Annotated in this window: 53 protein-coding genes, 2 tRNA genes and 1 other RNA gene (2 of these 56 cut by a window edge); 36 read left to right on the top strand and 20 right to left on the bottom strand. The window is 65.6% G+C overall.

Annotated features, from left to right (window positions below; translation table 11 throughout):
* From FQ775_RS09975 to FQ775_RS09955, 5 genes are all read right to left on the bottom strand, one after another.
* On the bottom strand, nt 1-1,746 hold the 5' portion of the coding sequence (locus tag FQ775_RS09975) for a vitamin K epoxide reductase family protein (RefSeq protein WP_146297924.1). It extends 768 nt beyond the left edge of the window; the window shows 1,746 of its 2,514 coding nt (coding positions 1-1,746); it begins with the start codon at nt 1,744-1,746; its stop codon lies beyond the left edge, outside the window.
* Nucleotides 1,747-1,995: 249 nt separating this feature from the next.
* Nucleotides 1,996-3,024 (bottom strand): MBL fold metallo-hydrolase, encoded by a 1,029-nt coding sequence (locus FQ775_RS09970; RefSeq protein ID WP_146297923.1) that lies wholly within the window; start codon nt 3,022-3,024, stop codon nt 1,996-1,998.
* Between the two features lie 508 nt (nt 3,025-3,532).
* Entirely contained in the window at nt 3,533-3,952 is a 420-nt protein-coding gene (locus FQ775_RS09965; protein ID WP_146297922.1) for a GFA family protein, read from the bottom strand.
* Between the two features lie 37 nt (nt 3,953-3,989).
* Nucleotides 3,990-4,436: an SRPBCC family protein gene (locus tag FQ775_RS09960; protein ID WP_146297921.1), complete on the bottom strand. Its 447-nt coding sequence runs from the start codon at nt 4,434-4,436 to the stop codon at nt 3,990-3,992.
* Entirely contained in the window at nt 4,433-4,753 is a 321-nt protein-coding gene (locus FQ775_RS09955; RefSeq protein WP_146297920.1) for an ArsR/SmtB family transcription factor, read from the bottom strand. Before FQ775_RS09955 ends, FQ775_RS09960 begins: the two co-directional genes overlap by 4 nt.
* 240 nt (nt 4,754-4,993) lie before the next feature.
* Here FQ775_RS09955 and FQ775_RS09950 point away from each other — a divergent pair, with 240 nt between their 5' ends.
* Together FQ775_RS09950 and FQ775_RS09945 are read left to right on the top strand one after the other, a co-directional pair.
* A complete protein-coding gene (locus tag FQ775_RS09950; protein ID WP_146297919.1) occupies nt 4,994-5,878 on the top strand; it encodes a dienelactone hydrolase family protein in 885 nt (294 codons plus the stop codon).
* A 152-nt stretch (nt 5,879-6,030) separates the two neighbouring features.
* Nucleotides 6,031-7,413: a diguanylate cyclase gene (locus FQ775_RS09945; RefSeq protein ID WP_146297918.1), complete on the top strand. Its 1,383-nt coding sequence runs from the start codon at nt 6,031-6,033 to the stop codon at nt 7,411-7,413.
* 35 nt (nt 7,414-7,448) lie between these two features.
* Here the strand turns inward: FQ775_RS09945 and FQ775_RS09940 are convergent, their stop codons facing one another.
* Together FQ775_RS09940 and FQ775_RS09935 are read right to left on the bottom strand one after the other, a co-directional pair.
* The gene (locus FQ775_RS09940; RefSeq protein ID WP_146297917.1) at nt 7,449-9,080 is read right to left on the bottom strand and encodes a chloride channel protein; all 1,632 of its coding nucleotides are present in this window, start codon (nt 9,078-9,080) and stop codon (nt 7,449-7,451) included.
* A gap of 44 nt (nt 9,081-9,124) precedes the next feature.
* Nucleotides 9,125-9,610: a thioesterase family protein gene (locus FQ775_RS09935; protein WP_146297916.1), complete on the bottom strand. Its 486-nt coding sequence runs from the start codon at nt 9,608-9,610 to the stop codon at nt 9,125-9,127.
* A 152-nt stretch (nt 9,611-9,762) separates the two neighbouring features.
* Here FQ775_RS09935 and FQ775_RS09930 point away from each other — a divergent pair, with 152 nt between their 5' ends.
* Nucleotides 9,763-11,175, top strand: coding sequence for an FAD-binding oxidoreductase (locus FQ775_RS09930; RefSeq protein WP_146297915.1), 1,413 nt, complete (start codon nt 9,763-9,765; stop codon nt 11,173-11,175).
* A 109-nt stretch (nt 11,176-11,284) separates the two neighbouring features.
* Nucleotides 11,285-15,544 carry an AsmA family protein gene (locus FQ775_RS09925; RefSeq protein ID WP_146297914.1) on the top strand — a complete coding sequence of 1,420 codons (4,260 nt, stop codon included), beginning with the start codon at nt 11,285-11,287 and terminating at the stop codon, nt 15,542-15,544.
* Between the two features lie 117 nt (nt 15,545-15,661).
* On the opposite strand, the gene FQ775_RS09920 is transcribed toward FQ775_RS09925, so the two are convergent.
* The 6 genes from FQ775_RS09920 to FQ775_RS09895 all read right to left on the bottom strand — a co-directional run bounded on the left by FQ775_RS09920 (nt 15,662) and on the right by FQ775_RS09895 (nt 18,658).
* A complete protein-coding gene (locus FQ775_RS09920; RefSeq protein ID WP_146297913.1) occupies nt 15,662-15,889 on the bottom strand; it encodes a ribbon-helix-helix domain-containing protein in 228 nt (75 codons plus the stop codon).
* Nucleotides 15,886-16,080 (bottom strand): DUF4169 family protein, encoded by a 195-nt coding sequence (locus FQ775_RS09915; RefSeq protein WP_146297912.1) that lies wholly within the window; start codon nt 16,078-16,080, stop codon nt 15,886-15,888. The genes FQ775_RS09920 and FQ775_RS09915 overlap by 4 nt, the downstream gene beginning before the upstream one ends.
* Nucleotides 16,081-16,107: 27 nt before the next feature.
* Nucleotides 16,108-16,665 carry an SspB family protein gene (locus FQ775_RS09910; protein WP_146297911.1) on the bottom strand — a complete coding sequence of 186 codons (558 nt, stop codon included), beginning with the start codon at nt 16,663-16,665 and terminating at the stop codon, nt 16,108-16,110.
* Nucleotides 16,666-16,801: 136 nt separating this feature from the next.
* Nucleotides 16,802-17,374 (bottom strand): AAA family ATPase, encoded by a 573-nt coding sequence (locus FQ775_RS09905; RefSeq protein WP_146297910.1) that lies wholly within the window; start codon nt 17,372-17,374, stop codon nt 16,802-16,804.
* A gap of 129 nt (nt 17,375-17,503) precedes the next feature.
* Nucleotides 17,504-17,859: a transfer-messenger RNA gene (gene ssrA, locus FQ775_RS09900) on the bottom strand.
* Between the two features lie 10 nt (nt 17,860-17,869).
* On the bottom strand, nt 17,870-18,658 hold the full coding sequence (locus FQ775_RS09895; RefSeq protein ID WP_146297909.1) for a crotonase/enoyl-CoA hydratase family protein: 789 nt from the start codon (nt 18,656-18,658) through the stop codon (nt 17,870-17,872).
* 90 nt (nt 18,659-18,748) lie between these two features.
* Here FQ775_RS09895 and FQ775_RS09890 point away from each other — a divergent pair, with 90 nt between their 5' ends.
* The 9 genes from FQ775_RS09890 to FQ775_RS09850 all read left to right on the top strand — a co-directional run bounded on the left by FQ775_RS09890 (nt 18,749) and on the right by FQ775_RS09850 (nt 26,536).
* Nucleotides 18,749-19,345: a TetR/AcrR family transcriptional regulator gene (locus FQ775_RS09890; protein ID WP_146297908.1), complete on the top strand. Its 597-nt coding sequence runs from the start codon at nt 18,749-18,751 to the stop codon at nt 19,343-19,345.
* Between the two features lie 114 nt (nt 19,346-19,459).
* Nucleotides 19,460-19,912 carry a YHS domain-containing (seleno)protein gene (locus FQ775_RS09885; RefSeq protein ID WP_146297907.1) on the top strand — a complete coding sequence of 151 codons (453 nt, stop codon included), beginning with the start codon at nt 19,460-19,462 and terminating at the stop codon, nt 19,910-19,912.
* Nucleotides 19,913-20,030: 118 nt separating this feature from the next.
* Complete coding sequence (locus tag FQ775_RS09880) at nt 20,031-20,825, top strand: thymidylate synthase (RefSeq protein ID WP_146297906.1); 795 nt, start codon at nt 20,031-20,033, stop codon at nt 20,823-20,825.
* An 89-nt stretch (nt 20,826-20,914) separates the two neighbouring features.
* On the top strand, nt 20,915-21,985 hold the full coding sequence (locus FQ775_RS09875) for a DUF4424 domain-containing protein (protein ID WP_146297905.1): 1,071 nt from the start codon (nt 20,915-20,917) through the stop codon (nt 21,983-21,985).
* On the top strand, nt 21,982-22,485 hold the full coding sequence (locus FQ775_RS09870; RefSeq protein WP_146297904.1) for a dihydrofolate reductase: 504 nt from the start codon (nt 21,982-21,984) through the stop codon (nt 22,483-22,485). The genes FQ775_RS09875 and FQ775_RS09870 overlap by 4 nt, the downstream gene beginning before the upstream one ends.
* 196 nt (nt 22,486-22,681) lie before the next feature.
* Nucleotides 22,682-23,764, top strand: coding sequence for an FtsH protease activity modulator HflK (hflK, locus tag FQ775_RS09865; RefSeq protein WP_146297903.1), 1,083 nt, complete (start codon nt 22,682-22,684; stop codon nt 23,762-23,764).
* On the top strand, nt 23,764-24,717 hold the full coding sequence (hflC, locus tag FQ775_RS09860; RefSeq protein ID WP_146297902.1) for a protease modulator HflC: 954 nt from the start codon (nt 23,764-23,766) through the stop codon (nt 24,715-24,717). Before hflK ends, hflC begins: the two co-directional genes overlap by 1 nt.
* Complete coding sequence (locus FQ775_RS09855) at nt 24,718-24,903, top strand: DUF2065 domain-containing protein (RefSeq protein ID WP_146297901.1); 186 nt, start codon at nt 24,718-24,720, stop codon at nt 24,901-24,903.
* Between the two features lie 145 nt (nt 24,904-25,048).
* Nucleotides 25,049-26,536: a Do family serine endopeptidase gene (locus tag FQ775_RS09850; RefSeq protein WP_146297900.1), complete on the top strand. Its 1,488-nt coding sequence runs from the start codon at nt 25,049-25,051 to the stop codon at nt 26,534-26,536.
* 42 nt (nt 26,537-26,578) lie between these two features.
* On the opposite strand, the gene FQ775_RS09845 is transcribed toward FQ775_RS09850, so the two are convergent.
* Both FQ775_RS09845 and serB read right to left on the bottom strand, forming a co-directional pair.
* Nucleotides 26,579-27,148 (bottom strand): GNAT family N-acetyltransferase, encoded by a 570-nt coding sequence (locus tag FQ775_RS09845; protein WP_146297899.1) that lies wholly within the window; start codon nt 27,146-27,148, stop codon nt 26,579-26,581.
* Nucleotides 27,145-28,035, bottom strand: a complete 891-nt coding sequence (serB, locus tag FQ775_RS09840; protein WP_146297898.1) for a phosphoserine phosphatase SerB — start codon at nt 28,033-28,035, stop codon at nt 27,145-27,147. Before serB ends, FQ775_RS09845 begins: the two co-directional genes overlap by 4 nt.
* On the opposite strand from serB, the gene miaA reads away from it, so the two are divergent.
* Together miaA and FQ775_RS09830 are read left to right on the top strand one after the other, a co-directional pair.
* Nucleotides 28,013-28,981, top strand: coding sequence for a tRNA (adenosine(37)-N6)-dimethylallyltransferase MiaA (gene miaA / locus FQ775_RS09835; RefSeq protein WP_146297897.1), 969 nt, complete (start codon nt 28,013-28,015; stop codon nt 28,979-28,981). The two genes, serB and miaA, sit on opposite strands and share 23 nt — an antisense overlap.
* A gap of 111 nt (nt 28,982-29,092) precedes the next feature.
* Nucleotides 29,093-29,875, top strand: a complete 783-nt coding sequence (locus FQ775_RS09830; protein ID WP_146297896.1) for a GGDEF domain-containing protein — start codon at nt 29,093-29,095, stop codon at nt 29,873-29,875.
* 183 nt (nt 29,876-30,058) lie between these two features.
* On the opposite strand, the gene FQ775_RS09825 is transcribed toward FQ775_RS09830, so the two are convergent.
* Complete coding sequence (locus FQ775_RS09825) at nt 30,059-31,903, bottom strand: ATP-binding protein (protein WP_146297895.1); 1,845 nt, start codon at nt 31,901-31,903, stop codon at nt 30,059-30,061.
* A 321-nt stretch (nt 31,904-32,224) separates the two neighbouring features.
* On the opposite strand from FQ775_RS09825, the gene FQ775_RS09820 reads away from it, so the two are divergent.
* The 10 genes from FQ775_RS09820 (at nt 32,225) to FQ775_RS09775 (ending at nt 39,477) form a co-directional block, all read left to right on the top strand.
* On the top strand, nt 32,225-34,021 hold the full coding sequence (locus tag FQ775_RS09820; RefSeq protein WP_432420056.1) for an acetolactate synthase 3 large subunit: 1,797 nt from the start codon (nt 32,225-32,227) through the stop codon (nt 34,019-34,021).
* A gap of 20 nt (nt 34,022-34,041) precedes the next feature.
* Entirely contained in the window at nt 34,042-35,043 is a 1,002-nt protein-coding gene (locus tag FQ775_RS09815; RefSeq protein WP_146297893.1) for a threonine dehydratase, read from the top strand.
* A 76-nt stretch (nt 35,044-35,119) separates the two neighbouring features.
* Nucleotides 35,120-35,695, top strand: coding sequence for an acetolactate synthase small subunit (gene ilvN, locus FQ775_RS09810; protein ID WP_146297892.1), 576 nt, complete (start codon nt 35,120-35,122; stop codon nt 35,693-35,695).
* A gap of 125 nt (nt 35,696-35,820) precedes the next feature.
* On the top strand, nt 35,821-36,417 hold the full coding sequence (locus FQ775_RS09805; protein WP_146297891.1) for a LysE family translocator: 597 nt from the start codon (nt 35,821-35,823) through the stop codon (nt 36,415-36,417).
* A 47-nt stretch (nt 36,418-36,464) separates the two neighbouring features.
* The gene (nthA, locus tag FQ775_RS09800; RefSeq protein ID WP_146297890.1) at nt 36,465-37,100 is read left to right on the top strand and encodes a nitrile hydratase subunit alpha; all 636 of its coding nucleotides are present in this window, start codon (nt 36,465-36,467) and stop codon (nt 37,098-37,100) included.
* Nucleotides 37,097-37,756, top strand: coding sequence for a nitrile hydratase subunit beta (nthB, locus tag FQ775_RS09795; RefSeq protein ID WP_146297889.1), 660 nt, complete (start codon nt 37,097-37,099; stop codon nt 37,754-37,756). The genes nthA and nthB overlap by 4 nt, the downstream gene beginning before the upstream one ends.
* Complete coding sequence (locus tag FQ775_RS09790) at nt 37,743-38,087, top strand: nitrile hydratase accessory protein (protein WP_246730319.1); 345 nt, start codon at nt 37,743-37,745, stop codon at nt 38,085-38,087. Before nthB ends, FQ775_RS09790 begins: the two co-directional genes overlap by 14 nt.
* Nucleotides 38,088-38,193: 106 nt before the next feature.
* A complete protein-coding gene (locus tag FQ775_RS09785) occupies nt 38,194-38,682 on the top strand; it encodes a hypothetical protein (protein ID WP_146297887.1) in 489 nt (162 codons plus the stop codon).
* A 142-nt stretch (nt 38,683-38,824) separates the two neighbouring features.
* A complete protein-coding gene (locus tag FQ775_RS09780; protein ID WP_146297886.1) occupies nt 38,825-39,085 on the top strand; it encodes a type II toxin-antitoxin system VapB family antitoxin in 261 nt (86 codons plus the stop codon).
* 2 nt (nt 39,086-39,087) lie between these two features.
* Nucleotides 39,088-39,477, top strand: coding sequence for a type II toxin-antitoxin system VapC family toxin (locus tag FQ775_RS09775; RefSeq protein ID WP_146297885.1), 390 nt, complete (start codon nt 39,088-39,090; stop codon nt 39,475-39,477).
* A 482-nt stretch (nt 39,478-39,959) separates the two neighbouring features.
* Here FQ775_RS09775 and FQ775_RS09770 read toward each other — a convergent pair.
* Nucleotides 39,960-40,034 (bottom strand) — tRNA-Asn (locus tag FQ775_RS09770).
* Nucleotides 40,035-40,233: 199 nt separating this feature from the next.
* On the opposite strand from FQ775_RS09770, the gene FQ775_RS09765 reads away from it, so the two are divergent.
* The 8 genes from FQ775_RS09765 to FQ775_RS09730 all read left to right on the top strand — a co-directional run bounded on the left by FQ775_RS09765 (nt 40,234) and on the right by FQ775_RS09730 (nt 49,080).
* On the top strand, nt 40,234-40,551 hold the full coding sequence (locus FQ775_RS09765) for a hypothetical protein (protein WP_146301801.1): 318 nt from the start codon (nt 40,234-40,236) through the stop codon (nt 40,549-40,551).
* 65 nt (nt 40,552-40,616) lie between these two features.
* Nucleotides 40,617-40,690, top strand: a tRNA-Cys gene (locus FQ775_RS09760).
* Between the two features lie 80 nt (nt 40,691-40,770).
* Complete coding sequence (locus tag FQ775_RS09755) at nt 40,771-41,442, top strand: protein-L-isoaspartate O-methyltransferase family protein (RefSeq protein ID WP_146297884.1); 672 nt, start codon at nt 40,771-40,773, stop codon at nt 41,440-41,442.
* Between the two features lie 181 nt (nt 41,443-41,623).
* Nucleotides 41,624-42,988: a TolC family outer membrane protein gene (locus FQ775_RS09750; protein WP_432420055.1), complete on the top strand. Its 1,365-nt coding sequence runs from the start codon at nt 41,624-41,626 to the stop codon at nt 42,986-42,988.
* 152 nt (nt 42,989-43,140) lie between these two features.
* Complete coding sequence (locus tag FQ775_RS09745; protein WP_246730317.1) at nt 43,141-43,806, top strand: PopZ family protein; 666 nt, start codon at nt 43,141-43,143, stop codon at nt 43,804-43,806.
* Nucleotides 43,807-43,979: 173 nt separating this feature from the next.
* Complete coding sequence (locus FQ775_RS09740; protein WP_146297882.1) at nt 43,980-46,763, top strand: valine--tRNA ligase; 2,784 nt, start codon at nt 43,980-43,982, stop codon at nt 46,761-46,763.
* Nucleotides 46,764-46,976: 213 nt separating this feature from the next.
* Nucleotides 46,977-47,909, top strand: coding sequence for a TerC family protein (locus FQ775_RS09735; protein WP_146297881.1), 933 nt, complete (start codon nt 46,977-46,979; stop codon nt 47,907-47,909).
* Between the two features lie 379 nt (nt 47,910-48,288).
* Nucleotides 48,289-49,080 carry a tetratricopeptide repeat protein gene (locus tag FQ775_RS09730; RefSeq protein ID WP_146297880.1) on the top strand — a complete coding sequence of 264 codons (792 nt, stop codon included), beginning with the start codon at nt 48,289-48,291 and terminating at the stop codon, nt 49,078-49,080.
* A gap of 62 nt (nt 49,081-49,142) precedes the next feature.
* On the opposite strand, the gene FQ775_RS09725 is transcribed toward FQ775_RS09730, so the two are convergent.
* The 3 genes from FQ775_RS09725 to erpA form a co-directional block, all read right to left on the bottom strand.
* A complete protein-coding gene (locus tag FQ775_RS09725; protein WP_146297879.1) occupies nt 49,143-49,430 on the bottom strand; it encodes a hypothetical protein in 288 nt (95 codons plus the stop codon).
* Between the two features lie 69 nt (nt 49,431-49,499).
* Nucleotides 49,500-50,276, bottom strand: coding sequence for an exodeoxyribonuclease III (gene xth / locus FQ775_RS09720; RefSeq protein WP_146297878.1), 777 nt, complete (start codon nt 50,274-50,276; stop codon nt 49,500-49,502).
* 202 nt (nt 50,277-50,478) lie between these two features.
* Nucleotides 50,479-50,829, bottom strand: a complete 351-nt coding sequence (gene erpA, locus FQ775_RS09715) for an iron-sulfur cluster insertion protein ErpA (protein WP_146297877.1) — start codon at nt 50,827-50,829, stop codon at nt 50,479-50,481.
* A 68-nt stretch (nt 50,830-50,897) separates the two neighbouring features.
* On the opposite strand from erpA, the gene FQ775_RS09710 reads away from it, so the two are divergent.
* The 3 genes from FQ775_RS09710 to FQ775_RS09700 all read left to right on the top strand — a co-directional run.
* Nucleotides 50,898-52,121, top strand: a complete 1,224-nt coding sequence (locus FQ775_RS09710; protein WP_146297876.1) for a deoxyguanosinetriphosphate triphosphohydrolase — start codon at nt 50,898-50,900, stop codon at nt 52,119-52,121.
* A gap of 53 nt (nt 52,122-52,174) precedes the next feature.
* Nucleotides 52,175-53,932, top strand: a complete 1,758-nt coding sequence (argS, locus tag FQ775_RS09705) for an arginine--tRNA ligase (RefSeq protein WP_146297875.1) — start codon at nt 52,175-52,177, stop codon at nt 53,930-53,932.
* 104 nt (nt 53,933-54,036) lie between these two features.
* Nucleotides 54,037-56,706, top strand: partial view of an SPOR domain-containing protein gene (locus FQ775_RS09700; RefSeq protein WP_146297874.1) — the 5' portion only. Its footprint extends 693 nt past the window's final position; 2,670 of the gene's 3,363 nt are visible here — the first part of the coding sequence; it begins with the start codon at nt 54,037-54,039; its stop codon lies beyond the right edge, outside the window.

The following is a 56,706-nucleotide window of genomic DNA, read 5'->3' as shown; positions in this document are numbered from 1 at the left end:
GCTGGAGGTGATGATTTCCTCGGTGCCGTTTTTCGGGTCGCTCGCGGCCCCGGCGAAGAACGGCTCCCAGACACCGTCGATGTGGCCGAGCTGATAGGCCGCCATGTAGCGAGACACGTAGAGGCCCAGGAAGGCGAGGATGATGATCGGCAGCCGCTGGAACCAGCTCGACGGCGAATATTCCCAGCCGGGCGGGATGGTCGGCCCGGTCGTCGCCGCAAGTATTCCGACGCCGGGAGCGGGCCGTGCCAGCACGGCCATGCCGAAGACAAGCGCACCGACCAGAGTGCCGTTCAAATAGGCGGCCGCCGTCGGCGCCCAGGCGACAAGCGGTGCGGCCATGACCCACAGTCCGACAGCCGCCAGCGCCCAGCGGATCAGTCCGAACCGCCAGGACAGCGAGACGAAGGCAAGGGCGACGACGAGGATGCCGGCGACGATGTCGCTCCAGACCATCCAGCGCGATTCATAGGCGAGCATCGGAGGGCTGGTGATCAGCCAGGCGCCCAGGCCCATGTTCAGGAACGGCGCCCAGAGGAAGCGGTGGTGGGCATCGCGATAGGCGGCTTCGGCGCCGTCGCGCAATTTCTCCGGCTGTGTGCCGCGTTCGTCGGCCGCCTCCAGCCAGGCAGGGGGCGTGATGCCGTTTGCCCGGTACCAGGCAAACGGGTCGGCCTTGAGATGATCGATCATCGCCGGAAGCGTATCGAGGATGAAGTGCCTGGGCTCCCAGCCGAGGAGTTCACGGGCGCGCGTGATATCGAGCTCGTAGTGGTCGTCGGCCATCTCGACCATGAAGGGGCGGATGAACGGCTTTTCGCCCTGGTCGAAATCGTCGGGAACGATCGGCTCGCTCTTCTCCTCCAGCCAGGCGCCGGCGCCGGCCAGAGCCTTCGGCACCGTGTAGGTCGCCCATTCCTCCTCGTCGTGGATGAGGTTGGCGATGCGTTCCTGCAGTGTCTGGTAGGATGCCGCCTCGGCCTCGCCGACGAGAATGGTCACGTCCGCGGGCAGCTTCGCGCGGCGGTCGACGGCGCGCACGAAGGCGTCGATCATGTCGTCCTTGTGAAGGAATGACTGGCCGGTATCGAGCGAGCCTGAATAGGCGTGCGCCTTGGGGTCGCGCTCGTAGATGCGCCTGATCTGGGCGGAAAGGGTGGGTACGGCGGTACGCTCGTCGTAAAGCCCGGCAAGGTGAAGCAGCACATAGGGAATGTCGCCGTGCTCCTCCCTGATGATTTCCTCGGCGCGGGCCTTGGACTGCGGATAGGCCCATTTCGGCTCGATCGGCGCCCGTTCGTCGATCGGCTGACCGGGCTCGGCGGGACGATGGACGAGCATCGTGCCGGAGTAGAGGAACTGACCGACCTCGAAATCCTGCAGCGCGCGCAGAAGGTTGCGCGTGCCTTCCACATTGACATTGTCGTAGAGCGGGTGGTCCTCGCCGGTGAAGTCGAAATAGGCGGCGAGGTGGATGACGGAGGCGATCTTGCCGCCGTGCCTGTCGCGGAAGTTGCGCAGGGCGAGTTCGACCGAATCCCGTGACGACAGGTCGACGGCGAAGAGTTCGCAATCCGCCTGCTTGTCCTTCAGATCGAGGCCGACGACCGTGTAGTCCGGCGCAAGCGCGGCAACGAGCGCCGAACCGATATCGCCGGCCGCGCCCGTAATGAGAATGACGGGCTTGCCGCCCGTCGATCCGGCCCTGGTTTTCGACGATTTGTCCCGATCTGTCCTCGAGGCCATCAAGCTGCTTTCCCGGTGATGAAGGTCACGCCACCGAGGCCAGGCGCGGCGCAGACCGATTGGCATGGCGCGCAATAGCCCTGAGAACGGCAAAAAATGCCGGACCATCCTCAATGGCTTGCAATGGACCAACGTGTGCGGCGCGAAGGGGTTCCGAGCGAATCCGGCTACGGAATTCGCGATGGCAACATCTACGGTGGTTGCCAACGGTTCGCTCGGCAGGCCTGATGGCGCCCGCCATGGGCGCGGTCAGCGCGCGAGCACCCGCGTTTCGCCGATGCGGAAGACGGTTGTCCTGGTTTGCGCGGTCGATGCGGCGAGGAAGCGGCGCTTCTGCTCCGAAGGCTCTTCCTCCGACAGCGCGAAGGTGCCCCAATGCATGCCGATCGCCAGGCGGGCGCCCATGGTGCGGGCAATGGCGGCCGCCTCTTCGGGTTCGGCGTGGTAGGGCCGTTCGAAACCGCGTGGCGACCATGCGCCCGCCGGCACCAGCGCCACGTCGACCGGTCCGAGCCGGCGCCGGGTCTCTGCGAAATAGGGCCCGGCGGCGGTGTCGCCGGCGAAGTAAACGCGGCGATGCCCGTCGGAAACGACGTAGCCGGCCCAATGCATGCTGTCGACGGGGAAGGGCAGCCGGCGGACGGCATGGATGGCCGGCACCGCCGTAACCGTGAGGCCGGCCGGCGCGGCGCGCTCGTACCAGGCGAGTTCGGTAACGTTGGCGAAACCGGCCCGGCGGACGAGAAAGCCGGTGCCCTCGGGCACGTAGACCTGCGCGTCGGGGAAGCGCGCCGCCAGCATTGCCAGGCTCGGCAGATCGAGATGGTCGTAGTCGGCATGGGAGATGACGATGACGTCGAGGCGCCGGATCAGCGCCGGGTCGGGCAGGAGCGGCGGCAGCCGGTGCAGATGCAGCGCGCCGCGTCCGATGCGCTCGGTGATGACCGGGTCGGTCATGACGACGCGGCCGCCTATGCGGATCAGGAAGGTGGAGTGGCCGAACCAGGTAAGGGCCAGGCGGGCGCCGCGCGCGGCGGCGAACTGCCGCGCGGCCGCTGCCTCGGGCAGTGCGTGACCCGGGGGCAGGGCGTCTGCCTGCGGGAAGGCCTTGGTCGCCATCCTGGCCAGATGGTCGGTCCAGGCGAGCAGCTTCGGCGCGGGCAGGGGAATGCCGGGATTGGCATAAAAGCGCGGCGGCGCGTCATCGCCAGCCCGGCCCGAAAGGCCAACGCAGCCGGCCAAGGCGGCAAGCGGCAGCGCCAGCGTGACGATAGCCATGATCTTCGCGTTGCCGAACACCCCATCCCCCGTGGATGGCCAGTCTATGGCCTGCCGAGCGGCAAGGAAACAGGCGGGGCGCGCGGGCCGTCGGACGGGACCAGGTCAAGCGAGGAGGAAGAGGACCGGTGGCGCGGGCGGGGGGTGAGGGCTTGGGGTGCGCCACCGGTCCGGAAAGTGCCGTGTCTTGGGGGATCGAGATCGCGACACAAACCGGAAGATGGGATCGAAAGGCGGTGAGACAAGCGACGGCTCGATCACGAATTTTCCGCATGCGGAAAATTTTCGTGCGCGGCCGACGGCGATCGACAGTGGCGAACCCTCAGACGAGCGGCGACGCGAGCAAATCTCCCAAGACCTCTGGCACCGGCCCGCGTCGCCTCCCCCTCGCTGCTCGGGCCCGCCGCATCTTCCTAACGTTTTCCGCCGGCCCTCGGCAATGCGACTATGTTGCTAGGCGGGCGATGAAGGCGGGCCGCACCTCACAGCGGCCACGCGCCCGACGGCGTCAGCCGGGCGGCATTCGGTCGAATTTGGGTACAGCGGGATCCATCATGTCCCATGCGTGGCCGCGAACGCCGTATGTGAGCGCTTGCGGGATGAATTGGTCCGGCTCGTCGAGGCTGCCGGCGTGGATCGCTATCAAGTCCGGCAGGGCTGCAAACGTCAGGTAGACCGGCGTTCCGCATGTCGGGCAGAAGGCATGGGTCTTTTCATTGCCGCTGTCCGCGCTCACGCTCCATTGTGATGGCTCGCCGACGATCGTCATCTCAGCGCGGCTCGGGAACGTCAGGTAGGAGCCGTGCCCGGCGCCGCTTCGCTTCTGGCAATCGGTGCATTGACAGTGGTTCTGGAAGATCGGCTGCTGTGTCGTTTCATAGCGGATGGCACCGCAAGCGCAGCCACCGATGTAAGTCTTCGTACTCATTCGGGCACTCCAAATTTGCTCGCTGGACGGCGTACGGTCAGAGATCGAAGCCCTGGCCGGTCTCGAGGAAGGACTTCATGCTGGAGAGCACGAGCGGCCAGCCCTTGCTGATCCCCTTCAGCATGCCGCTGCCGGGCTGCAGCTCTTCATGTGCGACGGTCAATTTGACCATCTCGCCTTGCTTTTCGATGTCGAAGGTGACGCGGCTGTATTGCTCGGCGTCATCCTTCTGGCTCTCATTTGCCCAACTGATCACAAGGCGGCTTGGCGGGTCGCTTTCGAGCACCTTGCCCACGAGTTCGACCGTACGCGCTTCGTCGGCGCGGACGTGCCGCCAATCCGAGCCGGGCCGCCAGTCGTCCGAGACGTTTTCGTGGCCCCAGTAGCGGCGGGCGATGTCGGGCCGCGTGATCGCCTCGTACACCTTGTCGGGTGTGGTACGGATGAAGGTGACGTAGATGAAACTTGCAGATCTGTCGGTCATTTCCTGTTCCTTTCGAGTTCCTGCTTGAGGTCGTGGAGAAGGCTCAGCCGGCCTTCTTCGAATTTGCGGATCCAGCGCTCGTAGACTTCGTAGAGCGGGACCGGGTTGATGAAATGCAGCTTCTCGCGGCCGCGGCGCACCGTGCTAATGAGATTGGACTGTTCGAGAAGGCCGAGGTGCTGGGTCACGGACTGGCGCTTCATGTCCATGGTCTCGCAGAGCTGTGCGAGCGTCTGACCATTCCTTTCGCAAAGGCGGTCGAGCAGCATCCTGCGGCTCGGATCGGCCAGGGCCTTGAACACCCGGTCATCATCCATCGGCACCTCCCGGGGCGGTATGGCGATGGGTATATGCAGGTATTTGCCTGCATGTCAATACATGCAGGTAAATACCTGCATATTGGCGGCGCGAGCGGCGCGCGAACGCCGTAGCGGCCGCCCGATGGCGCCAGCACCGCAGTCAGGCGCGACGGGGCAGCGGAATAACGCAGGCTTGACTAGACAGGCGACCGCGCCGACCTAGCTTTCGATTGCGAGACGCGTTTTCGGGAGACCAGCATGGACAAGCCGGCCATCACCCAGGCAATGATCGACGCCTATGACGAATACACGCACCTGACGCTCGACCGCCGCGGCTTCATGGAGAGACTGACGCGGCTTGCCGGTTCCGGCGCGGCGGCCGCGGCAATTGCGCCGCTGCTGGCGGCGAGCCAGGCGAAGGCGGCGATGGTGGCCGAGGACGACGAGCGCATATCGGCCGAAGATGTCACTTATGAGGGCGTGCCGGGCGAGATGAAGGGCTACCTCGCGGGGCCTGCCGGCAACAGCGGCAAGCTGCCGTCGGTGATCGTCATTCACGAGAATCGCGGCCTCAATCCGCATATCAGGGACGTGGCGCGGCGCCTGGCGACAGACGGTTTCCTGGCGCTGGCGCCGGACTTCCTGTCGCCGGCGGGCGGAACGCCGGAGGACGAAGACAAGGCGCGCGAGATGATCCGCGAACTCGACGGCAGCGCCGTGATCGACAACGCGATTGCCTCGATTGCTTATCTGCAGGCGCATGAGCGTTCCAACGGCAAAGTCGGTGCGGTCGGCTTCTGCTGGGGCGGCGGTACGGTGAACAACCTCGCGGTGGCCGCGACTTCGCTCGACGCCGCCGTGGCCTATTACGGACGCCAGCCGGCCAGCGAAGGGGTCGAGCGGATCGAGGCGCCGCTGCTTCTGCACTATGCCGGGGAAGACAGCCGCATCAATGCCGGCATCGACGCATATCGCGACGCCTTGGAGGCGGCGGGCAAGACCTTCACGATCCACGTCTATGACGGCGTGCAGCATGCCTTCAACAACGACACCTCGGCCGCGCGCTACGACGAGCAGGCGGCGACGCTGGCCTGGAACCGCACGGTTGCGTTCTTCAAGGAGCATCTCGAACGGGGCGGGTGAACTTCCGACAACGCGCCTGAGCCGCATGGTGTGAGCGCGCGGGGACGGGGGTGGCATCGGCTTGCCGATGCGCGTGAAGCGGGAATCCCTGGATCGTTTGTTAACCACCGACCTTTAGATTGGCCATTCCGACCGCTGGGAGTTGAGGGGCAATGGCTTCGTTTCCGACCACGCCAGACGAAGATGCGCGCCTCGCGAAGCTTGCCGAGTACGGACTTGCCAGCGACGATTCGATGAAGTCGGCTTTCGACCGGGTGACGAGGCTGCTCGCCCAGTTGCTCGACGTACCGATCACCTACATCTCGCTGATCGACCAGGACACGATGTGGATCAAGTCCAGTGTCGGGCTCGACGCGCCGACTTTCGAGCGGGAAGGGGCGATCTGCTCGCACACCGTGGTTCGCGACAGGCCGCTTTATGTGGGTGACCTGACCGCCGACCCGCGCTTTTACGACCACGACATGGTGACGCCGCAGGATGGCCTGCGCGCTTATGCCGGCGCGCCGCTCACAACGAGCTGCGGGCTCAACATGGGCACGCTGTGTGCGGTCGACACCAAACCGCGGTCGCTGTCTGCGAAGGAACTGGAGGCGCTTAGCGATCTTGCCGCCCTGGTGATCGCGCAAATGGACAGCCAGCTCAACGCGCGCCGGGCGAAACTTGCCGAAGAGCGACTGGTCGATGCGGTCGAAGCCTTGCCGGACGGGTTCGTCATCTACGACAGGGATGACCGGCTCGTCTTCTGCAACAACCGCTATCGCGAGATCTACCGGCACAGCGCGCAGTGGATCGTGCCGGGCGCGACGTTCGAAAGCATCATCCGCAAGGGCGTCGAGAACGGCCAATATCCCGACGCAGTCGGCAACGAGGAGGCCTGGATCGCGGAACGCGTGCGCATCCATCAGAGCCCGGACGAGCCGATCGAACAGCAATTGCCCGGCGACCGCTGGCTGCGCATCCAGGAGAGGCGCACGCGCGACGGTGGCCTGGTCGGCTTTCGCTTTAACGTCACCGAGCTGATGCGCCAGAAGCGCGAACTGGCGCGGCTAGCCTGGACGGACCACCTGACCGGGGCGCTGAACCGCGGGCGCTTCCTCGAACTGGCCGAAAAGCAGCTTCACCCGAACGGGCCACGCCGGACGATGCCGATCCTTCTGTTCGACATCGACCACTTCAAGCAGATCAACGATCGCTACGGTCATCCCGCCGGCGATGCCGTGCTGGTGGAGCTGGTGTCGCGATGGATGCAGCGGCTGCAACCGGGCGATCTTCTGGCGCGCTTCGGGGGCGAGGAATTCTGCCTGGCTCTCGCCTCGGACAAAGGGGCGGCGGAAGCGGCGGAGAGCCTGCGTCGCGCCGCCTGCGAACTGCCTATCGCCGCCGAAGGGCAATTGATCAAGGTGACGGTGAGCATCGGCTACGCACATTACCGCGACGGCGAAGACGTGCTTTCGAAGACGCTGGGGCGGGCGGATGCCGCGCTCTACCGGGCCAAGGAAGCCGGGCGCAACCGCTGCGAGACGATAGCGGCGTAACCCGTACACCCGACTCGACGTCATTTTCGTCGCCTTCAGCGATGCTCCTCGACGGAGGCCTGGACGAGGGCGCGGTTGAAATGGCGCAAAGCGGCGACGTGGCTTGCCCAGGCGATGACCCTGGTTGTGTCCGAGGGGCTGATCACAGGCAGCCTGTCGTGGCCGCCCTGGTCGAGCAGGCGCAGCGCACTGTCGAGCGTGTCGGTCGGTTTCAGCGCCGGAACGCCGCGCTCGGGATCGTAGGTGACCGGCTCGGCATCGGCGGCGAGCGGTTCCATGAAATCCATCACCTGGACCGAAGCACCGAGCGGCTTGTGCGGGCCTTCGCGCACGTCGAGGCCGCGCATGCGCAATTGCCACTGGAACCACGAGTGGCCGTGCAGCGCCTGGATCGCGCCCTGGGCGACCGCGACCGTCAGCAACAGCGCGATGGCGAGCGCGTAGCCACCCGTGAGCTCGAAGACGATCATGGCGGTCGAGATCGGCGCGCCGAAAACGGCGCCGGCGACCGCACCCATGCCGAGCATGGCGTAGAGCCCGCCGGAAGAGGCCATGTCGGGGAACACACTCGAGGCCATCAGGCCGAAGGCGCTGCCGGTGAGCGCGCCCACCACCATGGCCGGCGCGAACACGCCGCCGCCGAAGCGCGCGGCCAGCGAGATCGCGGTGGCAACCGTCTTGAGCACGATCAGCGCCAGCGCCAGAAGCAGCGGAAGCTGGCCGGAAAGGGCAAGGTCGGTGACCTCGTAGCCGACGCCGAGCACATGCGGAAAGAAGACGCCGATCGCGCCCACCATGACGCCGCCGGCCGCCGGCCGCAGCCATAAAGGCATGTCGATGCGGCGGGCGGCGAAATCGGCGATGAAGAGCGCCAGTTGGAACAGGATCGCCACGGCCGCGCAGACCAGGCCGAGGAGCACGAAGGCCGGAAACTCCCAGTAGGAGGCAACGGCATAGGCCGGTACCGAGAAGGAGGCGTCGGGCCCGAACCAGAGCCGCGAAAGCACGCTGCCGGCCGTGGACGCGATCATGATCGGCACGAAGGAGCGCAAGGCATAATGACCGAGCACCACTTCGTGAGCAAAGAGAACGCCCGCGAAAGGGGCGTTGAAGGAGGCTGCGACAGCACTTGCAACGCCCGCCGAAAGAAGGGTGCGGCGGCACCATTCGGGCAGGGCGGCGCGGCGCGAGATCACGCCGCCGAGCATGGCGCCGAGGTGGACGATCGGGCCTTCTCGGCCGGCGCTGGCGCCGGTGCCGACGGAGATGCCGGAAACAAGCGCCGACCATAGCCCGTCTGACACGCTGAGCTTGCGGCCGGTATAGGCGCGCGCCTCGATGACATCGGCGACGCCGCCGGCGCGGCGCGCCGAGATGCGCCTCAGCATGAGGCCGACGACGAGGCCACCGCCTATCGGTCCGAGCAGGATGACCCACCAGGGCATCGCGGCGGCGGCCGTCAGCGTCTGTTCGGACCGGGTGCCGAGCCAGAAAAACTGGGCGAAACCGATGAGTTCGCGGAAGAGGATGGCGGCGACCCCGGCACCAAGGCCGATCGCCAGCGCCAGGATCAGCACGAAAGGCTGGCGCTCGCGGCGGAATTCGCGCCAGTTGGGTTCGACCCAGCCCTGGAGGGCGTTCATGGCGCGCCTTGTGGCGTCGTTCATCGGGCCTTTCGCCTCGCAGCGGCCGCCGGGCGGCCTGGTTCCCTTCAGCCGGCCTTGCGCCTGATCTCGATCGACCGGCCGGCACGCTCCGGCAACGGCAGCGCGCGGTGAGCGGCGCGCATGGCCTCGACCTTTTCCATGATGTCGTCCGGAAAGGCAGCGACGCGCGGGCCGGCCATGTCGATGTGGAGCGACAGGGTCTCGGAGGTGGCGGCGAGCCAGCCGTCGACATGGTGGATTTCCTGATAGGCGCGCAGGCGCTTTTCGTCATGGTCTACGAGCTGGAAGGAAATCCGCACCTGATCGTCGAGATGCAGTTCGCGCACATAGCAGACATGGACCTCAGCCGTGTAGATCGTCAGCCGGCGGTCGCGGGCGTAGTCGGGACCCATGCCCATGACCTCGAACGCCTCGTCGGAGCATCGGTCGAACAGGACGTTGTAGAAGGCCATGTTGAGATGGCCGTTATAGTCGATCCAGTCCTTCTCGACCTTCATGACGCTTGACCGGAACGGTGCTTCGATCGGCATTGCTATTCCCCGCTTGATCGTCAGGATGGATCGGTCCATCTCCAGTGGGTGGCGAATCTTCAAATTCGTCCCGCCGGTCGACGAATAGTGCACATTACGCATGCGATGCCGGTTCTCAAGGCCGCAGCAGGAACAATCAAGGGGAGGACAACATGGCGCTCGCCGACCTGGTCAGGATCGACCGCAACGAGGACGGCATCGCCGCCGTGCTGGGCATCCTCAAGCAGCGTTTCGGGGAGCGGCTGCAGACCGGGCAGTCGATCCGCGAACAGCATTCGCACACGACGACCTACATCCCGGCGCAACTCCCCGACGGTGTCGTGTTCGCGCAGTCGACGCCGGAGGTGCAGGAAATCGTTCGCTGTTGCGCCGAATACAAGGTGCCGGTCATTCCCTTCGGCACCGGCACCTCGCTGGAGGGACAGGTGAACGCTCCCGGCGGCGGCATATCGATCGATCTGGCCGGCATGGACAAGATCCTGGCGGTCAATGCCGAAGACCTCGACTGTACGATCGAGCCAGGCGTCACGCGCGAGGCGCTGAACACCTATCTCAGGGATACCGGGCTGTTCTTCCCCATCGATCCGGGCGCCAATGCCAGCCTCGGCGGCATGGCCTCGACGCGGGCCTCGGGCACGAACGCGGTGCGTTATGGCACCATGCGGGAGAATGTGCTGGCGCTGACCGCCGTTATGGCCGACGGCCGCGCGATAACGACGGCCAAGCGGGCCAAGAAGACTTCGGCCGGCTACGACCTGACGCGGCTCCTGATCGGCTCGGAAGGAACGCTCGGCATCATCACCTCGCTGACGCTGAAGCTGCAGGGCATCCCGCAGGCGATCTCGGGTGGAGTTTGCCCGTTCCCGTCGGTCGAAGCGGCGTGCCAAGCGGTGATCGCGACGATCCAGATGGGCATTCCGGTGGCACGGATCGAACTGGTCAACCAGTTGCAGATGAAGGCGATGATCGCCTATTCGAAGCTGGACTACCCGGAAAGCCCGTGCCTGTTTCTGGAGTTCCACGGCACCGATGCGGGCGTCGCCGAGCAATCGGAGTTCTTTTCCGAGATCGCCGCCGAGCATGGCGGCGGCCCGTTCCTGTGGACGAAAGAGGCCGAGGAGCGGACGAAGCTCTGGAAGGCGCGCCACGACGCCTACCACTCGGTCAAGGCACTGCGGCCGGGATCGCAGGCGGTGGCGACCGACGTCTGCGTGCCGATCTCGCGGCTGGCCGAATGCATCGTCGAGACAGAGCGCGACATCGCCGAGACCGGTCTCATTGCGCCGATCGTCGGCCATGTCGGCGACGGCAATTTTCACGTCTCGCCGCTGATCGACCGTAACGAGCCGAAAGAAATCGAGGTGCTGGAAGCCTTCATCGCCCGCCTCAACGAACGCGCCATCGCCATGGACGGCACCTGCACCGGCGAACACGGTATCGGCCAGGGCAAGATGAAGTTCCTCGAACTCGAACTCGGGACCGGCGTCGACGTGATGCGCGCGATAAAGCGGGCGCTCGACCCCGACAACATCCTCAATCCGGGCAAGATCTTCCCGCTTTCGTGACAACCGCGGTCGGCGAGGGCAACATCAGGCGTTGCCCTTGCGCAACAGCGCCACTTTATCGACACGCGGATAGGGCTAAAGTGGCGGGCAGGCACGACTCAGGAGCATTTTGCTGGCCCGGCTGTTCGTTCTCATCGGCGGACTTATCGTACTGGCGCTGACCGCGGCGCTGGTGGGGCCGTATTTTGTCGACTGGACAAGCTATCGCGCCGATTTCGAGCGCGAGGCGAGCCGCATCCTCGACCGCAAGGTGACCGTCGAGGGCGACGCCACGGCACGGCTGTTGCCGTTCCCGTCGGTCAATTTCACCGATATCAAGGTCGCCGGGACGGCCCCCGACGAACCGGCGATGACCATCGAAAGCTTCTCGATGGATGCCGAACTGGCGCCGTTCCTGCGTGGCGAGGTGCTGATCTTCGACATGCGGCTGGTACGGCCGGTGGCGAGCATCGCCATTGCAGGCGACGGGTCGATCGACTGGGCGGTGCGTCCGCAGGGCCGGTTCGACCCGACGCAGATCACATTGGAAAAGATCACCGTCACCGAGGGCAAGGTGAACCTGCGCCACGGAGCGAGCGGCCGCGATCATCTCCTGAGCGAGATCAACACCGAGATTTCGGCGCGCACACTGGCAGGGCCGTGGCGGATCGACGGTTCGATGCGCCTCGACGGAATGCTGACGGCGCTGCACGTCTCTACCGGCCCGGTCGAGGCCGACGGCTCGCTGCGCGTCAGGGTGCGCGCCAAGCCGTCCCGCTACGGCGCAGAACTGGAGGCGGATGGCACGGCGCGCCTGGTCGAGGGCGCGGCGAGTTATGAAGGGCGCTTCAAGCTCGACATTCGCAACCGCTCGACCGCCGTACGAACCGCCGGGGCGCCGGAAACGCCGGCGGATTACCGCTTCGCAGGCGCGTTCGCGGTCGACAGCGAGCGGCTCGACGTCACCGAATTCCGGCTCGAGACCGGCTCCAGGGAAGATCCCTACACGGCGAACGGCACCGCGCTGGTCGATTTCGGCGTCGAGCCGCGCTTCCTGGTCCAGGCGACGGGCGCGCAGGTGCGTTTTGCGCCGGAGGCGGACGGCAACGACATTGCCGGGCAGGCGTTCGACGCGCGTATCGCGGCGCTCAACGAAGCGCTTCTCGACCTGCCGCGCCCGGCCATGCCGGGCACGATCGACGTCGACCTGCCGGCGGTCGTTGCCGGCGACACGACGATCCGCGACATCAAGCTTTCCGCCAAGCCGGCCGAAGGCGGCTGGTCGGTCGATGCGCTGCGCGCGACGCTGCCCGGGCGTACCACCCTTGAGGCCAGCGGACATCTGGCAACGGCCGACAAGGTCGGCTTCAAGGGCCGCCTACTGCTGGCGGTGGCGCAGCCCTCAGGCTTCGCGGCATGGCTGGCGCGCGACGTCGACGACGCCGTGCGGCGGCTGCCGGCGGCGGGTTTCGCGGCCGATGTCGAACTGGGCGCCGGGCGCCAACACCTCGAAGACCTCGAACTCGTGCTCGGCGGCGCCCGTTTCACCGGGTCGCTCGACCGGCAGGTGCGCCAAGGCGTCAAGCCGAGCATGGTGGCGCAGCTGACCGGCGATGCGCTCGATGTCGACGGCATGGCCGCCTTCGCGTCGCTTTTCATCAGCGATGCCGGCGTGGCGCATTTCGGCGGCCATGACATCGATTTCAGCCTCAAGGCGGGGCCGGTGCGGCTTGCCGGGCTGGCGGCCGAAAATATCGACACCGCGTTCAGGCTCCGCGGCGACCAGCTCGACATCGACCGGCTGGCGATCACCGGGCTCGCCGGTGCCAATGTCAGCGCCACGGCCGAACTGCGGGACGTCGGGACGGCGCCGCAAGGCTCTATCGACGCCTCCGTGCTCGCGGCCGACCTTGCGCCGTTCGCGCGCATGATGGCGGCGCGTTTTCCTGGCAATGGGCTGGCGACGACGCTTGCGGCGCGCGCAGACGCGTTTCCGGGCCTTATGGAAGACGCGCAGCTCGACATGGTGGCGAGCCTGGAGCGCACGGATGACGGTGCCGGCAGCGCCTCGCTCGATCTTCAGGGACATCTGGGTGACAGCGATCTGATCCTAGCCGCTAAGGCTCCGGCGTTGGCCGGCGATCTGCACGGATCGGAACTGAACGTGACGCTTTCCGCCGACAGCGCCAATGTCGTCGAATTGCTCGCCTACGCCGGACTGCCGGTGTTCGATCTCGGGCTGACCGGAGAGGGGTCGGCGAAGCTGGAGGTTGCCGGCGTGCCGGCGAAGGGTGCAAAGGCCCGGTTCGCGATCAACACGCCGAACGCCAAGGCCGAATTCGACGGCACGGCGACCAGCGACGGCAGCGCGCTGGCGTTCGAGGGTCGCACGACCGTCGAGGGCGACGACCTCGAACCGTGGATGATGACTGCCGGTCTGACCCTGCCGGGCATGGGGATCGGACTGCCGGTGCAACTGGGCGCCGAGACGCGCCTTGCCGACGGAACCCTTTCGATCACCGGGCTCAAGGGCTTCGTGGCCGAGGTGGCGCTTTCGGGCGATCTTGCCGTGACGGTGGAGGGTGGGCGCCCCGACCTGCGCGGTAACCTGTCGCTCGGAGCGTTCGACCTAGCACTGGCGGCCGGGCTGGTGCTGGGCGAGGGGGCGATCGAGTATGGCGGCGACGGCTGGCCGGACACACCGTTCATGCAGGAGGCCAGCGCACCCTTCACTGGGATCATCGACCTTGAAGTGGCGGCGCTCGGTGTCGGCTACTGGCTGTCGGCGGACGATGCGCGGCTGCGCCTGAGCGTCAGCGAGGAGGGCGTGAGCCTGAGCGATTTCTCGGGAGCGATGCTGGGCGGCAGGGCGGAAGGCCTGGTGGAACTCAAGAACAATGCCGGCACGGGGCTGTTTTCGGGACAGATCAAGCTTGCCGATGCCGATACGGCCACGCTGTTGAGCGCGCCGGGTTTTGGCGGCCGGACCGAGCTGTCCGCCGCCGTCAGCGCCAGCGGGCGCACGCTGGGCGGTATCGTTGCCGCGCTCACCGGTTCGGGCACGGCGACGTTCAAGGAACTGATCATCCCGGGCATCGACGGTGGCGCCTTCACGGCGATCCTCGCGCAGGCCGATGCCATCGGCCGCGACATCGACGCCGGCCAGACGGCCGAATTCGCGCCCGAACTGGTCGCCGGCGCCAATTTCGCCGTGGCGGACGCCACGGCGCCGTTTACCGTCGCGGGTGGGGTGGTGCGCACGCCGCCGCTATTCTTCGACAGCAAAGGCACGCGCGTGGAGGCCGAACTGCGCGCCGATCTCGGGCAGGGGACGGTCGCCGTAGAAGGACGCGTCAGCTACGACGCCGGCGACGAGGCCGTGGTCGGGTCGGAGCCGGTGGTCGGCTTTGCCGTCGAAGGGCCGATCGGCAATGCCGAGCGCAGCTTCGACACCGAACCGCTGGCGCAATATCTGACCCAGCGGGCGCTCGAACGCGAGCAGGCGCGAGTGGAGAAGATGCAGGCCGAGCTGCTGGAAAAGCAGCGGCTCAGGCGCGAGGTCCGCTATTACGAGCAGGTCGCCGAGATACGTGACATCCACGAGGCGGTGGAGACGCGCCGGCGGGCCGAGGAAGAAGCACGCCGCAAGGCGGAGGAAGAGGCGCGGCGTCAGGCAGAAGAGGAAGCGCGAAAGCGGGCCGAGGAAGCGGCACGGCTGAAGGCCGAGGAAGCGGCGCGGCAAAGGGCCGAAGCAGAGGCGAAACGCCAGGCCGAGGAAGCGGCGCGGCTGAAGGCCGAGGAAGCGGCGCGGCAAAGGGCCGAAGCAGAGGCGAAACGCCAGGCCGAGGAAACGGCGCGGCTGAAGGCAGAGGAAGAAGCGCGGCAAAAGGCGGAGGCTGAAGCGAAACGTCAGGCTGAGGAAGCAGCGCGATTGAAGGCCGAGGAAGAGGCGCGGCAAAAGGCGGAAGCGGAAGCGAAACGTCAGGCCGAGGAAGCGGCGCGATTGAAGGCCGAGGAAGAGGCGCGGCAACGGGCCGAGGCGGAAGCGAAACGTCAGGCCGAGGAAGCAGCGCGATTGAAGGCCGAGGAAGAAGCGCGGCAAAAGGCGGAAACGGAAGCCAAACGGCAGGCGGAAGAAGCGGCGCGCAAAGAGGCGGCCCGCATTCGCGCGGAGGACGAGCGCCGCCGGCGGGCCGAGGAACAAGAGCGGCTCAAGGCCGAGGAGGCGGCACGCAGGCGCTCCGAAACATCCGCCGAGCAGGCCGCCGCGTCGGCCGATGCGATCACGCGGACGCCGCTGCCGCCGCCGCCACGCGCGCCGCGAGAGAATGCCGGCTCGCCTTTCGATGCGCTGTCGATCGGCGAGTTTTTGAAGTCGCTGGAAGACTAGGGCGGTTCATCTTTTCAGCATCATCGAACGGCTCCAACCGCTTGTTTCTGCACATTTCCGGATGGAAAGCGTTTTCCGCTTTGCCTGGAGTTGCGCCAGCCGCAGGGCGGCGCTGGATCATCCGCCGGAAGCGCGACGGCGCAACTCCTCGACCACGGCCAGCCTGAGGGCTGAGGAGAGATTGGCGCCGGCAGGCCGGGCGTCGTCGATTGCGGCGATCAGTGCTGCCAGCGACTGGCCGCGGTCGGCGGCCATGGCAACCAGTTCTTCATGAAAGGGATCTTCGACCGAATAGCTGGTCGCGTGGCCGCGAATGGTGACGGAGCGCTTGCGCACCACGTTCACGCCTTCTCGTCTCCCGGCCGTTCGCGGCGATGCGCCTCATGGAGGGCCTCGGCACGTTTCCTGTCCAGCGCCCCGGCCTGCTTTTCGGCCCTGGTGCGGCCGTGGCGGACGCGGTTTTCGTCGGCCTCGCGCTCGCGTTCGCGGCGTTTCAGCTTTTTGCGCGCCTGGCGCAGATTGACGACATCGCCCATCAACGGGCCCCGGATTGCGACGCGTCGCTACTTCTTGCGGAACGCATCGAGCGAAACGACTTCGGCACCCTTGCCTTCGGCCTCGGCTTCCGCCGGCTCCTTCGGCTTGGCGGCGGCAGGCTGCTCGGTGGGTTTCTCCTTGCCCTTGACCGGGCGCGGCGCCTTCTTTTCCTTCGGCGCGTTCGCGAGTTGCGCCGGCTCGGATGGCTCGGAAGGGCTCTCTGCCTCTGCCTTGACGTCGAACTCGAGCTCGAAATTGACCGAAGGGTCGTAGAAACCGCGCACGGCGGAGAACGGGATTTCGAGCTTTTCGGGGACATCTGAGAAGGACAGGCCGACCTCGAAACCGCTGTCGGTGACCTTCAGATCCCAGAACTGGTACTGGAGCACGATCGTCATCTGGTCGGGATAGCGCTCGCGCAGCCGGCTCGACACGCGCACGCCCGGAGCGCCGGTCAGGAAGGTGATGAAGAAGTGGTGGTTGCCGGGCAGGCCGGTCCGCGCGACCTCGGTCAGCACCTTGCGCATCACGCCGCGCAGGGCCTCCTGGGCGAGGATATCGTAACGTATCTGGTCGTCCGTCATTGCGGGGCGCGGGTCCGTCGAGTCAGTCGGGCTAGGTTTAGTGCGGATTCGCCAAAGATGGAACCTTCGTGGCCGGAAATTCGCCGGTAGCGGGAGCGTTTTGCCGGGGAAGGAGCCGCGCGGCCGCAAAGGGCGATTAGCCGGCCGGACGGGTGCGGGCGGCGCCGACATGCGCGGCGAGAAAATCGGCACGGGCCTCGACACCCGCCTGCGGCAGCACCACCGTCCGGTAGCCGAATTCGCGATAGGTGGCGATCATCATGCGGCAGGTGGCCTCGGCTTCCTCCGGCGACTGGCGCCGCTCGGCGTCGCGGACATAGATTTCGGGCCAGTGCGGCGTGACGAAGACGGTCGGGTGATAGCGCACGGTTGCGACCGCGCGCATGAGCGGTGCCGGGACCGGCAGTCCAGACAGGCGCAGATAGCCGACAATGTCGGGCACGCCGCGGTCGAACAGCCAGAGTCCCGGCGCGGCGAGCGCCTGGCCGTGCGAACGCAGTTCCCACGAAAGCATGAGTTCGGCGTAACGGCTCCGATCGGCCCAAGGCACGGCATCGCCGCCGATCGCCTGCTGCTGGCGGATGACGCCGCGGCCGGCCTCCTGGGAGACGGCGAAGCCGCGCCGGGCCATCTCGGCAAGCAGCGTCGTCTTGCCGGAGCCGGGGCCACCGGTGAGGACGAGGAGGTTGGGGGGCGGGTGGTCGGACATGTCAATGATCCTGTATGGGCGCGTGCAAGGACATGCGCGCGTGCCGGAGGCGGCGATGCGGCCGCGCGGCGACAAGGCTGCGTGACGCAGCGGAGAGGCTTTCGAGGGGGGGAGTTCGAGGGGGAAGGAAGTGGAGGCTTCTGTTGCCAGGTGCCTCCGAACCCCGCCTAGAGGTGCGAACCCCTAGGAGTTCAATTGAAGCTGTCGCGCCGCATTAAGCAGCGAGACGTGCTTCCGCATAGTTGTCGTTGGCAACTATAAGTTCGGCCCGATAACGGCGGAACCATGCCGAGCGAAAGTCCGATCTTTACACCCTCGTCGATCCTATTTCGCCCCCATCAGAAGCCGCGTCGCAGCGCGGTTTGTGGTGGAGGCGCCGGGTACCGCCCCCGGGTCCGATAGGCTTATTGCATCGGCAGTTTATCGCCATAGTCAGTCAAGCTGACAGGGCGAATATAGGTGCGCGGCCGGCAAATGAAAAGCCCGCCTGCCGGCTCAGCGCGATGCCGGCCCGGTCTTGCGCGCCAGCCAGCGGTCGAGCCGGTCGGAGAGGTCGTGGGTCGGCACCAGCCGGGCGAATTGCTCGCTTTCGGCGTGAAGGCCTTCGGCGATGCCCATGTTGAGGCCGCGCGTCGTCGCGGTGAGGATCGCGGCGGCCGCCGACGAGGTGTGAGCCAGAATCCGCCTGGCGAGTTCGCGCGCCGCCGGCATGAGCTGCTCGGGCGCCACGACGCGGTTGACGAGGCCGAGTTCGAGAGCGCGCGCCGGCGGGAAGGGATCCCCGGTCAGGAGCAGTTCGAGCGCGCGCTTGCGGCCGACGAGGCGGGCCAGGCGCTGGGTGCCGCCGAAGGTCGGCGGCATGCCGAGCCTGATCTCCGGCTTGCAGAACACGGCCTCCTCGCTGGCGACGGTCAGATGCGCGGCCTCGACGATCTCGCAGCCGCCGCCGAAGGCAAGGCCGTTGACGGCGGCGATCACCGGCTTGTGGCAGGCCTCGATGCGGGCCGTCATCTGCTGGCCGCGGCGGACGAAGTCGCGCACCGCGCGTTCGGTGCCGGCACGCACGCTTTCGCGAAACTCGGTGATGTCGCCGCCCGCCGAAAAGGCACGCCCGCCGGCGCCGGTGATAATCACCGCGCGGCAGCGGCTGTCGATCTCGATCTCGTCGAGCAAGGCCATCAGCCTGTCGATCATGCGGTAAGAGAGTGCATTGAGCTTGTCGGGACGGTTTAGCGTCAGGACGGCAATGTCGCGTTCGCGGGTGAAGAGGACCGGTTCGGTCATGCTGAAGCCTCCTGTGGGAAACGACGGATGCGGAGAGGCTAGCCCGACTCATGACCTTGTGTATATTCACTGGTTGGTATACTTAAGGCCATGGCAACCGGGCAAAGAACGACACGCGAGCGCATTATCGAGGCGGCGACGAAGCTTTTTTACGGCGAAGGCATCCGCGCCGTCAGTGTCGATGCCGTGGCGGCCAAGGCCGGGCTGACCAAGCGTACGCTCTACTATCACTTCGCCAGCAAGGACGATCTGATCGTCGCCTATCTGGAAGGACGCGACCAGCCCAACCTGGCGGCCTTCCGGCGCTGGTTCGACGAGACGCCCGGACCGCTCGCCGACAAGGTTCGCGGCATCTTCGTCGAACTCGCGATCTCGGCGGGCAAACCGTCGTGGAAGGGGTGCGGTTTCCTGCGCACGACGGCCGAACTGGCGGCCATGCCGCGGCATCCGGCGATCCGTGCCGGCGCGGCGCACAAGAAAAAGTTCGAGGACTGGCTGGCGGGCATCTTCGCGGAAGAGGGACTGGCCGAGGCCGAGCGGCTGGCGCGGCGGATCGTGCTCTTGCTCGACGGTTCGTTCGCACAGGTGCTGCTACACCGCGACCCGGCCTATATGGAGGAGGCGGGCGCTGCCGCGCATGCACTGGTGGAGATGGCGAGACCGCGCGGCGGAACGGGCACGGCCTGAAGCGCGGCTCGACCCGCGGCGCGCCGCTTCAAGCAATCGTGTGTGCTCGTGTAGGGCGGGACGCCAAAAACCACGCTAATGCTTCGCCAACCGTCAAACAGGAGACGAATCCGGATGAACCGTCGCAGCTTGCTTTTCCTCGGCGCAGCCCTCGCGCTTGCGCCATTGGCCGTGCCGGCCGGCGCCGCCGACAAGGTTTTCACCGGGCTGGTGCCGGGCGTGGGCACCGGCGGCTACGATGTCGTTGCCTACCAGACCGATAACAGGGCCGAGCCCGGCGATGCCGCCATCACGGCAAAGCATGAAGGCGTCGAATACCGTTTTGCCAGCGAAGCCAACCGGCAGGCCTTCGAAGCGTCGCCCGCGAAATATCTGCCGCAATATGGCGGTTACTGCGCCTGGGCGGTGAGCCAGGGCTATACCGCCAAGGGCGATCCGGAAGCGTGGAGCGTGGTCGACGGCAAGCTCTACCTCAACTACTCCAAGGGCGTCCGCTCGCAATGGTCCAAGGACGCTGCCGGCAACATCACCAAGGGCGACTCCAACTGGCCGAAGGTGCTGAACTGAGCGGTTGGTCTTTCCGTCGACGGCGCCCGCCGGCTGGGGAAAGCGGCGGACGCGCTGGTGCGCGCGCCAGGGCGATAGTCTAGATTGTCGCCATCCGGATTCGCGGCATCGGAACACCATGCGCCAATATCTCGACCTTCTCTCTCACGTGCTCGACGCGGGCGTCGACCGCGGCGACCGTACCGGCACAGGGACGCGCTCGATCTTCGGGCACCAGATGCGGTTCGATCTCGAACACGGCTTTCCGGTGCTGACGACCAAGAAGCTGCATCTGAAGTCGATCATCCACGAGCTTCTCTGGTTCCTGTCCGGCGACACCAATATCGGGTATCTCAACGCCAACGGGGTGTCGATCTGGGACGAATGGGCCGACGAGAACGGCGATCTCGGACCGGTCTATGGCTCGCAGTGGCGCTCCTGGCCGGCGCCGGACGGGCGCTCGATCGACCAGATCGCGGGGCTGGTCGAGCAGATTCGCAAAAATCCCGAATCGCGGCGGCTGATCGTATCGGCGTGGAACCCGGCGGAGATCGACGACATGGCGCTGCCGCCCTGCCACTGCCTGTTCCAGTTCTACGTCGCCGATGGCCGGCTTTCGTGCCAGCTCTACCAGCGCTCGGCGGACATCTTTCTCGGCGTGCCGTTCAACATCGCGTCCTATGCCCTGCTGACCATGATGGTGGCGCAGGTGACCGGGCTGAAACCGGGCGAATTCATCCAGACACTGGGCGACGCGCATCTTTATCACAACCATTTCATGCAGGCGCGGCTGCAACTGACGCGCACGCCGAAACCGCTGCCGACGATGTGGATCAATCCCGAGGTGACGGACCTCTTCGGCTTCCGCTACGAGGATTTCCGTCTCGACGGCTATGAGGCGGACGCCAGCATCAAGGCGCCGATCGCGGTTTGAGAACGTTCCCGTTCGCGACGGCGCGACAGGCGTTGCGTGATGCGCGGCGGCGGCGCATGTTGCGTTTTCCGCAATCGAGAACGAGACCCATGAGAACGCGCGCTCTTGCCCTTTTCGCGGCGGCCATCCTGGCATCGGCCGCCAGCCCGGCGCGAGCCAACGATTCCATCGCCGAACTCGGCACCGGCGGCCTCATCCTGTCGCGCAGCGACGTCATCGAACTGGTGTCGGAAGACCTTTTCGTCTCCATGGAAGAGGTGACGGTCGCCTATGAGTTCCGCAACCGCTCCGACAGCGACATCGAGGCGATCGTCGCCTTTCCGATGCCGGAACTGGAGGGAAATCCGTTCTGGCAGCCGGCCTTGCCGAGCGCGGAGAGCGACAATTTCCTCGGATTCGAGGTGATGTTCGACGGCGCGGCGGTGACGCCGAACCTCGAACACCGCGCCTTCGCCGTGGGTATCGACGTCACGGAAGACCTGGTCCGGCACGACGTGCCGCTCTACCCGTTCGGCGAGGCCGCGGTCGCGGCGCTGGCCAAGCTGCCCGACCGGGTCGCGGCCGACTGGATCGAGCGCGGCATCATCGTCATCGACGAATTCGACGCGGGGCAGGGCTGGCAGCGGGTGCGCTCGCCGCTCTGGAACCTCAAATCGACCTACTGGTGGCGGAGCCGCTTTCCCGCCGGCCGCAGCGTCGCGGTCTCGCATCGCTACCGCCCGAGCGTCGGCGGCACGGCTGGGGTCACCTTTGTGCAGGACGGCAAGCTCGGAGGAGAAACCCATGCCGACTACAAGGCGCGCTACTGCATGGACGGCGCCTTCGAGCGCGCCGTTCTGAAGGCCGCCGCCGCGTCGCCGGACGGCTACCCGGCGCTCTTCGAGCAGCGCCTCTCCTACATCCTCAAGACAGGCGGCAACTGGGCCAACGGTACCATCGGCCGCTTCCGGCTGACAGTCGACAAGGGCAGCCCGCGCAACCTCGTCAGTTTTTGCGGCACGGGTGTGAGGAAGACCGGACCGACGACCTTCGTCATGGAGGCGCAGGATTTCTATCCCGAAAGGAACCTCGACATCCTGATCCTGGTCGGCCGCGAGGAGATGCGCTCGCTGGCACCGGGGGATGGCGCGCAAGTGACCAGGAAGGCCGCGAAGCCTTGAGGGTCGTGCTTGTCGTCGCCATTGCCGAAAACGGTATCATCGGCCGGGAGGGCGGGCTGCCGTGGCGGCTTTCGACCGATCTCAAGCGCTTCAAGGCCGAGACGATGGGCAAGCCGGTGATCATGGGTCGCAAGACCTTCGACAGCATCGGCAAGCCGCTGCCCGGGCGCGCCAACATCGTGATTACGCGCGATCAGGACTGGCGCGCCGGAGGCGTCGAGCGGGCCGGATCGCTCGACGAGGCGCTCGCCATTGCGCAGGAAAGGCTGGAGCGGCCGGACGGCGAGGCCTGCGTGATCGGCGGCGGCGAAATCTACGCCCTGGCGTTCGAGCGGGCGGACCGGCTGTCGGTGACGCATGTCTTGGCGGAGATCGACGGCGACACGAGGTTCCCGCCAATCGATCGGGAGCGGTGGCGGATCGTGGCGCAGAACGACTATCCCGCCGGGGAAAAGGACAGCCACGCAACGCGGCATATCGTCTACGAAAGACGGTGCTGATCGCGGTCCAGCATGGTTTTGCCGCTTTTTTTGCCGTATCATGGCGATGTTCGCCGGCTGCCGGTCGCCAAAACGGCGACCGGCGCGTCAGCCTGCGTTGAAAGGGCGGCCTGGCATCCCTATAACTCACCGCAGCTAAGGATTCCGCCCGGCGCTCAGGCAGCCGCCGGACGGATCGCATGACGAAAGGAATTTCATGCCCTGGAGCAATCAGAGCGGCGGCGGCGGCCCATGGGGCGGCGGCAATGGCGGCGGTCCGTGGGGGCAGGGCCCACGCGGCCCCAGCGGGCCCAAGAACACGCCGCCCGACCTCGAAGACATCATTCGCCGCGGCCAGGACAGGCTGAAGCAGGCGCTGCCGGGCGGCGGCGGCTTCAGCCCGATGATCCTCGGCGTCATCGCCGTTGGCCTGCTCGGGCTGTGGGCCTTCAAGGCGGTCTATACCGTGCAACCGGACGAACTCGGCGTGGAACTGCGCTTCGGCAAGCCGAAAACCGAGCTTTCCGAACCCGGCCTGCACTTCCACTGGTGGCCGATCGAGACCGTCGAGATCGCAAACACCGCCGAAAAGCTGATCAATGTCGGCGATTCGCGCGGCTCGACCTCGTCGGGACTGATGCTTTCGGGCGACCAGAACATCGTCGATGTGCGCTTTTCGGTTGCCTATCAGGTGGCCGATCCGGGCGCCTATCTGTTCAACGTCGCCGACCCTGACGACATGATCCGCCAGATCGCCGAAAGCGCGGTGCGCGAGGTGGTCGGCCGGCGCCCTGCACAAGACATCTTCCGCGACGACCGCCAGGGCATCTCGGACAATGTCCGCACGATCATCCAGACGACGCTCGATGAATACGGCACCGGGCTGGCGATCAACGCGATTTCGATCGAGGACGCCGCGCCGCCGCGCGAGGTGGCCGACGCGTTCGACGAGGTGCAGCGCGCCGAGCAGGACGAGGACCGCTTCGTCGAGGAATCCAACCAGTATTCCAACCAGCAGCTCGGCCAGGCGCGCGGCGAGGCGGCGCAAATCCGCGAGGAAGCAGCCGCCTACAAGAACCGCGTCGTGCAGGAGGCCCGCGGTGAGGCGCAGCGCTTCGTCTCGGTCTACGACGAATATGCCAAGGCGCCAGACGTGACCCGCAAGCGCCTGTTTCTCGAAACCATGGAGCGCATCCTGAGAGGCTCCGAAAAGGTGATCATCGAGCAGAATGGCGGGCCAGGCGTGGTGCCCTACCTGCCGCTGCCGGAACTGCAGAAGCGCGCCGGAGGAGGCAACTGATGTCCAACCGTCTTCCGATTATCGCGTTTCTGGTCGCGGTGCTGATCATCCTGGGCTTTTCGTCCTTCTTCATCGTCAACGAGCGCCAGCAGGCGATCGTGCTGAGGTTCGGCGAGATCGTCGACGTCAAGACCGAGCCGGGCATCTATTTCAAGCTGCCCTTCGGCTTCGTCGAGGCCGACAACGTGCAACTGGTCGAGGATCGCGTCATGCGCTTCGACCTCGACGATATCCGCGTGCAGGTCTCGGGCGGCAAGTTCTACGAGGTCGATGCCTTTGTGGCCTATCGCATCTCCGATCCGCGGGTGTTCCGGCAGACCGTGTCGGGCCAGGTGCTGCTGGCCGAACAGCGGCTGCGCACCCGTCTCGACGCGGCGCTGCGCCGGGTCTACGGCCTGCGCGGCTTCGAGGCCGCCCTGTCGGACGAACGCGGCTCGATGATGCGCGAGGTGCGCGACCAGCTCAGGCCGGATGCCAATTCGCTGGGGCTGGAGATCGAGGATGTGCGCATCCGCCGGACCGACCTGACGCAGGAGGTCTCGCAGCAGACCTATGACCGCATGAAGGCGGAGCGTCTTGCCGAGGCCGAACGCCTGAGGGCGCGCGGTCGCGAGGCGGCGGCCCGGATCAGGGCGCGCGCCGACCGCGAAGTGGTCGAGATTTTGGCCGAGGCAAGGCGCGAATCGGAGATCCTGCGCGGCGAGGGCGAGGGCGAGCGCAACGCGATCTTCGCCGAGGCCTTCGAGCGCGATCCGGAGTTCTTCGACTTCTACCGCTCGATGGCGGCCTACGGCCAGGCGCTGGAAGGGGCCGGCACGTCGATGGTGCTTTCGCCGAACTCGGAGTTCTTCCGCTATTTCGGCTCGGCGATCGGCCGCCAGCCGACCGAGGGGGCGCCGGCGATACCGCCGCTCGACGACGGTGCGACAAGCGCGACGCCCGCCGGCGAATAGATGGCGGACTTCGTTGCCGCGGTGGGCCTCGTCCTGGTGATCGAGGGCGTGATCTATGGCGGCTTTCCGGGATTTGCCCGGCGGCTGGCCGCCGAGATGCAGGACACGCCCGAGCATGTGCTGCGCTATGGCGGGCTGGCGGCGGTCGCCGCCGGGGTCGCCATCGTGTGGCTGGTGCGCGGGTAACGCAGCGTTTATCCCGCGTGCGTTCCGCCGTCGCAAACACGCCGTATTTTCTGGAGAGTTTCAGCGCGCCGGTCTATCTCATGGGCAATGGGCGATTCAGGGCCGGCCGGTCTCAGCGAATCCGCCGCAATCGGGAGAACTCCTCATGTTCCTGACGCGAATCTGGCCGAGTGTCCGCCAGGCAGTGATCCCGGTCGCCGCCGCGCTTTTCATCGGCGTCGCCGCCGTGCCGGCGGGACCTGTATTCGCACAGAAAGCGGGGCCGGCGTCGGTCGCCGATCTCGCCGAGGGGCTCCTCGACGCGGTGGTGAACATCTCGACCTCGCAGAACGTACGCGGCGGCGGCCGTGACGCCGTGCCGATGCCGGAATTGCCCGAGGGCTCGCCGTTCCAGGATTTCTTCGACGATTTCTTCAACAACCGCGAGGGCCAGGGCTCGCGGCCGCGCCGCGTGCAGTCGCTGGGCTCCGGCTTCGTCATCGACGCCGAGGAGGGCATCATCGTCACCAACAACCACGTGATCGCCGACGCTGACGAGATCGAGGTGAATTTCGCCAATGGCGACAAGCTGAAGGCCGAACTGATCGGGCGCGACACCAAGACCGATCTCGCCGTGCTCAAGGTTGATGCGGCAGCGCGCAAGCTGACGGCGGTCGGCTTCGGCGATTCCGACGGCATCCGTATCGGCGACTGGGTGCTGGCGATCGGCAACCCGTTCGGGCTCGGCGGCTCGGTGTCGATCGGTATCGTGTCGGCCAACAACCGCGACATCAATTCCGGACCGTACGACGACTACATCCAGACCGATGCGGCGATCAATCGCGGCAATTCGGGCGGCCCGCTGTTCAACATGGCGGGCGAGGTCATCGGCATCAACACGGCGATCATCTCGCCGTCGGGCGGGTCGATCGGCATCGGCTTCTCGATACCTGCCAAGCTGGCCATTAACGTGATCGACCAGTTGCGCGAGTTCGGCGAGACGCGGCGCGGCTGGCTCGGCGTGCGCATCCAGCCGGTGACCGACGACATCGCCGAAAGCCTCGGCATGGCGACGGCGAAGGGCGCGCTGGTGGCGGGCATCGTCAAGGGCGGCCCGGTCGATGACGGCTCGGTTCAGCCGGGCGACGTCATCATCAAGTTCGACGGCCAGGACATCGTCGAGATGCGCGACCTGCCGCGTATCGTTGCCGAAAGCCCGGTCGGCAAGGAAGTCGACGTCGTCATCGTGCGCAAGGGCAAGGAAGAAAACGTCAAGGTCAAGCTTGGCAGGCTCGAGGATGGCGAGCAGCTCGCCGCCGACGAGACGTCCGGGGACGGCGAGGGCGATGTCGCCACCGCGGCGATCCTCGGCATGACCATCGCCGAACTCGATGACGATGCGCGGGCGCGCTTCGAGATCGCGCAGGAGGTTTCCGGCGTCGTGGTCACCGAGGTGGCGGAAAACTCCGCGGCATCGGAGAAGGGTGTCGTTGCCGGCGATGTCATCACCGAGATCGCACAGGAATCGGTGTCGAACCCGCAACAGGTGATGGACCGCATTGCGGCGTTGAAGGAGCAGGGCCGCAAGAACGCGCTGCTGATGCTGGCGTCCAAGAGCGGCGAACTGCGCTTCGTGACCATCCGCATGGATTGAGCGGGCGGCGCGCAGCCGCTTGCGGCGAACCAGAAAAGGCGGCTAGGGAGCCGCCTTTTTCCGTTGCCGCCAGTCGGAACGCGAGAGCCGGTAGACGACGTGGCGTTTCAGATGCGGGTGGCTGTCGGGCACCCGCGGGTGGTCGAAATCCTCCTGCGGCGCGCGGCGCATTCCGAGCCGCTCCATGACGGCGGTGGAGCGGTGGTTGGTGGCGACCGCGAAGGAGACGATCTCCGGCAGGTCGAGCGCGGAAAACGCATGGTCGACAAGGGCTTCGGCCGCCTCGCTGACGTAACCCTTCCTCCAATGTTCCGGCGCCAGGCGCCAGCCGATCTCGACCTCGTCGGGAGCGAAAGCCGGTTCCAGCCCGGTCGGCTGCATGCCGGCGAAGCCGATCGTCTCGCCATTCGCACGCAATTCCAGTGCAGCAAAGCCGTAACCGCGTTCGGCGTAGGCGTCGCGCAGCAGATCCATGACCCGGTCGGCTTCGGCGCGGTCGCGGCGGAACGGGAAAAACGCCATGACGCGTTCGTCGGAATTGATGCGGTGAAAAAGCTCGCGGTCGCGCTCTTGCCAATTGCGGATCAGGAGTCGTTGGGTCTCAAGCCTCATGGCGTGACAAACTCCGCCTGGCGGTAGCCTTGCAGGTAGAGCAGGGCGGTGAGGTCGCCATGGTCGATGCGGATGCCGGCACGCTCGGCGACGCTCGGCTTGGCGTGGAGCGCCACGCCGGCGCCTGCGAGCGCCAGCATATCGAGATCGTTGGCGCCATCGCCGACGGCGATGGCGTCGGCCGTCGACAGGCCGAGCCGGGCGGCGAGTGCGACAAGCGCGTCGGCCTTGGCCTGGCGGCCGAGAATCGGCTCGCCGACCTTGCCGGTCAGCAGGCCGTCCTCGACCAGGAGTTCATTGGCCTGGTTTTCGTGAAAGCCGAGTCTGGCCGCGATTGGCCCGGTGAAAAGCGTGAAGCCGCCGGAGACCAGCGCCGCCGTAGCACCGTCACGGCGCATCGTCGCCAGCAGCGGCGGTCCGCCCGGCGCCAGCGTGATGCGTTCGGCGATCACCCGGTCGATCACGGACACCGGAAGCCCGGCCAGCAGGCCGACCCTTTCCCGCAACGCCGGCTCGAAGTCGATCTCGCCATTCATGGCGCGGGCGGTGATGGCGGCGACCTTGTCCTTGAGGCCGAGTTCGTCGGCAAGCTCGTCGATGCATTCCTGCTCGATCATGGTGGAGTCCATGTCGGCGATCAGGATTTTCTTGCGGCGCGCGGCCGCCGGTTGCACGGCGACATCGAGCGGCAGGCCGGAAAGGGCGGCGCGCAGCGCGCGTTCCGCCGCGTCGGCATCCAGCCCGTCCGGCAGCACGAAGTCCGCGGCGATTTCATGCGCCAGCCAGTCGCACGCACTTGCGCCGAGGGCCGACATCGCCATATTCGCGGCCTCGGACGACAGGGCGCGCGCATTCGGACCGGAAATGATCGTGGCGACAAGCGACATGCAGAATTCCGAAAGGGAGGAGAAGACGGCGCTGCTGAAGAACGCGGTCCTGATAGCGGGACCGACCGCAAGCGGCAAGTCGGGACTGGCCGCGGCGACGGCCGAGGCGATCGGCGGCGTGGTGGTGAACGCCGATTCCATGCAGGTCTACGGCGTGCTCGATGTCCTGACCGCGCGGCCGGGGGCGGCCGAACTCGCGCGGGCGCCACACCATCTCTATGGGCACGTTTCGCCAGAGCGCAATTATTCGACCGGCGCGTGGTTGCGCGACGTGGCGGGTCTTGCCGCGAAGATCGGGTCCGAGCGGCGTTTCGTGTTCGTGGGCGGTACCGGGCTCTATTTCCGTGCGCTCGCAGGCGGCCTTTCCGAGATGCCGGCGATCCCGCAGGCGACAAGAGAGCATTGGCGCGCGCGCCTCGCCGCAGAAGGTCCGGAGCGGCTGCATGCCGAACTGGCGCGACGCGACGGCGAGGCGGCCGCCCGGCTCGGGCCGGCCGACGGCCAGCGCATCGTGCGTGCGCTCGAGGTGATGGACCATACGGCCCGGCCGATCGGAGAATGGCAATCGCGCCGCGGGCGACCGCTCATCGACGTGGCGAGCGCGGCGTGCCTTGTCATCGAGCCCGAACGAGCCGAGCTTCACCGGCGGATCGAGGCGCGTCTGGATGCAATGATCGAGGCCGGGGCACTGGAGGAAGTGCGTGCGCTGCTGGCGCTGGGGCTCGAACCTTCATTGCCGGCGATGAAAGCGATCGGCGTGCGGGAACTGGAAGCAGTGATTTCGCGCAAAGCGAGCATTGCCGACGCGGTCGAGAAGGCGAAGGCGGCGACGCGCCAATACGCCAAGCGGCAATCGACCTGGTTCAGGCATCAGCTCGGTCCGGGATGGCAAAAAATCCCGCTTGACGGGCAAGTCGAAAAGATTGGTTTACCAGTGCGCGACTAGAAAGCCGCGGTAGCATTACGCATAGGTAATCTTCACGCAAAGGTTGCAGTCATTAACGCCCCTGTAAATAAAGTCATGCCAGATTCGACATCGGCTCGTCGGTGGTGGGAAATGCGCTTCCATAAAGCGGAATCGGCATTCTTTGCATTCGTGGCCCTGATCGTCGCGTCGGGGGCTTTCACGCTGGTCGCCTATGACGGGCTCGGTGGCTTCTCCGCCATGGGCGGGTTCGGGCCATCCGGCTCGCGGATCAGCCAGTTGCTGTTCTCCTCGGTGATCCTGCTCGCCACGGCGGTCTTCTTCGGTATTTTCTTCATTTATCCGCTGATCCGGACCCAGGTGAAGGAAGAAGGCAAGCTGCGCGAGATGACCGCCTCGCTCAGCGCGCGCTCCGAAACGCTTGAGCACGCCGCGCTGACGGATTCGCTCACCGGCATGCAGAACCGGCGCTATTTCGACGACGCGCTGCGCGAATATCTGCAGGAGTTCCGTAGGATCGGAAAGCCGATCGGACTGATGATCCTCGATCTCGACCACTTCAAGACGGTCAATGATTCGCATGGCCATGATGTCGGCGACGAGGTACTGAGGGCGGTAGCTAGCTGCCTGCGCGACTTCACCCGCTATCACGACGTGGCGGCACGGCTGGGCGGCGAGGAGTTTGCCGTGGTGGCGCCGAACATGGACCATGAGTTGCTGGTCAAGCTCGCCGAGCGGATCCGCAAGGCGATCTCGGGGCTGACGGTGGTATCGGGCAATATCCGGCTCAAGGTGACGACCAGCGTCGGGCTGGCCGTCTGGGACGGCAAGGAGACCGCGGAGGATTTCTTCCGCCGCGCCGACCGCATGCTCTACCAGGCCAAGCGGCTGGGCCGGAACCGCGTCTGCGCCTGAGGCGGCGTTCCGCCAAGCTCATCAGCAAGTTTGATTGCGTTCTGAAGCCAACGTTGCCCAGCGTGACGGGCGACTGTTTTCGGGGAGTTCTGGCTGGGGCGACAATCGGCGCACCGCCCGGGTGGCGTGTTCGCGCCGATGCGTGCAGCGATCCAGGTCTGGACTAGACTAGCGGGCGAACTCTTATTCGTGGATTGGCCGGTAAAGCACGTCGCCGAAGCGGCGCGACTGGCGCGGCTCCTCCTCCATGTGGGAGGCGGGACCATGCAGCGGCCCGGCACCCGCGACCGGGCGCTTGAGCAGCGAGCTCGGCTCGCCGAAAAAGGTCGGATCCTCCTCGCTGCCGGCTTCCGGAACCGTGTGGCTGATGCGGCGCATACGCTTGATGACGGAGGCGAGGTCGACGTCGTCGGGATTGCTCACCGCCCCCATGTCGCCGTCGGCATGCGCGCCGGGGATCATCTCGGGCGACAATTCCTCGAACTTCAGCCGCATGGGTGTTGCCACGCCTTCGCCGAAGGCGATCGATTCGCGCTGGCCCATCGATGACAGGAAGGACAGGGTGGAGGCGGAGGACTCCGCAATCGCGGAGCGGATGATGTCCTGGTCGCGGTCATTGGCAAGCCGCATGGCAAATACGGTGGAGCATTGCGACAGGATGGTCGGGTCGAGTTCGCCCGGCCGCTGCGTCACCACGCCGAGGAAACAGCCGTATTTGCGGCCTTCCTTGGCGATGCGCGCAAGAGCGTGGCGCGTCGGCGAGAAACCGAGGCGCGGATCGGACGGCATGTAGCGATGCGCCTCCTCGCACAGGACGAGAAGCTTGAGGCGACCGTCGCTCGACTGGGCAAGATCGAAGGCGAGCCGCGCCAGCACCGAACATACCGAGTTGACGACCTCCGACGGCATGCCCGCCATCTGGAAGCACATGACCGGCTTGCCATTGTGCGGGACGCGGAAAATCTTGCCGATGGCCTCGTGGATGGTGTCCTCGATCATGTGCGAGGCGAACATGAATCGGTAGGACGGATCGTTGATGGCGCTGTCGAGGCGGCTGCGTAGCGAGCGCAGGATCGGGCGCTCGGCCTTGGCGTCGAGCTGGCCCATACGGTCGTCGATCAGCCGCAGGAGATCATTGAGGCGGTAGGGGATCGGCGTGTCGGCGGTGACCGAGCCGAGGTCGGAGGAACGCCGCAGCCGTGCGGCACCGCCGGGGTTGCCATATGCGACCTTGGCGGCAGGGATCAAGTCACGCAGGATGTCGACTTCCTCGACGACGCTTTCGCGGCCGCGGAACAACACCTCGGCGAACTCCTCGAGCCGGAAGAGCCAGAACGGCAGGTCGAGCGTCGACTGGTCCATGTGCGCGGCCTGGCTGGGAAAGGCCGCCGAAAACTCGTTGTGAGGGTCGAGGATCAGGATGCGCAAATCCGGCCGTTCCTCGATCGCCTTGTGGAGCAGCAGCGAGACCGCCGACGATTTGCCGACGCCGGTGGTGCCGACAATGGCGAAGTGGCGGTTCAGCATGCAATCGATCGAGATGCGGGCCGCAATCTCGTTGTTCTGCGACAGATGGCCGACCGGCACGGAGCGGCGTCCGGCCATCTGGTAAACGGCCTCGAGGTCGCGTTTTCTGATCTGGTGGGCGATGGCGCCGATGGTGGGATAGACGGTGATGCCGCGGTCGAAGATCGGCTTGCGCGTGCCGGGCTCGTCCGACACCTCGCCGATGAGTTCCAAATGCACCTTGATCGGGTTGTGGCCCTGGTCGGCCCACAGGCCGGACGGGGTCTCGATCGAGCAGACGAGCCCGACCAGGCGAGTCTGGCCGGTGGAGACCGAGATCAGCTTGCCGATGTTCCAGAGGTTGGTCGGCGCGTCCGCGGCCGCGTCGACATAGGACGCGATCGTGGCGCGGGCGCCGTCGCAATGAATGACGCGGCCGAGCATGCGCGCGTCGGGCTGCTGCGGATCACGCCGTTCCTGGTCGACCGTCTCGCCGACGGCCTTGCCTTCATCGGCATACATTCGGGGCCCCCGTACCTTCCCTGTTCCCGCCAGAGTAGCGGGGTGGGGTTAAGGGCACGTGTGGGGGAATGGTAGAAATTTGCTAAATGCCCAATGCGCGGGCGACAGGGGCCGCTTTTCGCGTTGACGCGCCGCCGGAGCGCTCTTAAAGTCCGCGCCCATGAACAAGACGGTCATTCTCGTAGTAGGAACGCGCATGGGCAAGGCGGTGTAACCGCCGGGCGACAGCACCCCATGCGCGACGAACGGGCTCCCAAAAGGGGGCCTTTTTTATTGTCTGGATCGCCGCTAAGAACCGCTGTCCGCGGCGCAGCAGGGAAGATGGAAGCCATGACGAACGCGAAAGACGATTCCGGCCGCAACGAGATGACGGGCGCGGAAATGGTCGTACAGGCGCTGCGGGACAACGGCGTCGAGCACATTTTCGGCTATCCGGGCGGCGCGGTGCTTCCGATCTATGACGAACTGTTCCAACAGGACGCGGTCCAGCACATCCTCGTGCGCCACGAGCAGGGCGCCGGCCACGCCGCGGAGGGCTATGCGCGCTCGACCGGCAAGGCGGGTGTCATGCTGGTGACCTCGGGTCCGGGCGCCACCAATGCGGTGACGCCGCTGCAGGACGCACTGATGGATTCGATCCCACTGGTCTGCATCACCGGCCAGGTGCCGACGACGCTGATCGGCTCGGACGCCTTCCAGGAGTGCGACACGGTCGGCATCACCCGGCCCTGCACCAAGCACAACTGGCTGGTGAAGGACGTCAACGAACTGGCCGGCATCATCCACCAGGCCTTCCACGTCGCCACCACGGGGCGGCCGGGGCCTGTGGTCGTCGACATCCCTAAGGACATCCAGTTTGCCAAGGGCACCTACACGCCGCCACAGCAGGCGCCGCGCACCTCCTACAATCCGCGCATTCAGGGCGATCTGGAGCAGATCAAGGCGGCCGTGCAGCTGATGGCGACGGCGAAGAAGCCGGTCATCTATTCGGGCGGCGGCGTCGTCAATTCCGGCCCCGAGGCCTGCCACCTGCTGCGCGAACTGGTGGAACTGACGGGCTTTCCGATCACCTCGACGCTGATGGGGCTCGGGGCCTATCCGGCCTCGGGCAAGAACTGGCTCGGCATGCTGGGCATGCACGGCACATACGAGGCCAACATGGCCATGCATGACTGCGACGTCATGCTGTGCGTCGGAGCCCGCTTCGACGACCGCATCACCGGCCGCATCGACGCCTTCTCGCCGAACTCGAAGAAGATCCACATCGACATCGACCCGTCGTCGATCAACAAGAACGTGCATGCCGACGTGCCGATCCTGGGCGATGTCGGCCGGGTGCTGGAGGACGTGGTGCGGCTGTGGCGCGCCACCGTCAAGCCGGATCGCGAGGCGCTGAAGCCGTGGTGGGAGCAGATCGGCCGCTGGCAGGCGCGCAACTCGCTCGCCTACAAGCCGAATGACGACGTCATCATGCCGCAATATGCGGTGCAGCGGCTCTACGAACTGACCAGGGACCGCGACACCTACATCACCACCGAGGTCGGCCAGCACCAGATGTGGGCGGCCCAGCATTACGGTTTCGAGCAGCCGAACCGCTGGATGACCAGCGGCGGGCTCGGCACGATGGGCTACGGCCTGCCGGCGGCACTGGGCGTGCAGATCGCGCATCCCGACAGCCTCGTCATCGACATTGCCGGCGACGCCTCGGTGCTGATGACGATCCAGGAAATGAGCGCGGCGGTGCAGTTCGAGGCGCCGATCAAGATCTTCATCCTCAACAATCAATATATGGGCATGGTGCGCCAGTGGCAGCAATTGCTGCACGGCAACCGGCTGTCGCATTCCTATACCGAGGCGTTGCCGGACTTCGTCAAGCTGGCAGAGGCCTATGGCGGCCACGGCATCCGCTGCGAAAAGCCGGGCGAGCTCGACGACAAGATCATGGAAATGATCGACGTGAAGAAGCCGGTGATCTTCGACTGCCGGGTGGCGAACCTGGCCAACTGCTTCCCGATGATCCCCTCCGGAAAGGCGCACAACGAAATGCTGTTGCCGGACGAGGCGACCGACGAGGCGGTGGCGACGGCGATCGACGCCAAGGGCCGGGAACTGGTCTAGCGGGGGCGGGCGAGGCGGTGGTGTTCACGCTCGATCAGGTCGAGGCAGCGCACAGGCTGGTCGGCGAGGCAGTGCCGCCGACGCCAAGCCATGGCTGGCCGCTGCTCGGCGAACGGCTGGGCGCCGAGGTGTTCGTCAAGCACGAGAACCATACGCCGACCGGCGCCTTCAAGGTGCGCGGTGGGCTGACCTATCTCGACTGGCTGAAGCGCGAGCGGCCGCAGGTCGCCGGCGTGGTGTCCGCAACGCGAGGCAATCACGGCCAGAGCATCGCCTTTGCCGCCCGCCGGCTGGGCCTTGGCGCGACGATCGTGGTGCCGCGCGGCAATTCGACCGAAAAGAACGCCGCCATGCGCGCCTTCGGGGCGGAGCTTCTGGTGCGCGGCGGCGATTTCCAGGAGGCGCGCGAGGAAGCAGAGAGGATCGCGGTGGAGCGGGGCCACGAGATGGTGCCGTCCTATCACGAGCATCTGGTGCTGGGTGTCTCGACCTACGCGCTGGAGATGCTGTCGAAGCATCGCGACCTCGACGTGCTTTACGTGCCGATCGGCCTCGGTTCCGGCATTTGCGGCTGCATCCTTGTGCGCGACCTGCTCGGCCTCAAGATCGAGATCGTCGGCGTGCAGGCGGAGCGGGCGCCGGCTTATGCGTTGTCGTTCGAGGCCGGCCGGCCGATCTCGACCAACGCGTCCGACACCTTCGCCGACGGCATGGCGACGCGGGTGCCCGACGCGGAAGCGCTGAAGGTCATCCTGCGCGGCGCGGCGCGGATCGTGCAGATCGGCGAGGAGGAGATCGCCGAGGCGATGCGCATCTACTGGACCGACACCCACAACCTCGCCGAAGGCGCCGGCGCGGCGGCACTCGCCGCCGCACTGAAGGAAGGCGAGCGCAATCGCGGCAGGCGCGTCGGCCTGGTGCTGTCGGGCGGCAATATCGACCTCGACCTGTTCCGCCGGCATGTCTTTGCTCTCGCCGGGAACCATGACGTCCAGCCCGAAGCCGTGGAGCGCCGGGCATGACGCTGCTTCGACCCTTTTCCGCGCGCGGCGCACCGTCCGCGCCCTGTCAACCGATCGCACCTGAAAGTATCGCCACATGAACGCCCAGCTCAAGCCGACCGGTTCGGCCTACTTCATCGCCAAGGAAACCGAAAAGCACGAGAGCCGCACGCTGTCGGTGCTGGTCGACAACGAGCCGGGGGTGCTGGCGCGGGTGATCGGGCTTTTCTCGGGCCGCGGCTACAACATCGACAGCCTGACGGTGTCGGAGACCGAGCATGAGCGGCACCTGTCGCGTATCACCATCGTGACGCGGGGAACGCCGCATGTGCTCGAACAGATCAAGCACCAGCTCGAACGCATCGTACCGGTGCACCGGGTGGTCGACCTGACCGTGGTGGCGCGCGAGCGCGGCCATGACCGGCCGCTGGAGCGGGAACTGGCGCTGGTCAAGGTGACGGGGACGGGCGACGACCGGGTGGAGGCCTTGCGACTCGCCGACGCCTTCCGGGCGCAGGTGATCGACGCCAACACAGAACATTTCATCTTCGAGATCACCGGCCGCGTCTCCAAGATCGAGCAGTTCATCGCCATCATGCAGCCGCTCGGCCTGGTCGAGGTTTGCCGCACCGGCGTCGCCGCGCTCAATCGCGGCGCGGAAGGGATGCAGTAGGGCTGACGGCGGCTTGCTTCCCGGCGATGGCTTCGAGGCGCTTTATTGTCGTGGCGACAAGTTCGGCTTCGACGTCTGCTGAAAAATAGGACAATAATGCTGCCGTAAAATTCGGGAGCATGACGATGGCTTTCGACGTCTTTCTGGCATTGCTGGTGTTTGCCTTCGTCTCGTCGATCACGCCGGGACCGAACAATTTCATGCTGCTCGCCTCGGGCGTGAATTTCGGCTTCCGGCGCAGCATCCCGCACATGCTGGGGATCGGGGCCGGTTTCGTGACGCTGCTTCTGGCGGTCGGCTTCGGGCTCGGCGCGGTGCTTTCGACGTTTCCGCCGCTCCACCTGGCGCTGAAGGTCGCCGGCGGCGCGTATCTTCTCTACCTCGCATGGCGCATCGGCATGTCGCGGTCGCTCGGCAAGGGCGGCGAAGGCGGGGCGAGGCCGATGAGCTTTCTGTCGGCGGCGGCCTTCCAGTGGGTCAACCCCAAAGCCTGGGTGATGGCGGTGACCGCGATGGCGCTCTACACCAGCGCCGAGCAACCGTTCCTGTCGGTGATGCTGGTGGCGGTCGCCTTCGGGCTGGTGAACTTTCCATGCGTTTCGTCATGGGCAGCGTTCGGAATGGCCCTGCGCAATTTCCTGTCCGACCCGGTGCGGCTGAAATGGTTCAACATCGCCATGGGCGTGCTGCTGGCGGCAACGCTGTGGCCGATGCTTGCCTGACATTGTGGCGCCTTGCCGGGGCGCACCGGTAAACCTAAGGTCCGCACATGGCGCATGACGGCGATCACTCGCACGGGCACGACCACCCGCACGACAACGACCTCGACCCGATGGCGGCGCGGGTCAGGGCGCTCGAGACAATCCTGACCGAGAAGGGCCTGATCGACCCGGCCGCTGTGGATGCGATCGTCGAGACCTATGCGCACAAGGTCGGGCCGCAGAACGGCGCGCGCGTGGTCGCCCGCGCCTGGAGCGATCCCGCATTTGCCGAATGGCTGCGCAAGGACGCGACGGCGGCGATTGCGTCGCTTGGCTATACCGGCCGCCAGGGCGAGCACATGCAGGCGGTGTTCAATACCGCCGAAACGCACAACCTCGTCGTCTGCACGCTGTGCTCCTGCTACCCTTGGTCGGTGCTCGGACTGCCGCCGGTCTGGTACAAATCGCCGCCCTACCGGTCGCGGGCGGTGATCGAACCGCGCAGTGTTCTGGCGGAATTCGGCCTGACCCTGCCGGCGGAGAAGAAAATCCGCGTGTGGGATTCCACCGCTGAGCTGCGCTATCTCGTGGTGCCGGAGCGGCCCGAGAGGACGCAGGGCTGGAACGAGGAGAGGCTCGCGGGGCTGGTGACGCGGGATTCCATGATCGGCACCGGCCTGGCGCTCAAGGCGGAGGCCGCATGAACGGCGCGCACGATCTTGGCGGCCAGATGGGGTTCGGGCCGGTGGCGCCCGAACGGGACGAACCGGTCTTTCACGCCGAATGGGAGAAGCGCGCGCTGGGCGTGACGCTCGCGGCCGGCGGCATGGGACACTGGACCATCGACGAAAGCCGCCACGCGCGCGAAAGCCTGCACCCGGCGGTCTACTATTCGGCGAGCTATTACGAAATCTGGATCCGGGCGCTGGAAAACCTGCTCGAACGTCGCGGCTTCGTCACTGCCGACGAACGCGCGGCAGGAAAGGCACTCGGCAGCGGCACGAACCCGAAACGGGTTCTCGCGGCGGACGAGGTCGCCGCCACGCTCGCCAGGGGCGGACCCTGCGATCGGGAAGTCCCGACGCCGGCGCGCTTCAAGGCCGGCGATCGGGTCAGGGCGAAGAACAACCATCCGCAAGGCCATACAAGGCTGCCGCGCTATGCGCGCGGCCATGTCGGCACCGTCGAGGCGGTGCGCGGCGGCTTCGTGCTGCCCGACAGCAACGCGCATGGGCAGGGCGAAAGCCCCGAATGGCTCTACACCGTGGTGTTTTCCGCCGCCGAACTCTGGGGCGAGAGCGCCGACCCGGCGCTGACGGTCAGCGTGGATGCTTGGGAGAGCTATCTTGAACCGGCCTGAGCCGGCAGCCGACGCGCCGGCCTTCGATGCACCGTGGCAGGCCGAGGCCTTCGCGCTGGCGGTGGCGCTGCAGGATGCCGGCGTGTTCACGGCGGTGGAATGGGCCGAGGCGCTGGGTCGCGAGCGTGGCCGGCCGGGGCTCTCGCCGACCGGCGAAGACTATTACCATTCGCTGCTCGACGCGCTGGAGGGGCTGCTCGCGCGGAAAGGGCTCGCCGACGAAAGACTGTTGGCCGAGACGGCCGCGGCCTGGCGGCGCGCGGCGCGGGCGACCCCGCATGGCCGGCCGATTGCGCTGGAGAACGATCCGCTGGGGCACAAAGGCGGCTAGCGGCGGTCAGCTTCTGTCAGCAATGCTTGCGGCGCCCGGCGCCGGCGCGTTCCGGGCGGCGAGCTGGCATGATAATTTCCGCCGGGCCGCTGGAAAGGCAAAGGCCATGGTCAACAGCATAACTCTCCCACGCATCCTGGCTGCCAGCGCCGCGCTCTTGGCGGTGTTGCTGGCGATCGGCTGGATGACGCGGGAGAATCCCGACGACAAGCCCTATCTGAAGATCCTGGGCGGCGGCTTCATGTTCAACTACCGCGTCGCCGACGTCTATTACGGCTTTACCGCGCTGGTGGAGCGGCCGCTGCCGGTCGGCTCGATCATCGAGGCCGCGTTCGAAGACCCGGGCGGCGGGCCCGACCATGTCGTGCGCACGCGGGTCGGGACCCAGACGGCGCGCTATTCGCTGCGCTCGCCGTCGTTGCGCGGCGTGGAAAAGGACAAGCCCTACAAGGTCGCCATCCGTGTCATCGACCGCGAGGAGCGCGAGGTCTTGTGGCGCCACGAACTCGCCATCCGCTCGCAGATCGGCGACGAGGTCGTGCCGGACAAGCCGCTGACCGTCGGGCCGGGCTACGCGAAAAACACGATGCAGTAGGCGGTACGGACGGCGCTGCAAGCGGTGGCCAGTCAGTCCTCATGGACCGGGGTGCCCTTCGTGACCTATTTGTTCCTATTGTGTTCCGTTTTTATATACGGTAAAATCAACTTTACATAACAACTTTAAAGCGGTATATAAGATGGTGATACACGTTAAAGACGAGGAGACTGACGCCATGGTCAGACAACTGGCTCATAAGCGTGGAATTGGTATCACCGCCGCGATCAGGGAAGCTGTTGGTGAAGCGCTGGTTGCAGAGGAGGCACGGTCACGTATCAAGGCGCGTGGACGCCTTGCCGAACGCGTAAAGCCGCTTCTTGACAGGCTGGACCGGCTGCCTCGCGCGCAGACGGCAACCGACAAGGCCTTCTACGATGATCTTTGGGACGAGGGGACATAGCTATGTATGTGGATGCATCGGCACAAGTCGCCATCCTGAAAGGGGAGACGGAACGGGAGTTTTTCCTTGATGCGATCGAGCAGGCGGATCAGTGCATCACGTCGCCGATCTCCGTTTTCGAGGCGGCGATCGCGCTCGGTACGCTTACCGGCAGTTGTGTCTCGGCACTGGCAGACGCGCTTCAGTTTCTTGAACGGGCCGATGTCTCGATCGAGCCAATCGACGAAGAACACCTGATCGACATCGCCATAGCCCGTGATACCTACGGCAAGGGCAGCAGCCATCCCGCGCGCCTCAACCTGGGGGATTGTATCTCCTATGCGATGGCCAAGCGCGCAGGGGTGCCGCTGCTCTACAAGGGGAACGATTTTGCCCACACTGATCTCGGGTAGTTTTTTGATTCTCTGAGAGTACCGCTGCGAGGATGGCGGTTGGTCGGCCGAAACGTCATCCTCTCGTCACGTCGCCGTGCGAGTCAGTGCGCGAGAAGAGATCGTCTTCGCGTCTGACCACGGATGTACTGGCAGACTGGATGGAGACGCAGGGAAAGGTCGGGCGCGTCCCGGCCTTTTTCGTATGCATCGTGCCCTCCTAGCCTCCCTCAATCATGCCGCGGGGGTGAGGCTTGCGTTGGGTGGCCGGTGGGTGCCGACGCGATGTCGGCGCGGCGCAAACCGGCGGCTAAAGGAACCTGGGCACCCGCCATTGAGTGGCTTGGCCGGTCGCCGATGTTCGCTTTTCGGAGGCATTTGACCGTCTCGAGCGAGACGCCGGTAACACGGCTTGTACGGCCAAGCCGGCTTTGGCGTCCCAAAATCGGCAGCAAGCTGTCGCGGCACCATTCCGGCGCAGCCAATGATCTTGTCGAAAAGAATGGCTCCCCGGGCCGGATTCGAACCAGCGACCAACCGGTTAACAGCCGGTTGCTCTACCGCTGAGCTACCGGGGAACAGTGCGCTCGCGCGAAGTGGGGTGCCTATAGCAAAACGGTTTCCGCTTTGCCAAGCGCGTTTTTCCGTCCTGGAGGCGAATTCTCCCTCGCAATCGCGATCATACGCCATCATATCAGCCTGCCGGCTACGCAACCTCACGGGACCGGCTGGCGTTGACCGACCGTGTCAGAAGGAGAAGTCGAAGAGAGCATGGATATGTCGCGGGACAGTGAAGCGGCCGGCGGGGCTACGGCGGCCAAGCCCGGCATATCAATCCTCGGGCGACGCATCCCGCTGCCGCGCTCGCGCCCGCTGCGCATCACCATTGGCACGCTTTTGGTGCTGCTTGGGCTTTTCTTCGGTTTCCTGCCGGTGCTCGGTTACTGGATGGTCCCGGTCGGGCTCATGGTGCTCTCCTACGACATCCCCGTTGTACGCCGTCTGCGCCGGCGCATCGCGGTGTGGTGGTCGCGGCGCAAACAGCGGCGCACCGACACTGCCGAGCGCGAGGAAAGCAGTCGGCGCGGATTTTGACGAGAGGCGCTTGTCGGTCCGGTGACCCTCTGTTAACAGGTCGCTTCGTAAAGCCTGCGGGTCGAGGCCTCGTGGCGGAGTGGTTACGCAGAGGACTGCAAATCCTTGCACCCCGGTTCGATTCCGGGCGAGGCCTCCAATCTCCCGCATTCGCTGGCTGGGCGGTGATCGCCGCCCTGAAGGACATCGCGCCGCGCGGCGGCGAACGGGGCGGACGGGATGAGTGCTGACTTCGAGCTACTTCGGCGGAAGATGGTCGATGGGCAGTTGCGCACCACCGACGTCACCAGCATTCCGGTCCTCGATGCCTTCCTTGCCGTGCCGCGCGAGGCGTTTGTGCCGCAGCGGCGCAGGGAACTTGCCTATATCGACGAGGATGTGGAGATCACGCCGACCGACTCGGGCCAGAAACGGTTCCTGATGGAGGCTTCGCCGCTTGCCCGGCTGATCCAGCTTGCCGCCGTCGAGCCCGGCGATGTGGCGCTCGATATCGGCACCGGCACCGGCTATTCGGCCGCATTGCTGTCGCGACTGGCGGGCTCCGTCATCGCGCTCGAAAGCGAGCCGACGCTGGCGGCCGACGCCACCAGGCTGCTTTCGGAACTCGGTTGCGACAATGTGGCCGTGGTGGAAGGCGCGCTGGCCGAGGGTTACGCCTCCGAGGCCCCTTACGACGTGATCCTGATCGGTGGCGCGGTGGACCAAATACCTGAAAAACTGTTCGACCAGTTGCGTGAAGGCGGCCGCCTGGTCGCGGTCGAGGGACACGGCAATGCCGGTGTTGCGCGCCTTTACCTGAAGCAGGGCGGCACGGTTTCCTGGCGGCGCGGCTTCAATGCCGCGGTCGAACCGCTGCCAGGCTTCCAGAAGGAGGCTGCCTTCGAGTTCTAGGTCCGGGCCGGTTGCGCTACGGGCACGGTACGGTCATGTTGGACCGGCGAGCGTTTTTGTTTGTGATCGGCGCTGCGGCGCGGATGTCAAAGCGGGGGATGAGACGGGCCGGCCTCACGGGGACGCCCGATTTGTGTTGTTGCGGCCCCGCGGTCGCGTCGGTGGTTTCGAGAGGTCGGTCGTGGCGTTGAAGAGCAAGTTTTGGGCGGCGTTGCTGGTGTCTGCGGCGGTAACGGTTCCGGGTGCTGCACTCGCCGAGACGATCGGCGGGGCCCTCTCGAAGGCCTACGTGAACAATTCGAGCCTCAATTCGGCCCGTGCGGGCGTGCGTATCACCGACGAAGGTGTGCCCCTGGCCAAGTCCGGGTACCGCCCGACCGTCGCCGCTGTCGGGACCATCAGCTATGCCAGCCAGGCCGGAACCCGCATATCGGCGGGCTCGTTTGGCGTAGAGATCAGGCAGACGCTGTTCGACGGTTTCCAGACCCGCAACAATGTGCGCGCCGCCGAGGCACAGGTGCGCGCGGCCAATGAATCGCTGCGCAACACCGAGCAGAACACGCTGTTCAACGCGGCTGCCGCCTATATGGATGTCATCCGCGACCGTCAGGTCGCCGTTCTGCGCGAGCGCAACCTCGAGTTCCTGGAAGAGCAGGTGCGCGCCGCGCGGTCGCGTTTCGAGGTGGGCGAGGGCACCCGCACCGATGTCGCGCAAGCCGAGGCCGGGCGGTCAGGCGCCGTCGCACAACTGTCGGCGGCGCGGGCCCAGGTGCTTTCGAGTTCGGCCGTCTATCGCCAGATCGTCGGCGACGACCCGGGCAAGCTCCAGGCTGCCCGTCCGCTTGCCAAGCTGTTGCCCAACAAGCTGGGCGAGGCGATTGCCATTGCGTCGGCCGAACATCCGGCGATCCGTGCCACCCAGCATCTGGTCGATGCGGCAGGCTTCGCGGTGAAGTCGGCGGAGGGCGCGCTGCTCCCCGGCGTTTCGGCCAGTGCGTCGGTGTCGCGCGGCTTCCGCCATAATTCGCCCGATCCGGCCGGCACCAGTGGCACTTTCAATGCCGCCGACATCGGCGCAACCCTGACCATCCCGCTCTATCAGGGTGGGGCGGCTGCCACCAATGTGCGCCGCTCCAAGGAGGAGCTTGGCCAGGCCCGCATCGAGGTCGACGTCAGTCACGACCAGGTTCGTGCCGCCGTGACTTCCGCTTGGACCCAGTACACGGCCTCCGCCGAAGTGGTCGCGGCGAACCGCGAACTGGTTTCGGCCGCGCAGCTTGCCCTCGACGGTGTGATCGAGGAGCGCAATGTCGGCCAGCGAACAACCCTTGACGTGCTCGATGCCCAGGACGATGTGATTTCGGCTCGCATCAATCTGGTTTCCGCGGAGCGTGACCTGGTGGTGGCGAGCTACGCAATCCTGTCTTCGATGGGTCGACTGTCCATTGCCCGCCTCGGGCTCAAGGTGGCCGAGTACCGGCCCGAGGAACACTACGAGGCCGTGAAGGACAAATGGTTCGGCCTCAGGACGCCCGACGGCCGCTGAGGTCGACCGGCCGGCCGCCACGCCTGTTGCCGGCAATCCTGTGCGAAACCGAAATCGCCATCATGACGGGGATTCTCTCAAAGAGTCCCCTCAGTTAGGCTTGTTCATGATTCGGGTTACGAGTGCCCCGAAGAGTGAAGGAGAAGCGGGCGATGGCCAGCGAAGCGGCGGAATCAATGGTGCCACAGTCGACGAGTCTGCAGAAGGAGCCGTCGATGGAGGAAATCCTGGCCTCCATCAGGCGGATAATCGAGGATAGTGATCAGGGCCGTCCGGCGACGGACGAGACGGAGGTCGACGAAGTGGCCGCCGGCACGACCGACGACGATACAAGTCCGGAAATGCGCTCGTTCAGCGAGGAACTGGGGAAGGGCGAGGAGCCCCAGCCCGACGAACACGTTGACCTGGAAGTGCCGCAGGCAGCCGTGCCAGAATGGACGGAGCCGGAGCACGCGACGGAAGCGGGCCAGGAGGATGAGCGCGACGCCTTCACGGAACTCTCCTCGGCCATGGAGGCGGAAATCGAATCCGCGCCGGTCACGGAACCCGCGGCGTATCCGACCGCAAGCGATGAGGATCGCGGTGGCACTGAAGCCGTCCGCGCGGGCATCATTTCGGAGCGGACGGGACGCCAGGTGGCAGCGGCGTTCGACGAGCTTTCCGACGCCTTTGCCGAAAACAGGCGCAAACGCTTCGACGAGATGGCCGAGGAGATGATCCGCCCGATGTTGCAGGACTGGCTCGACAACAACCTGCCGACGCTGGTCGAGAAGCTGGTCCGCGAGGAGATTGAACGCATCGCGCGCGGCGACCGCTGACCTGCGCGGCGCCGCTGGCCGCGTGGCGCAACGTTCCCGGACGATCTTAAGCGCAGGCTGCGGCCCTTTCGCGTGGGCGGCGGTCGTGTCCGCGCCGTCTGCCTTGTTGACTTGCGGCGACCCTTCCGGTTTACAGCCGCAGCGACATTTGCCTGACAGCGCGGACGTTTTCCATGCTTGAAAAGACCTACGACGCGGCAAGCGTCGAGCCACGCATCGCCGAGCGATGGGAGGAGGCGCACGCGTTTCGCGCCGGCGCCGGCGCTGAACACGGTGCGGAGACGTTCACGATCGTCATACCGCCGCCCAATGTCACCGGGTCCCTCCACATGGGCCATGCTCTCAACAACACGCTGCAGGACATCCTGGTGCGTTTCGAACGCATGCGCGGCAAGGACGTGCTTTGGCAGCCGGGCATGGACCATGCCGGCATCGCCACGCAGATGGTAGTCGAGCGCCAGCTGATGGAACAGCAGATCCACCGCCGCGACCTGTCGCGTGAGGAGTTTGTCGACCGGGTCTGGCAGTGGAAGGCCGAGTCGGGCGGCATGATCGTCAACCAGTTGAAGCGCCTCGGCGCCTCCTGCGACTGGTCGCGCGAGCGCTTCACCATGGACGAAGGTCTCTCGAAGGCCGTCATCGAGGTCTTTGTCGCGCTTTACAAGCAGGGGCTGATCTACAAGGACAAGCGGCTGGTCAACTGGGACCCGAAGCTGCTCACCGCGATCTCCGATCTCGAGGTGGAGCAGATCGAACTCGACGGCCATCTCTGGCATTTCCGCTACCCGGTCGAAGGCGTCGCCTATGATGCCGAGGACCCTTCGACCTTCATCACTGTCGCCACGACACGGCCCGAAACCATGCTTGGCGACACCGCGGTCGCCGTTCACCCCGACGACGAGCGTTACCACGAACTCGTCGGCAAGAACGTCGTCCTGCCGATTGTCGGCCGACGCATTCCGATCGTCGCCGACGACTATTCGGACCCGGAAAAAGGCTCAGGCGCGGTCAAGATCACGCCGGCGCACGATTTCAACGACTTCGAGGTCGGCAAGCGCCACAAGCTGCGCGCGGTCAACGTTCTGACCGTCGAGGCGGCCATAAACATCAAGGACAACGAGGACTTCCTCCACGGCCTTGAAGCAACCGAACTGCAGCGCGGTGTCTGGGACCAATTGCACGGGCTCGACCGTTTCGAGGCGCGCAAGCTGATCGTGAAGATCATGGAGGAGGGCGGTTTTCTCGAAAAGACAGAACCGCACCGCCACACGGTGCCGCATGGCGACCGCGGCGGCGTGCCGATCGAGCCCTTCCTCACCGACCAGTGGTATGTCGACGCCGAGACGCTGGCCGTGCCGGCGATCGAGAGCGTGCGCGAAGGCCGCACCGACTTCGTGCCGAAAAACTGGGAGAAGACCTATTTCGAGTGGATGGAAAACATCCAGCCCTGGTGCATTTCGCGCCAGCTCTGGTGGGGCCACCAGATCCCGGCGTGGTACGGGCCCGACGGCCACGTCTTTGTCGAAAAGACCGAGAAGGAGGCACTCGACGCCGCGGTCGAATATTATCTCGCCGTCGACACGCCCTGGAAGGCATGGGTCGAAGACAAGCTCGAGAACTTCTCGCCGGGCGACATCCTGACGCGCGACGAGGACGTCCTCGACACCTGGTTCTCTTCGGCGTTGTGGCCGTTTTCAACGCTCGGCTGGCCCGACGAGACGCCGGAACTGAAACGCTACTACCCGACCTCGGTGCTGGTCACCGGCTTCGACATCATCTTCTTCTGGGTCGCCCGGATGATGATGATGGGGCTGCATTTCATGGAGGAAGAGCCGTTTCACACGGTCTATGTCCATGCCCTGGTCCGTGACAAGAACGGCGCCAAGATGTCGAAGTCGAAGGGCAACGTCATCGACCCGCTGGAACTGATCGACGACTACGGCGCCGACGCCCTGCGCTTCACGCTCGCCATCATGGCGGCGCAGGGACGCGACGTGAAGCTCGACCCGGCGCGTGTTGCCGGGTACCGCAATTTCGGCACCAAGCTCTGGAACGCGACCCGCTTCGCCGAGATGAACGGCGTCGCGCGCGATCCTGCCTTCAGGCCCGAGGACGCCGGGCTCACCGTCAACCGCTGGATCCTCACCGAACTCACCCGCGCCGAAAAGGCGATCACCAAGGGGGTCACCAGCTACCGGTTCAACGAAGCCGCGGCCGGTGCGTACGGTTTTGTCTGGAACCTCTTCTGCGACTGGTACCTCGAACTCCTGAAACCGATCTTCGCCGGCGACGACGAACAGGCATCTGCCGAAAGCCGCGCCTGCGCGGCCTACGTGCTCGACCAGATCTACAAGCTGCTGCATCCGATGATGCCGTTCATGACCGAGGAGCTTTGGGCGCGGACGGCGGGCGAAGGCAGCGAGCGCGACGACATGCTCGCGCTGACGCGCTGGCCGGCGCTGGAGTTCGAGGACGAGGATGCCGCCGCCGACATCAACTGGCTTGTCGAACTCGTCTCCGGCATTCGTTCGGTTCGCTCGGAAATGAACGTGCCGGCATCGGCCACCGCGCCGCTCGCGGTCATCGGCGCCTCGCAGGAGACGAAAGAGCGCCTCAAGCGGCATCAGCCGGCGATCCATAGGCTGGCGCGCGTCACCGAGATCGTCGAGCGCGCCGAGGCGCCGAAGGGCTCGGCCCAGATCGTGGTCGGCGAGGCCACGGCCTGCCTGCCGCTTGGCGAACTCATCGACCTCAAGGCGGAGGCGGCGCGGCTGGAAAAGGAGATCGCCAGGCTCGACGGCGAGATCTCGCGCATCCAGAAAAAGCTCGCCAACGAGAAGTTCGTTGCTCGCGCGCCGGACGAGATCGTTGCGTCCGAGCGCGAGAAGATGGCCGAGTTCCAGGCCTCGCGCGACCGGGTGAAGACCGCGCTCTCGCGGGTGTCCGCCGCCGGGTAGAGAAGGTGTCGCGGCTTTTCGGCCGCCGCGACACATTGTTCCGCGGCATAACAAAATTCGATATGCCGCGCCGGCGCGCTTGAAAAAGCGTGCGAACAGGCGCATCTAGAGGACCTGTCACACGGCCCGGGCCCCTCTGGCAGGCAAGGCGTTGCCTGTGATGTCGGACCGAACGACGAATGCGCTGACGCGGCGCTACGTGCAGCCTTTCAGATGATTGAACATGAGTGGCTTTGGCCCGGTTTTCTGGCCTTCGTCGCGGTCATTCTCATATTCGACCTTTTCGTGCTGCACCGCCGCGATCATGTGATCTCGACCCGCGAGGCCGCTTTGACGGTCGCCGGCTACGTATCGCTGGCGATGCTGTTCGCCGCCGGCATTTTCTGGTTCGCGGGCGCTGACCGCGGAGCCGAGTTCCTGACCGGCTACCTGGTCGAGCAAGCCTTGTCGCTCGACAACATCTTTGTCATCGCGCTCATCTTTGCCTATTTCCGGGTGCCGCCGGAAGCGCAGTACCGGGTGCTGTTTTACGGTATCGTCGGCGCGATCGTCATGCGCCTGTCGCTGATCGTCCCGGGTGTGAAGCTGGTCGACCAGTTCTTCGTGGTTGGCATGGCGCTCGGCGCGCTGCTGGTTTTTTCCGGCTACAAGATGATGATGTCGTCCGACGAGATGATCGATCCGGGCGAAAGCCGCGTCGTCAGGTTCCTGAAAAAGACCGGCCGCGTCACGCAGGAATATGAAGGGTCGCGCTTCTTTGTCCGCCGCCACGGCCTGCTCTACATGACGCCGCTTTTCGTGGTGCTGATGACCGTCGAGGTCACTGACCTTGTCTTCGCGGTCGATTCGATCCCGGCGGTTCTGGCGATCTCCAACGATCCGTTTATCGTGTTTTCCTCCAACGTCTTCGCGATCATGGGCCTCAGGGCGTTGTTCTTCGTCCTGTCAGGCATGATGCGTGAGTTCCATCACCTGAAGACCGGCCTTTCGCTGGTGCTGATCTTCATCGGCGCCAAGATGCTGCTGGCCCATTTCTACGAGATCCCCTCCACTGTCGCGCTCACCGTGACGGCGCTCCTGATCGTGGGATCGGTGGTGGCATCGATCCTGACTCGCGACAGGAAGCGCAGCGAAGCGCGCGGCTGAGGCCCGGCTACAGGTTCGGGCCCCCGCCTTTGTGACGTTTCGGCAACACTCTTTCCGTAAGCTCTGCGGTATATCGGATCAGGTGGCCGTTTGCCCCGATGCCGCCATAATGGAATCGCACCCCGAAAGCGCGGGTGCGGCGGGGTTGGAAGCTACCGCGGTTGCCCGTGAAGGGCGACGGGGCCAGAAAGAACGTAAGACCGATCGTGTACGACAGCGTTACTGCATACCACCACATTCCTTCGAAAGCGGCACGGGTCGCGGCCGAGGGCCGATTCGGTTGGGCAATGGCGCTGGTGAGCGGACGGTCTGATGGAAAACGACGGGAAGGCGCCGCTCGGCTGGCCGCCTTTTCGGACGGAAGAAGAAACGCGAAGTCATGCTGATGTCAGGTCGGACCAGACCGGTCCTGTTTGGTGCGTTCTTTGCGGCGGGTCTTGCCGCCGGCAACGCCTATGCCCTCGATCCGAACGCCATCAAGGAGAAAAGCCCGTGGGCTGTCTTCAAGTTCGGGTATTCAGCCTACCAGCAGGGCCACAAGGAAGAGGCCGTCGAGGCCTACCGCTACGCCGCCGAAAAGGGGCAGATCGGTGCGCGCTGGAAGCTGGCGCGGATGTATGCCGAGGGTGACGGCGTCGCGCGCGACGACTATGAGGCCTTCAAGGCTTTCAACGAAATCGTCCAGCAGGACGTCGCTCCGGGAAGTCCCGAGGAGAGCTACGTCTCGGATGCGCTGGTGGCGGTTGCCAATTATCTGCGCCGGGGCATTCCCGGCACCTCGGTGCGGGCCGATCCGATTGCCGCGCAGGAATATTACATGCGTGCGGCCGCCAACTACCGCAATCCCAATGCGCAGTACGAGATTGGCAGGATGTTCCTGAACGGCGAGGGCGTGCGCTCCAGCGTCAGGCAGGCCGGCCGCTGGCTGCAGCTTGCCGCCGAGAAGGGGCATGCCGGCGCGCAGGCGACGCTCGGCAATCTCTTGTTCCAGAGCGGCAAGGTCGTGAAGGGTCTGGCCATGATGACGGCTGCGCTCGAACGGGCAGCGCCCGCCGACCTGCCGTGGATACGTGGCATGCAGGAAGAGGCCTTTTCGCTCGCCGGCGAATCCGACCGGCGTACGGCGATCGCGCTTTCCGAAAACATGATCCGCAAGGGCGTCGGCAAGTAGCCGGCCAGAAACGCCTCGCCGCAATCGACAAGGTTGAGGCGGCTACTCCGGTAGAATCGGGCTCAGTCGGCGGGCAGAAGCTCGGCTGTTTTCAGCGGCTCCGGGGCAGGGGATGCAGGCCGCTCGTCGACCTGGCTCAACGGGCAGTCATCCTGCACCTTTTTCCATGCAGTGTTGTTGAGCACCTTGCCGCAGCGCGCCAGCCACGAGCCGCTCGAAAGCTTCAGGCAGACCAGTTCACCTTCCTGGTAACGCTGGCCATTGGCGACGCAGGTGCAGTCCGCCCGCGCCGTGGCGAGCGTCGCCATAGGGGCGATCAGCAGGACCGGAAGCAGGATCCATCGTCTCATGCACGCAGAATAGCACGATCCTGCGCATTTCCCCAATCGCAAGCGTTGAGCTTGCGATAGCCTGCTACCTCAGTTGAGTTCGATGACAACCGGCACGTGGTCGGACGGCTTTTCCCATGCGCGCACGTGCTTTTCCACCGAGGCCGCGGCGAGCCGGTCGGCGGCTTCCGGCGACAGCATCAGATGGTCGATGCGAATGCCGTTGTTCTTCTGCCAGGCGCCGGCCTGATAGTCCCAGAATGTGTAGAGCACGTCGTCGGTCGATGCGCGCACCGCGTCCGTGAAGCCGAGATTGGCCAGGCGCCGAAAGGCGCCGCGGCTTTCCGGCTGGAAAAGAGCGTCGTTGAGCCAGGCTTCGGGATTCTTCGCGTCTTCGGGCTGGGGGATCACGTTGTAGTCGCCGGCAAGCACGATCGGTTCTTCCAGCATCAGCCGGTCGGCGGCCCATCTCTCAAGCCGGTCCATCCAGGCAAGCTTGTAGAGAAATTTCTCCGATCCGAGCGGGTTACCGTTCGGAAGGTAGAGCGAGACGACCCGCAAAGCGCCGCGCTCGGTCGAAAACACGCCTTCCATGAAGCGCGCCTGTTCGTCGGAATCGTCGCCCGGCAGCCGCCGGTTGACTTCGTCGAAGCGCAGCTTTGACAGGATAGCGACGCCGTTGAAGCCTTTCTGGCCGTGGGTTTCGACGTGATAGCCGAGCGATTCGATCTCCATGCGGGGGAACTGGTCGTCGACGGATTTGATCTCCTGCAGGCAGGCAATGTCCGGCTGGCTTTCCTTAAGCCAGGTCAGGAGATTGTCGATGCGTGCCTTGACGCCGTTGATGTTCCACGTCGCGATTTTCATGAAACTGCAGCCGATCCTTTCGGGTCCCACTTCTTCGGACGTGCGGGGCGCATCAAAGGCGTCCCAGCCACCCGGACTTCTATCCTGATCACAAAGGCGTTGAGAAGAGGGGCACAGCGAGACGACTGACACAACGGGTGCGGTAGGCATCGTGGAAAAAGCCGCTCCCGTCGAGCGGCCTTTCAACGATTGCCCGACCGCGTCAGATCGAGAAGCTGGTTCCGCAGCCGCAGGAGGCGACAGCGTTCGGGTTCCTGATCTGGAACGACTGGCCCATGAGGTCGTCGACGAAGTCGATCACCGAGCCGCCCATATAGACCAGCGAAATCTCGTCAATGAGCACGGTCGCGCCGTTCTTCTCGATGGCGATATCGTCGTCGGCACGTGTGTCGGCGAGGTCGAAAGCGTAGGAAAAGCCCGAACAACCGCCGCCTTCCACAGAGACGCGCAAGGCGATCTTGCCCGGTTCGTCGCCGACGATCCGCGCGATCCGCGCGGCCGCCGCGTCGGTGAGTTCCACACCCTTCATTGCTGACTTTGCGTCGGCGCCCATCACGTCACCTTGAATTCGCAATCGCTCAATAGGTATGAAGCGCGTTATCGCAAGTCAACCGGCGGCCCATGTCCGACGACACGCAGACCTTTTCCGAGATCGGCCTCGGCTACCGGCCGCGCGCGCCCTATGCCTGCGACCCTGCAGGTACGCGCGGACGTTTCTATCCCGAGCCGGCCAGTCGCACCCGCACCGACTACCAGCGCGACCGCGACCGCATCGTCCATTCCACCGCCTTCCGCCGCCTGAAGCACAAGACCCAGGTCTTCATCGCTCACGAAGGCGACCATTTCCGCACCCGGCTGACCCATTCGATCGAGGTCGCGCAGATCGCGCGCGGACTGGCCCGGGCGCTCTGTCTCGACGAGGATCTGGCCGAGGCCGTCGCACTGGTGCACGATTTCGGTCATACGCCCTTCGGCCACACCGGCGAGGAGGCGCTAAACGAACGCATGGCCGCCTATGGCGGTTTCGATCACAACGCCCAGTCGTTGCGCATCGTTACCCGGCTTGAGAGCCGCTACGCCGAGTTCGAGGGGCTGAACCTGACCTGGGAAACGCTCGAGGGGCTGGTCAAGCACAACGGCCCGCTGCTCGATGTGGCTGGGGAGGGAATCGGTGGCCCGCTGCCGCGCATCGTGCGCGATTTCGACACGTTGTTTCCGCTCGACCTTGCCTCCCACGCCTCCCTCGAGGCGCAGGCAGCGGCGATCGCCGACGACATCGCCTATGACGCGCACGACATCGACGACGGGCTGCGGGCCGGGCTGCTGACGCTCGACATGCTGCTCGACGTGCCCTTCACGGCCGAGATCCTGACCGAGGTCAGGCAACGCTATCCGCGCCTCGACGCCGTTCGCACCGGCCATGAACTCACACGGCGGCAGATCACGCGCATGGTCGAGGACGTCATCCTGATGGCACGGGCGCGGCTCGACGATTTGCGGCCCGGTTCGCCTGGCGACGTTCGGGCGGCCGGCGAGACGATTTTTCGCTTCTCGGATGATTTTCGCGTGGCCGAACGTCAGTTGAAGGACTTTCTCTACGCCAATCTCTACCGCCATCCGGACGTCATGGCCGTGCGCGCCGGCGCCGAGCGGATCGTGCGCGACCTCTTCGATGCCTATTTCGCCGAACCGGCACAAATGCCGGAAGGCTGGCGCGAGGTACTGCGTCGCGCCGACGATACCGTCAAGGCGCGTCATGTCGCCGACTTCCTGGCCGGCATGACAGACACATACGCCATCAAGGAGCATCGACGGCTGTTTGACCGTACGCCCGAGATCGGATAGGCGTGCGCCCGACCGCGGCCACCCGGTCACATTTTCATCCGGACGCACAGACCATGAATATCTTTGCCGATTTTCGTGATCGGATCACGAAGGCCATCGAATCGCTTGATCTCGCGCCTGCCGCGGCGCAGGGGCTCGACTTTTCGCGTGTCACGGTCGAGCCGCCGCGCGACGCCGCTCATGGCGACCTCGCGACCAACGCCGCGATGGTGCTTTGCAAGGCCGTTGGCGAAAACCCTCGCGAGCTTGCCGGCCGCATTGCCGAGCGGCTGCGCGCCGAACCCGAAGTGGCGGCGGTCGATGTCGCCGGTCCGGGCTTCATCAACCTAACGCTGGATCACGGCTTCTGGCAGGCGCGGCTGCGCGAGATGCTCGCAGCGGGCGCGGACTATGGCCGCTCGTCGATCGGCGGCGGCCGCAAGGTCAATGTCGAATATGTCTCGGCAAATCCGACCGGCCCGATGCATGTCGGCCACTGCCGCGGCGCGGTGGTCGGCGACACGCTGGCCAATCTGATGGCGTTCGCCGGCTACGCCGTCACCAAGGAATATTACATCAACGACGCCGGCGCGCAGATCGACGTGCTCGCTCGATCGGCAATGCTGCGTTACCGCGAGGCGCTTGGCGAGACGATCGGCGAGATCCCTGCCGGGCTCTATCCGGGCGACTATCTCGTGCCGGTCGGCAAGGCGCTGGTCGAGGAGTTTGGCGAAACGCTGCTCGGCATGGCCGGCGACAAGGCACTGGCGCTGGTCAAGGACCGCACCATCGAGGCCATGATGGAGATGATCCGCGCCGACCTCGCCGCGCTCAACGTGCATCACGAGGTGTTCTTTTCCGAGCGCAGCCTGCATGCCGGCAATGGTGGCAAGATCCGTTCCGCGATCGCCGACCTGACGATGAGCGGCCATGTCTACAAGGGCAAGCTGCCGCCGCCCAAAGGCCAAAAGCCGGACGATTGGGAGGACCGCGAGCAGACCCTGTTCCGTTCGACCGATGTCGGCGACGACCTCGACCGGCCTTTGGTCAAGTCAGACGGTTCCTTCACCTATTTCGCCGCCGACGTCGCCTACATGAACGACAAGCATGCGCGCGGCTTCGAACAGCTCGTTTTCGTGCTCGGCGCCGATCATGGCGGCTATGTGAAGCGACTGCAGGCGCTGGGACGCGCCATCGGCGGCGACGCGCTCAGGATCGATGTGCTCCTGTGCCAGCTGGTCAAGCTTTATCGCGGCGGCGAGCCGGTACGCATGTCGAAACGCTCCGGCGATTTCATCACCTTGCGCGAGGTCGTGGACGAGGTCGGGCGCGATCCGATCCGCTTCATGATGCTTTACCGCAAAAACGACGCTCCGCTCGACTTCGACTTTGCCAAGGTGACCGAGCAGTCGAAGGACAACCCGGTCTTCTACGTCCAGTATGCCTCGGCGCGCTGCCACTCCGTGTTCCGGCAGGCGGCGGAGCAGTTCGGCGCGGATGCATTGACCCGGGATAGGCTCACGGCCGCAGTGCAACTGCTCGCCGACGAGGCCGAGATTGCCCTTGTCAAGAAGATCGCCGAATATCCGCGCCTGATCGAGAGTGCCGCGCAGGCGCACGAGCCGCACCGTATCGCCTTCTATCTCTACGACCTCGCCAGCCAGTTCCACGCCCTTTGGAACCGGGGCACCGACAACCCCGACTTACGGTTTATTAAGGTTAACGAACCAGAATTGACCAAGGCCAGGTTGGGATTGGTGCAGGCGGTCCTCGACGTTCTATCGTCCGGGCTGGGTCTCCTGGGAGCCGAAGCGCCGGAAGAAATGCGCTAGGCAAACCGGAAATACCTGTCACCTTTTGCCCACAATAGGCTGTTAACGGCCACAAACTCGCGCCGTTTTCAACGCGCGGACGAGTATTGAGTGCGGAAAAGGGCATGGCAGACCTCAAGCAGTTGAAGATCAGGCGCGATGACGACTTCGCCGAAGGCGATCCTCTCGCGGAACTGTCACGCATCATGGGGGTGCCGAAGCCGGGGGAGGAGGCCGAATTCGACGATTTCGGCATCGACCTCGAGCGCGAGCTTCTTGGCGAATTCGAAAAGGACGAAGCGGCCGAGTCGTCGCGGGTCATGGCGTTCCCAGACAGGACACCTGCGCCCGCGCCGACCAACGAGGTTCCTGACCTTGGAGCCGATTTCGAGGCGGAACTCGAAGCGGAATTCTCGGCGGCCTTCGGGGGGCACGATGTGGCCGACGAGCCGGCTGCCGAGCCCTACGCAGACCCGGGGCCGGAACCCGAACCGGAGGCGGCCGCGCAGATTGATTTCGAGGACTATTCACGGGCGGCCGTGGACATGGATTTCGGTGGCCCAACCGCCGAGCAGCCGCGTCATGCCGCGCCGGTTGCCGGGGCCGATGACGCCGTGCGGGCCGAGCCTGCAGGCCAGGCTGCGGAAAAGGTTGTAGATAGCCCGGCGCCGATGGAACCTGTGGTGCCCCAGCGGGCCGCCATGCCCGAGGTTCCGGCCGCTGCCCAGCGGGCCGAGGATTTCGATCCCTTCGCCGAACTGGCGGCGATGGCCAAGCGCTCGACGGACCAGCTTGCCGCCTCGCGAGGACAAGTCGCCGACAACGAGACAGTTGCCGAGGAACCTGTCGAAGTCGCATCGCAGGACGCCTCCAAGCCGCTGATCACCCTGGACGATCTGGAGCCCTTCGATCTCAATGCATCCGGCAAGGCCAATGCTCCGGAATTCGAGACGGTTGACGAGCAAGGGCCGGAAATGCCGGTTGAACAGGACCAGCCGCAGCAGGCCTTTGCCGATCCTTTTGAAGATGGCGAGCCGGCCACGGACGCCGTCGGGCAGGTCGACGGACTGCCGGGCAAGCGTTCTGACGCTGCCGCGGCATTCGTGCCGCACGCCGAGGACGATGATGCCGCCTCGGATGCCGAAAGCAACGTGTTCGAAGCGCAGGAAGCGCAGGACGTTGCGCATCACGGCGCCGCTGACCCGGAGTATCTTGCGGAGACGACACCCGAGGGAACGCACGACGACGACGCCGGCGCCGGCGCGCCCGATCCCGTGCTGGACGAGATCTTTGCGCATGGGTCTCCGTTTGCAGCAGCTGCGCCTGCGGCGGAAAAGCCCGACACGGATGAGCTGAGCGCGGATGAACTGAGCGCGGATGAGATCATCGACGATTCGGCCGCGATCGGTGCAACTGACGCGGACGTCATGTCCCCACCCTGGTCGACCTTGCCAACTGATGAACCGGTCGATCCGGCACCTGCCGAAGACGAGGAAGCCGCCCCTGCGGACCAGCTGCTCGCCGGCATCGAGCAAATGCTGCATAAGCCAGATGCAGGCTTTTCCGGCTTCGGAATGGACGAACCGCGCGCCCTGGATGAAGGCGGAGACGCACCCGTTTCCCTATACGACGAGGATGCGGATGACGTAGCGGGCGCTTCCGCGTCTGCGGCGGTCGGCTGGTCGAATGGGCCAGCCTCAGGTCCGGGATTCTCCGTCGCCGCAAGCGACTTCGACGGTTTGGAATTCGATACCGTCGAGGTGCCGGAACCGACGGTCGAACTTTCCGACGATGCCGGCATTCCCGAGCTTGCGCCGGATGAGCAGCCGCCGCATCTCGACCTCGCCGACGAACTCGACCTCGAATTCGCCGCAGCCTATGGCGATCTCGACACGCGCGTCGATGCTCGTCAGTCGCCCGTCTGGCATCGCGCCACCGATGCCGGTCCGCTGTCCATGCGAGGGCCGCTTCCGGCGACGGATGACGATGAACTGACGCCTGCGCATGCCGCCGTTGATGATGGCGGCTTTAAGGCCGATTTGCCGGGCCTGGACCTGCCGGATGATGATAGGGCCGCTGATTGGGCCGGGGCAACGGCAACGCAAGCCGCGACCGGGGTCGACTGGTCACAGGATCAACTGGCGCTCGGCGATGCCGATGATGCAGCCTTTGCCGCCGCTTTTGAAGAAGTCGAGGCGCTTGAGGCCGCGGCCGAGGAGCCGCGTTCCGGTCGGCGTGGGCTGCTGATTGCGGCCCTGGTCGCAGGCGTGGCCATCGTCGGCGGCGCTTCGGCGTTCTGGCTTTCATGGGGATCAGGCGATGGCGAGGCGCCACCGGCGCTGGTGCAGGCCGACCCTTCGCCGGTCAAGGTGCGGCCGGAGCAGCCTGGCGGCGTCACCGTGCCGAACGAGGACAAGATCGTCTACGAACGGGTTTCGGGCGGGGCCGAGGCCGAGGCGCCGGCGCAGGAAAAGCTTCTTTCCTCGCAGGAGGAACCGGTTGATCTCGCCGCGCGTACCGCCGGCGAGAGCCCCTCGGACGAACTTGCCGCGGCAGCGCCGCCCAAGTCCGAGGATCGAATCCTGCCCGAAGCCGACAATGGCTTGCCGATGGTCGTTGCCGAAGAGCCCGCGTTGGTGACGCCGCGTCGCGTTCGCACCATGATCGTCAAGCCTGACGGCACACTGGTACCGCGCGAGGAGCCGGCGGATGCCGCGCCGGAAGCCGGCGCTGCGGAGGCTGCCCCGACCGAGACCGCTGAAGTGCGCCAGGTGCTGCCTGGCGTCTCCGAACCG

It is taken from the genome of Nitratireductor mangrovi (assembly GCF_007922615.2).
GTDB classification, from domain to species: Bacteria; Pseudomonadota; Alphaproteobacteria; order Rhizobiales; family Rhizobiaceae; genus Mangrovimarina; species Mangrovimarina mangrovi.
Note: the sequence above shows the minus strand (reverse complement) of the source record. Positions and strands in the feature narration are given on the sequence as shown.

Coding starts and splice junctions, on each gene's coding strand:
- nthB (WP_146297889.1), top strand. CDS start 37,097: ATGAACGGCGCGCACGATCTTGGCGGCCAGATGGGGTTCGGGCCGGTG.
- nthA (WP_146297890.1), top strand. CDS start 36,465: ATGGCGCATGACGGCGATCACTCGCACGGGCACGACCACCCGCACGAC.
- miaA (WP_146297897.1), top strand. CDS start 28,013: ATGATCGTGGCGACAAGCGACATGCAGAATTCCGAAAGGGAGGAGAAG.
- FQ775_RS09890 (WP_146297908.1), top strand. CDS start 18,749: ATGGCAACCGGGCAAAGAACGACACGCGAGCGCATTATCGAGGCGGCG.
- FQ775_RS09765 (WP_146301801.1), top strand. CDS start 40,234: ATGTCGCGGGACAGTGAAGCGGCCGGCGGGGCTACGGCGGCCAAGCCC.
- FQ775_RS09820 (WP_432420056.1), top strand. CDS start 32,225: ATGGAAGCCATGACGAACGCGAAAGACGATTCCGGCCGCAACGAGATG.
- FQ775_RS09735 (WP_146297881.1), top strand. CDS start 46,977: ATGATTGAACATGAGTGGCTTTGGCCCGGTTTTCTGGCCTTCGTCGCG.
- FQ775_RS09805 (WP_146297891.1), top strand. CDS start 35,821: ATGGCTTTCGACGTCTTTCTGGCATTGCTGGTGTTTGCCTTCGTCTCG.
- FQ775_RS09910 (WP_146297911.1), bottom strand. CDS start 16,665: ATGACGGACGACCAGATACGTTACGATATCCTCGCCCAGGAGGCCCTG.
- FQ775_RS09855 (WP_146297901.1), top strand. CDS start 24,718: ATGGCGGACTTCGTTGCCGCGGTGGGCCTCGTCCTGGTGATCGAGGGC.
- serB (WP_146297898.1), bottom strand. CDS start 28,035: ATGTCGCTTGTCGCCACGATCATTTCCGGTCCGAATGCGCGCGCCCTG.
- FQ775_RS09955 (WP_146297920.1), bottom strand. CDS start 4,753: ATGGATGATGACCGGGTGTTCAAGGCCCTGGCCGATCCGAGCCGCAGG.
- FQ775_RS09730 (WP_146297880.1), top strand. CDS start 48,289: ATGCTGATGTCAGGTCGGACCAGACCGGTCCTGTTTGGTGCGTTCTTT.
- FQ775_RS09895 (WP_146297909.1), bottom strand. CDS start 18,658: ATGACCGAACCGGTCCTCTTCACCCGCGAACGCGACATTGCCGTCCTG.
- FQ775_RS09830 (WP_146297896.1), top strand. CDS start 29,093: ATGCGCTTCCATAAAGCGGAATCGGCATTCTTTGCATTCGTGGCCCTG.
- FQ775_RS09930 (WP_146297915.1), top strand. CDS start 9,763: ATGGCGCTCGCCGACCTGGTCAGGATCGACCGCAACGAGGACGGCATC.
- FQ775_RS09940 (WP_146297917.1), bottom strand. CDS start 9,080: ATGAACGACGCCACAAGGCGCGCCATGAACGCCCTCCAGGGCTGGGTC.
- FQ775_RS09950 (WP_146297919.1), top strand. CDS start 4,994: ATGGACAAGCCGGCCATCACCCAGGCAATGATCGACGCCTATGACGAA.
- FQ775_RS09745 (WP_246730317.1), top strand. CDS start 43,141: ATGGCCAGCGAAGCGGCGGAATCAATGGTGCCACAGTCGACGAGTCTG.
- FQ775_RS09755 (WP_146297884.1), top strand. CDS start 40,771: ATGAGTGCTGACTTCGAGCTACTTCGGCGGAAGATGGTCGATGGGCAG.
- FQ775_RS09875 (WP_146297905.1), top strand. CDS start 20,915: ATGAGAACGCGCGCTCTTGCCCTTTTCGCGGCGGCCATCCTGGCATCG.
- FQ775_RS09970 (WP_146297923.1), bottom strand. CDS start 3,024: ATGGCTATCGTCACGCTGGCGCTGCCGCTTGCCGCCTTGGCCGGCTGC.
- argS (WP_146297875.1), top strand. CDS start 52,175: ATGAATATCTTTGCCGATTTTCGTGATCGGATCACGAAGGCCATCGAA.
- FQ775_RS09845 (WP_146297899.1), bottom strand. CDS start 27,148: ATGAGGCTTGAGACCCAACGACTCCTGATCCGCAATTGGCAAGAGCGC.
- FQ775_RS09710 (WP_146297876.1), top strand. CDS start 50,898: ATGTCCGACGACACGCAGACCTTTTCCGAGATCGGCCTCGGCTACCGG.
- hflK (WP_146297903.1), top strand. CDS start 22,682: ATGCCCTGGAGCAATCAGAGCGGCGGCGGCGGCCCATGGGGCGGCGGC.
- FQ775_RS09915 (WP_146297912.1), bottom strand. CDS start 16,080: ATGGGCGATGTCGTCAATCTGCGCCAGGCGCGCAAAAAGCTGAAACGC.
- FQ775_RS09850 (WP_146297900.1), top strand. CDS start 25,049: ATGTTCCTGACGCGAATCTGGCCGAGTGTCCGCCAGGCAGTGATCCCG.
- FQ775_RS09725 (WP_146297879.1), bottom strand. CDS start 49,430: ATGAGACGATGGATCCTGCTTCCGGTCCTGCTGATCGCCCCTATGGCG.
- FQ775_RS09935 (WP_146297916.1), bottom strand. CDS start 9,610: ATGCCGATCGAAGCACCGTTCCGGTCAAGCGTCATGAAGGTCGAGAAG.
- erpA (WP_146297877.1), bottom strand. CDS start 50,829: ATGGGCGCCGACGCAAAGTCAGCAATGAAGGGTGTGGAACTCACCGAC.
- FQ775_RS09885 (WP_146297907.1), top strand. CDS start 19,460: ATGAACCGTCGCAGCTTGCTTTTCCTCGGCGCAGCCCTCGCGCTTGCG.
- FQ775_RS09880 (WP_146297906.1), top strand. CDS start 20,031: ATGCGCCAATATCTCGACCTTCTCTCTCACGTGCTCGACGCGGGCGTC.
- FQ775_RS09825 (WP_146297895.1), bottom strand. CDS start 31,903: ATGTATGCCGATGAAGGCAAGGCCGTCGGCGAGACGGTCGACCAGGAA.
- FQ775_RS09775 (WP_146297885.1), top strand. CDS start 39,088: ATGTATGTGGATGCATCGGCACAAGTCGCCATCCTGAAAGGGGAGACG.
- FQ775_RS09945 (WP_146297918.1), top strand. CDS start 6,031: ATGGCTTCGTTTCCGACCACGCCAGACGAAGATGCGCGCCTCGCGAAG.
- hflC (WP_146297902.1), top strand. CDS start 23,764: ATGTCCAACCGTCTTCCGATTATCGCGTTTCTGGTCGCGGTGCTGATC.
- FQ775_RS09740 (WP_146297882.1), top strand. CDS start 43,980: ATGCTTGAAAAGACCTACGACGCGGCAAGCGTCGAGCCACGCATCGCC.
- ilvN (WP_146297892.1), top strand. CDS start 35,120: ATGAACGCCCAGCTCAAGCCGACCGGTTCGGCCTACTTCATCGCCAAG.
- FQ775_RS09905 (WP_146297910.1), bottom strand. CDS start 17,374: ATGTCCGACCACCCGCCCCCCAACCTCCTCGTCCTCACCGGTGGCCCC.
- xth (WP_146297878.1), bottom strand. CDS start 50,276: ATGAAAATCGCGACGTGGAACATCAACGGCGTCAAGGCACGCATCGAC.
- FQ775_RS09785 (WP_146297887.1), top strand. CDS start 38,194: ATGGTCAACAGCATAACTCTCCCACGCATCCTGGCTGCCAGCGCCGCG.
- FQ775_RS09960 (WP_146297921.1), bottom strand. CDS start 4,436: ATGACCGACAGATCTGCAAGTTTCATCTACGTCACCTTCATCCGTACC.
- FQ775_RS09780 (WP_146297886.1), top strand. CDS start 38,825: ATGGTGATACACGTTAAAGACGAGGAGACTGACGCCATGGTCAGACAA.
- FQ775_RS09965 (WP_146297922.1), bottom strand. CDS start 3,952: ATGAGTACGAAGACTTACATCGGTGGCTGCGCTTGCGGTGCCATCCGC.